Here is a 57,671-nt window from a genome sequence, read left to right on the forward strand (position 1 = left end):
ATAAATTCGTGAAGGGTTGGCCGTCCCGCTATAGCTGATGTCGCGAAATGTAATGTTCCGGATGCTTGTCCCCGGCTCTGGATTGTAATCCTTGTTATAGACCACCCGCACATCAATTAGCTGCCCCCGCTCAATACGCTCTACACGTATATTTTCATATAGAACATTACATACCCTATTTCGATCCCCGGCATTAATCGCCATTGCCCCCCAATAGTTCTCTTGCGGTTCGTGATGATTCAAGATATCAATATTTGCAAAAACAATAGACTCAATGGTGTCCCCGTTCCGTTCATGGTCCCCATGTGTACCAATCATTAATGGATGAGCGACATCCGCCCACAGAATGGAATCACGAACGCTAATATTACGGGTATCCCCATAAAAATCCCATCTCGAGCCGTAAATAGCAATACAATCATCCGAATTACGCATAAAAACATCCCGGATTCTAACCTCGGAACTAGACATAATATCAATGCCATCAGACCACCCCCGAGTGCTAAACGATTTGAAATTATCAATCACAATCTGCTCAGACTGCCCGATGAAAATGCTGTAATGTGGCGGATCAATCACGGTAATACCTTCCACATTTATGGATCGCGAAAAAATAATTCGTATCCCTCGAAAGGCCGAGAATCGATGAAAATCCGCAAGATAAATTATACCGCGACCACGAATGGATACATCATGAACTCCCTCGCATACCAAGGAACCTACAAGCACTGAACCTCCGGCAAGATACACCGTGGTTTCCGAAGGGACCGGCAATACTGTTTCTTCTATATAATGTGTGCCTGGAGCGAAATAAAGCACCTTCCTTTTTTCACGAGGATCAGCAGCGGCATTATCCAGCAGCCGTAAAAGATCAGGTTTCCGGTGTATACCCGGTTGGACTACTAGAACATTAGCATCCTCTGGTTGAGGGGCATCCTTCTCCTTAGGGTTAGCAAATAAATGCAGATTCCGAAAAATATCACCGTTGATCTCAATCGATAACTTTTGCGGACCTGTTAGCTTAAACAAAATGGTATTTCCATGATATTCGTAAGAGATCCCTCGCGAAGCCGGAGCAATGTTCACACAATCAATCTCCGTATAAAGACAGGTGACTTCAACTTCTACTGTCCCTTCCAGATCAAAATAAGCCATGGATGCAGGACGCACCTCATGCATATCTACCTTAACCTCGTAAATAAACAAGCTATGCCATTCTCCTTCAGGCTGCCGTACTCTAACCTTATAATCCTCACGTCCCGGGATATCTTTAGGTGCTTTATATACTTGTAAATCATCCACTTTACCATCCTCCTGTTCATTTCGATTGTATCGCTTCCAACACCGATAAAGTTTTAATGTGTTATGCAGAAATGTTTGTATTTTGTCAGTTTTAAATTATAAGCCAACTTCAACATGACAATAATCAAACATTTCCTTATATCAAAACACAACTTTCCTGAGCTTTAGAAAGCTATACTCATAACATCCTAATTACACTGGAGGCAATAATAATGACACACCCTTATTGGCAGGAAATCATGGGTAGACTTGATACAAAAGTGGAACGTATGGTAGAGCAGATCGGTGACAAGTGCCCGCATTTCGCCGGAAAAGATGGCAAATTTGATGATATCGGTTCAGACTGGTGGACCACTGGGTTCTGGCCTGGACTCCTGTGGATCATGCATGATATGACCGGAAAAGATCTTTACAAGGAGGCCGCTTGGCATTGGGACGGTACCTTGGAGGAATGGTTTATTAAACCAACGGTTGAGATGCATCACGATGTGGGTTTCCAATTCCTTCCGACCGCTGTAATCAAACATACAATTACAGGTGACGAAGATGCCCTGCGCAGAGGAATTGAAGCGGCGAACTTCCTCGCTGCCCGCTATAATCCTGTAGGCAAATTCATCCGCGCATGGAATGAAGATAAATACGGCTGGGTAATTATCGACTGTATGTTAAATATCTCCCTGCTGTTCTGGGCCAGCAAAGTGACAGGTGATCCCCGCTATAAGCATATTGCAATTAACCACGCCGAAACTACAATGGAATATGGCATACGTGAGGATGGATCCACCAAACATATTATTTCTTTTGATGCAGAGACAGGTGCTTATCTTGAGAATTTTGGCGGTCAAGGCTACTCGGCTGAATCCTCTTGGAGCCGAGGAACGGCTTGGGGACTGTATGGCTTCATCAATACTTATCGCTACACTGGAGATGAACGTTTCCTGAACACCGCTAAGCGGATCGCACATTATTTTATCTCTGCTTTGCCTGAGGATCAAGTCCCTTATTGGGATTTCCGCCTAGAGGATGATACCCGGATGTTCCGAGATAGCTCCGCAGCCTCTATAGCCGCTTCAGGATTATTAGAGCTTGCAGATATCGTACCCTTAGGCGAAAAAAGTCTATATGCAAATGCAGCGGAGCGAATTCTGCGCTCACTGACGGAAAATTACGCAACCTGGGAGCTGCCGGAGCATGAAGCGATTTTATTGCACGGAACTGGCAGTGGCAATTCCTTCATTGATGTATCCCTGATCTATGGAGACTACTATTATATTGAGGCTATCGCTAAATTAAATGGCTGGAAACATCGGATTTTCTAATTGCAGATAGTTAATTTAAACAACAAAAAGACACCTCTCTTGAGGTGTCTTTATATATTTCAGGCTATTCGTTCACCAGTGCCGCAGCACCCTCCAGAAGCATCAAGCCGCTGAGTTGAATACTCAGCTGAACCGGAAGCTCCGGTTTCACTTCCCAGGATGAACTGCATAGACCCAGTTGTTTATCCAGACCTTTTTCCCACAACTGCATTGCATTGGCCAATATAACCTCGCGAATACGGATATTTACAGGAGATATTTTACAGAGCTGAACCAAATAACGAATCAGAATGCCCTTGAACAATCCAGTATCATCAATGCCTTCATCAGGCAACATCAGATTAATTGGATCGCATAACCGATCAATACATGTATTAGCCGTTCGATTCGCATCTTCTAAGTAATGAACACCACCCGTATTCTTGTAAAGCTCTAGGCCAGCGCCTAGAAACACTCCCTGACAGTAAGTAAACTCCCAATCGTAATCGATCTGGCCATCCCCGAGTCTATTCATCCCATCCCACACAAAACCAGTCGTAGAATCCATCAAATATATCTTGTTCCATTCATAGATACGGAGCGCCCACTCCAGATCCTCTTGCTTATGAAAAAGTTCATATAACCGGGCTGCAAGAATGACGGCAGGTGCATTGGCAGGTGTGTTTTTATAATCTAGCTGATCCTTCTTCCACGCCAGACCTCCACCCAACTGTTCATTCCAAGCCGTCTTAATATCTTCCCATAGATTAAGCACAGCACTTAAATAGGACTCATGTCCTGTAACCCGATAAGCACGCAGCAACGCCAATGCTGTCCATTCCATATCATCATAGTAATTATGCCTGAAAGTCCCCCCGTTATAAGCTTGCAGACTCTGACTTAGCTCCATAATTTTCAAGGAATACACAGGATCTCCACTACGCTCATAACCATCTACTAAAATATCAATGACATGAGCCTGCCACCAATAATAAAAGTTTTCCCCCGCAACGTTGTACGCTCTGGGATACCATTGGTTCATGATCCCCGTCTCAGCATTATAATAATTACGTAGTAGACATTGTTGGAACCACTCGGACTTTTCCTGCCAACTGACTGCTTCTATGGCTTCCTTTGCTTGTGTCATTAAGAACTCACCTCAACCCTGTTCTTTAGTTAATTCAGCCATCTTCTCCAGCAGCTTGATCGCACTAAGCTGGGAGCTGAGCTGAATCACACCAGCGGAAGTCGAAGTCCAATCTGTGCCAAACAACACTTTATCCTCTGACTTTCCTTGTTCCCAGAGACATTCTGCATTCGCTCGCAGGAAATCTACAGCTTTAACTGCTGCGGAATCAGCTTTGACCCATTCAGCTGTATAGCGAATCAGGATTCCTTTAAACAGTCCCGCATCACCATTTCCTTCATCTGGCAGCACACCTCCCTCAGAGTCAGCAATTTCATGGGCTGCGGCGGCAAAGGTTAGACGAGCATCCTCTAAATATTCCTGCTCTTTAGTGATACGGTACAGTTCAACTGCTGCGCCAATGAAAACACCTTGGTTGTAGGAGTATTTCCAATCTTTATCGATCTTTCCATCGCCAGTGCGATTCATGCCATCCCATACAAAACCCGTTGCCGGATCTACTAGATGCTCTTTTTGCCATCTGTATATTTTTAACGCCCATTCAAGATTGCCAGCTTCACCAAAAGCTTGATACAAGCGTGCCGCAAGTATAGCTGCCGGTGCGTTGGCTGGTGTATTTTTATAATCCAACTGTGATTTCTGCCAAGCAATTCCACCGCCCATATGCTCGTTCCAACCTGTCTGAATGTCGTTCCATAAAAGAAGGGCTGTATCTTTATAACCTTCCACTCCTGTTGCTTGATAAGCACGAAGCCACGCGAGAGCCATCCATTCCATATCATCATACAACTCATTTGGCCACATACCACCATTTCGTTGTAGCAGACCTTCATGAAGTGCGGAAAGCCTTTTGGCATACCAGTTCTCTCCAGTCCGCTGTAGTCCATCTACCAATACATCCACAGCATGGGCCATCCACCAATAATGAAAAATAGTGTTGCATTCTCCATTTGGACAAGGTGTTTCTATATTGTACATTTTGATCGCTTCATTCCAGAAGAATGAATCCAATGCAGCTTGTGCTTGATTCGCCCGTTCCTCCCAAATCCCTATCTCCAATTGATTCATATAGACTCTCTCCCTGGCTCGATTTTTATTGCATTAACCCTTAATACCACTGAAGGCTATCCCCTGTACAAAATAACGCTGAAGCGCTAAAAACAACACCAATATCGGCAAGATTGCTACTAGCGCTCCAGCCATCATTGGACCGTAGTCTGTTTGAAAATTATAAGAAAAAGCTTGAAGTCCCATCTGAATCGTTGCTTTGTCGGGATCATTCAGCACAATCATTGGCCATAAGAAACTGTTCCAGCCCGCTTGGAAGGTAAAGATACTTAAAGTAGCCAGCGCTGGTTTAGTCAACGGCAAATATATCCGCCAAAATATTTTAAACTCTCCACAGCCTTCGATCCGGGCCATTTCCATCATGTCACTAGGTAAGGTGAGAAAGAATTGCCGCATAAAGAACACAGCAAAGGTTCCAGAAGCGCCCGGAAGAATAATCCCCCAGAATGAGTTCATCAGCCCGTTACCCCCGCTACCTAAAATATCATTTCCTCCAAAAAGAGGAATATGGCGCATGACATAAACCGTGGGGATCATCGTCACAATGCCTGGTATCATCATCGCCGCAAGCAGCACGCGGAATATCGGCTTATTGAGCTTAAAATTCAATTTTGCGAACGCATAACCACTGATAGAACCAAAGAACAGATTCGCCAATACACCCGCTACTGCAAGTACAAGCGAATTCCAGAAATAGAGCGCAAACGGAACCGTAGTAAATGCCTTACGATAGTGTTCTAAGGTCAAATGTGAAGGAAACCACCGGATGGGCATGGCGAAGATCTCTTCGTCAGGCTTCAAGGATGTAAGAACACTCCAATAAAAAGGTAGAAACATTACGATAGCAATAACTATGCACGCTATATAATAGATTGATTTGCTTAAGTTTCTTTTTAATAACGAACTTCCGCTAGTATCCATACCTCTATCCCCCTTCTGCATGGCAAGCCCGGCTTATACAATGGACTCCTCCGCCTTTGTGATCCGCATGTTTATTAGTGAGAAAATGAGAATCGCCACAGCAAGCACAAATGCTTGTGCAGACGCATACCCCATTTGCAATTGATTAAAGCCCTGCTGATAGATCAGATAAACTGGAGTCTTTGTCATATTCGCCGGACCACCCTGCGTCAGCACAAAAGCTTGGTCGAACAACTGCAACGCACCAATGATTGACATCGTACTGACAAGAAAGGTTGTTGGTCGCAGCTGCGGCCAAGTAATAAACCGGAAACAAGCCAGCTTATTAGCACCGTCCAGCCGTGCAGATTCATACAAATAGTCGGGCACGCCCTGCAGACCTGCCAAGTAGATAATCATATTAGAACCTACCGATTGCCAGAGGGTAAGCATAATAATGGATAACATCGCCGTTCGGGTCTCGGATAACCAAGCTGGACCCGTAATCCCAACATAAGACAACAATCCGTTAACCAAACCAAATTCAGGATGCAAAAGCCAGATCCAAACGGTAGCAGCAGCAACGGCGGATGTAAGGGTAGGCAGATAATTCAATGTGCGGAACAACTTTACCCCACGCCAGGATCGACTAAGCAGAATCCCGAGGAGAAGCGAAATCAGAATATTAAATGGAACGAAAATGATGGAATACAGAAATACATTTCGGAATGTTTTCCATAACAAACTGTCCTCTATCAAACGGCGATAGTTATCAAAACCGATCCAATCGTTTCTACTAAGTACATCGTAGTTGGTAAAGCTTAAATATAGCGCCATTACCACAGGGATGACTGTGAATACTGTAAACAGCAATACCGTGGGTGTAATAAACAGATAAGCCGTCCGCGCCTGATGTTTCTCTAGCTTTCTGATGGAAGCCATTTCAGCTACCCCCTCCTAAGCAAAAGGGAGGCGAAACCTCCCTTCACTTCAAATGTCTTACTTATTATTTACTTCATTATCCTTCAGCATTTTGTCGCCCTCTTCTTGCGATTTCTTCAAGGTCTCATCAATGCTCATCTTGTTTTGCTGATTAAGCTGCAAATTAGGGGCCAAAGCATCAGTCTCCATCACGGAATATCCAGGATGGTTCGGACGAACCTTGGCGAACTCCAACGTTTCCAGAAACGGCTGCCACTTTGGATCATCCTTGAAAAATGGATCTTCCATCGATGGCTTATAACCCGGCAGGTTTAGACTCTTCTTTGCCCAGAGCAACGCGTTATCCTTGTTCGCTGTCCACCATTTGATGAACTCCCATGCTTCTTCCTTATGTTTGGAGCCTTCTGGAATCACTAGCCCAAATCCACCCATGACACTACCTTTATCACCATTTGGTCCGGCTGGAGGAGGAACGATTCCATAATCCAGGTCTTTACCATATTTGTTATAGGTGCTGAGCATCCACGGACCGGAATACAGCATAGCCACTTTACCTGTGACAAAAGCATCTTGCCCTTCACCAAGTCCAAGTTCGAACCCTACTTTATACACTTTGTCCTTGTTCATTAGGCGATCCCAGAACTCAAGCACCTGCTTGCCCTGCTCATTATTAAAATTGGTCTTTCCATCCTCTGTAAGCATGGTGCCGCCAGCCTGTTGGAGATACATATTAAAAAGTCCCAAATCTCCCATAGAAAAACCTGCAGTCTCCAATTTATTGCCATTCCATTTCGTTAGCTTCGTAGCCGCTGCCTCTAGTTCATCCCAAGTTGTTGGAGGCTGAAGTCCTGCCTCTGCGAGCAGCTTCTTGTTATAGAAAAGAGCACGGGCATCTACTGTAAGCGGCAGCCCATATAATTTGTCATCGTATGAAAGCTCCCGTAGGGATTCACTGTAGAAATCATCTTCGGAAATACCGTCACGCGTTAAGTATTCATCCACCGGATGCAGTACATTTTTCGGGGCATACAGCGAAGTTCTCCAACGGTCCCAAAACAGTACATCAGGAGTGCCGCCATTGGTCGCAGAAGTTAGGAATTTCGTGATCATATCCTGTTGCAGCACATATTTTACGTGAATTTTATCCTGCGATTTATTAAAAGCATCCACCATGGTCTCGAATTGCTTCTGCCCCTCACCGCCCCAATCTCCCCAGAAGGTAAGCTCTGTCTTTTTCCCGGTACTGCTCCCAGCTTTGCTTGTGTTTCCGGTCTCTTTGTCCGCAGATCCGTTATTGCCACCGCAGCCCGCAGCAAGTGCAGTAGTCATTACCAAAACAATTGAGGTAACCAGCCATTTTTTCATGTTCTCTATCCCCTTTAGAGTCGATTATTCAAACCTTGTTGGTCTCAACCGCGCTTAATCTGCTTACCACAGCGCATGAGTACAAGCTCACAGAACATCATATTTGCCCAAGAGAACCATGGACGTGTAAATTCATCAGGATTATCCACATGAAACCCTTCATGCATAAATCCAGTTCCTGCATCCGTCTTCTCCAGCAGATGAAGTAAGGCTTCCTGTTCCTCAAAGCGGGTAGATGTCATTCCCTGCATCGCTAAAGCTATGGGCCAGATATACCGATTTGGCGTATGCGGACTTCCAATGCCAGCAGCCGCTTTTCCTGCGAAAAAATAAGGATTAGTGCTACTTAAAATAAGTTCACGGGTATTTTTATAAATAGGATCATCAGCAGTCACATAACCCAAATAAGGGATAGAGAGTAGACTAGGTACATTTGCATCATCCATAAAATTCACCTGTCCCAGACCATCTACTTCATAAGCATAGACCGCTCCAAACTCTGGATGTTCTACAATTCCATACTCACTTATTCCCTTATTAAGCTGGTCAGATAGTTTTCTAGCTTTCTTTTCCAGCTCCTGATCACCTAAAATCTCACGGGCAATTTCACACACATATCGTAAAACAACCACCGCGAACATATTGGCCGGAACCAAATACCCATATTCACAGGCATCGTCACTAGGACGAAATCCAGACCAAGTCATTCCGGTATAAGCCGTCAACGTCCCTTTGCCTTCTCGAGCTAACGTATCCGTGGGCGGACAGTTCATCCGTTGAAAAAGATATTTTGAATCGCGCTCATGGTTCTGTTCGGTAGTCCATAATGTTATGATTCTTTCTACGCCTGTTACAAACGACTCATTAAACTGACTAGTACGGCCCGAATTCTTCCAGAGCAGATAACTCAGTTGGATTGGATAACATAACGAATCAATTTCATATTTTCTTTCCCAGACTCCCGGGCTCATCTCCGTCAGATCCTCTTGGTGGCCATGCCCACTTTCTTCTTCATTGAATGCGTTAGCATACGGATCAAGCTGGATGTAAGTAAATTGTCTACGTACAAGTCCCTCAATCATGTCTGCAATTTCTTCATCTTCGGAGGCAAGGATTAGGAAAGGTCTGACCTGTGCGGCGGAATCCCGTAGCCACATCGCTGGAATATCTCCGGTAATAACAAAAGTGCTTCCGTTTGGCATTCGTTTTAAGGTTGTGTTCCAGGTGTTGGCCATACATTTCTCGAACATTTCGGCTAATTTCGGGCGATCACTCAGCTGTGCTTTTACGCTAGATGCCAGTTTATGCATTGACTCGGGTATTTCTCTAGTTGCTTTCAGTTATAATACCCCCTTTTTCTTTTTAAATTTGAAGCGCTTTCATTGATTAGTATATTGTCATGTGATTAGTATGTCAATATGTTTATTTTATTATAATGATATACCAATACATCTATAATGATAAATACATATCTAAAACAAATAAAAAAACCCATCCAAAAAGATAGGTTTTTATAACAACTAATATATGTTTAATTTGGAGAATAAGCCAAAATTCTATTTAGAGATAGATTGTTTAGCGGAGCTTGTAGATTCACCAGAAATCAACTGAGCTTCCAGCATTATCTTATTGGACACACTCTGCCCGTTCATAATTCGCAATACATTTTCTACTGCAAGCCGCCCCATCTCTTCTTCATTTTGCCGTAAATGGGTAAATGCATAACCCGAACCAAGTGGAGTTGGCGGACTATCAAAGCAAATGATCGAAATATCTTCTGGAATTCGTAGCCCAAGTCGTTGGACCGCAGTTCTAGCCAGCAGCGCAATATTATATTCCACAGCAAAAAGCGCCGTTATTGTTGGATTCTTTTGCATATGAGAAATTAGCCGCGAAATGTCATGTTCAATATTCTCATCGTTGAAGGAATCCGGTAGTGTTGAGGTCAAATCGCTGACCCACAATCCCTTGTCTACAGCTATTCCCCGTTCCGCATGCGCTTGAATAAATCCCTCTACCCGCTCTTCAAGAGCTGTGGTATCCGCTGGAGGTGGAGAGAGAAAGGAGATATGAGTATGCCCGAGATCAAATAAATACTCCGTACCTTTGAGTGCAGCCTGCATATTATCAGTACTGATCGATGCTGCTGCCACTCCTTTTAAATGGCGATCTACCAGAACTAGCGGGAACCGCCCTATCACCAATTTTAGAATCTCCGCATTAAAAAATTCGCCTTGAGCCGGAAAAATGATCAGACCATCTACACCTAAGCTGAGCAACTTCTGAATAGATTTCTCTTCGTTCTCCGGCACCCCAAACGTTCTTCTTAAAACCAGAAAACAATCATTATCACGTGAAGCCTGCTCCATGCCATAAATTAAGCCTGTGCCATAGCTGTTGCCAAAGTCGGTAATAACCAGACCGATCGTCTTTTCCTCATGGTTAAAGGAATTGAAAACAGTTCCGTCGGAGACCGTCCCCGGAGATATCGCTGATTCCATGTAATCGACTGCTGGATCTGCCACAAATGAACCTCTCCCCGGTTTTCTCACAATTAATTGTTCCGCGGCGAGCATTTCCAGAGCTTTTTTACTCGTAATCCGACTAACATTATAGGCTTCAGCCAGTTCTTTCTCAGAGGGAACCCGTTCCCCTTGTCCATAGGATTTATTAACGATAAGCTGCTTCACTTCATCAAATATTTTTTCATACATCGGTTTGGATGATGTTGTCTCACTCATGACTTTCGTTATCTCCTGACTCTAATTTTTTCATCTTATACATAATAATATATCATGATATATTAAGTTTGTCGACAGTTGTGCGGCTACAGCAAAAAAAGAGGGAGGAAGGATGTAAAGTGGAAAAATACAAAACTTCGTATATAAACAGAGATAACCCGTATTCAGTGAATGCTGGTTAAATAAAGGCTAAGTAATCGCTATAAATATCATTTCTACTATATTCTTAGATAATATCAAACCGTATTTCATCTAACAAGTTTTTACACTTTTGTCCATTTGTTCTTTTTTTATTCAAAAACAGCTAACACAGGTCTATCGTAAATTGCTGTTCAGAATATATAATAGAGACTATCTGGTATAGAAAGGAAGTTGAATAGTTAATGAAATTTAATGATTATCGCTATGAGCGCCCGGATGTAGAGAAGTTCAAACAGGATTTTAACAACCTGCTTAAAGATCTCAATGACACCGAGCCATTAGAAGTGCAAAAGGCTTCCGTTACCGCTATTAACAAGCTTCGCAATGAGTTTGACACCCTGCAGACATTGGTTAGCGTTCGCCATTCGATCAATACAACAGATGAATTCTACAAGGCTGAACAGGAATTCATGGACGAGATTGGCCCTATCGTTCAGGAATACATAACGGACTACTACAAAGCACTCGTCAATTCCAAATACAGAGCCGAATTCGAACAAGAATGGGGCACGCAGCTGCTTCAGCTTGCAGAAGTAGCTCTGCGTACTTTTAGTCCAGAAATCATCGAAGATTTACAATTGGAGAACAAACTCTCTACAGAATACGCTCAGCTTATCGCGTCCGCCAAGATTCCATTCGAAGGCGAAGAACGGACACTGACTCAGCTTACTCCTTTTGAATTGTCCACGGACCGCGATATGCGCAAACGTGCTTCACAAGCCAGATATGATTTTATGTCTGAACATGAGAGTGACTTTGATCGAATCTATGACGAGCTAGTTAAAGTCCGTGACCGCATTGCTAAAAAGCTTGGTTACAGCAACTTTGTTGAGCTAGGTTATGACCGGATGATGCGTACCGATTATAACGCCGACATGGTAGCCAACTTCCGGAAACAAGTTCTGGAGCATATCGTCCCCGTCTCCCAACAGCTTAAGAAACGGCAGACTGAACGCCTAGGTCTGGATGCCTTGAAGTTTTATGACGAGAACTTCAGCTTCAAGACTGGCAATGCCACTCCTAAAGGAGATCCTGACTGGATTGTAGCTAACGGATCCAAGATGTACAAAGAGCTCTCTCCGGAAACTGATGAATTTTTTACTTTTATGTTGGATAACAATCTAGTGGATTTAGTAAGTAAAAAAGGTAAGCAAGGCGGTGGCTATTGTACTTACTTCAGCCAATACCAAGCACCTTTTATCTTCTCAAATTTCAATGGAACCTCAGGGGATATTGATGTCTTGACCCATGAAGTGGGGCATGCCTTCCAGGTGTATGAAAGCCGAAATATTAATGTACCTGAATATGCTTTTCCTACTTATGAAGCCTGTGAGATCCATTCCATGAGCATGGAGTTTTTTGCTTGGCCATGGATGGAATTGTTCTTTGAAGAGGATGCAGACAAATACCGTTTCAATCATTTGGCAGATAGCCTTCAGTTTATTCCTTACGGAGTTACTGTAGATGAATTCCAGCATTTTGTTTACAGCAATCCTGAAGCAACCCCTGCTGAACGTAAGCAAGCATGGCGAGAAATCGAGAAAAAATATTTGCCGCACCGCAATTATGAAGGTAATGCTTATCTGGAACAAGGTGGATTTTGGCATAAGCAAGGCCATATCTTCGCCTCCCCGTTCTATTACATTGACTATACACTAGCACAGCTATGTGCCTTCCAGTTCTGGAAACGTTCAAATGAAGATTTTAAATCCGCTTGGAGTGATTATTTAGAGTTATGTCAAGCTGGAGGAAGCAAATCCTTTATCAAGCTGGTTGAACTTGCGGGCCTGACTTCACCTTTTGAAGATGGCTGCATTAGTTCGGTCATTGGAGAGATTGAAAGCTGGTTAAACAGCATTAATGATAAAGAACTTTAATAATACCTTGCAGTACCGATAAAAAAGCAATCCCTGCTTCTTAGCTGGGATTGCTTTATTTTCATATTAAGGTTATTTAGCGATAACGAATCAACAAGTCCAGTGGATAACGACCTGCATTACGGCCATACAAAGATAGCCCGCCGTCCTCTGCTTGCAGCTCCAAACGGAAAACACGATTGCGATCCAGCTTCGCTGCTAACTGCCCCGGTACACTTGCCTTGCATAGGTAGCCATAAGATCCAGCCTCATCCAGCTTATTCGCTATTGGCTGATAATGCCAAGACAAAATCCCTCTGCTATCAGCCGGATCATCCGGTAAATAGAAAGAACCAATCCGCTGCCCATCCACCAGAACGTTCACTCGGGAAGGATGACGCTCTTCATCCGTCATATAATACGTATTCGGATTATATTCCACCCTCGCATCTGCCCCATGCATAAGATCAAGGCCCATATCATTAAGCTTCGTACCTTCAACATGCCGCGCCAGCAATCGTTTAGCACTTGCTTCGAAGATGATTTCGATCTCACCAATCATTGATTTATCTGCTGCATCTGGCAGTGTAACCTCGTATACATACTGACCTTGCCCAGCACCATTGATCTTAGATCCTTGGATAGCATCCCATTGATGCTTAAAGTTATGATCGGTATAAGCTCCCACTGGAATTTGAATAAATTCTCCTTCACCTTTAAACAATACAGTGTTATTACCGCCTCTTACATCAAAAGTAATGAAATTCCGCGTGATCGCTTCACCCTTCTCATTAATCAGAGAAACAGCAAGTATTGCAGCCGCCTCCTGACCAGGCATTGTAATGTTCAAAGAAGGAAGTATAGTGTTTCCAAAGTTATCCCATTTCACAGACATATGTCCACTTTGCGCAGTGACCCGAGTCCCCAAATTGTCGTACCACAGTTCCCATTTCAGCTTCAAATTATGACCGTGATAGCTGTCCGCGAAGCTGGAACCTAGCAAAGGTACTTTAACACTCTGCCCTGCTTCTACTGTCTGGCATGGAGGAGCATCTATCACGATAAAATCTGGGGAATGCAGATCCGCAATCGTCATCCCGGGAACAAAATCCCCATATCCAAAATCCTTATCGCTCCCGTCTAGCCGGTAATAACCATTGAACTCATTCGTAACATCACGGAATTCAGTAAATACGAATCCACATAGCTTATCATGCCGCCGGAATTCATTCATCATATAGCGGTAATGCCATGCCAAATCACTGTCCCCTGCACCACCTTCTATCCCCCACACATTACCGCATTCGCTGTTCATTAGAGGGGCATCAGACTGTACGTTGCCGCCAATACAGTTAAACTCCGATCCCGGGAATGTTTTATCTACAACCTCATTTAAGTGGGCTTGCAGCTGCTCGTAACCATTAATGTAAAAGTGCCATGTATTAATATCCGATTCCACATGATCATAATTACACGGCGAGTTATCCTCAACAATTCTAGTCGGATCAAGCTGCTTCGCCCAGCGATATTTCTCCCGCACCCATTCCTGTGTCTCTTTAAGATAACTACTCTGCTGCTGTACATCACTTGTGAGGCTAGCCTCCTGAGCATCTGTCTTCAAACCCCAGGTCTCGTTGAACATAACCCACGAAAAAATAGATGGATGATTATAATCTCGTTCAATCACCTCAAGGGCTTCTCTCTCATAGGAGGCTCTGGCCTTGTCATCCGGATTACCCCAGAAACAAGGCATATCTTCCATAACAAGAATGCCAAGCTTATCCGCCCAATACAGCTTACGGGGTTCTTCGGGCTTAATATGAATTCGCACCATGTTTAGCCCTAAACGTTTCATTAGATAAATTTCATCCCGCATGTCTTCATCCGTTGGATAGGTGAAAAACCCTGTCTTGTGATAGGACTGATCAAGAGTACCGTTCAAATATATCGGCTTACCATTTAAGGTGATCCACCGATAATCACGATCTTCAAAGCGGGCAGTCTGAATTTCGCGAATTCCGAAATAAGTGCTGACTGTATCTGTACCAAACGATCCACTGAGCTGCAATTCACCTTCATATAAATAAGGATTTTCTGGACTCCACAAATGCGGATTGGGAACATCGATAGACAGCTTACATTCGTTGACCCCTGCTATAAGCTGCAGCTTCTCTGTATGAACAACAGAATGATCAGCGAATTGCAGCGTAAACTCTGCCGAACCCGTTTCATGCGCAATTATTCTTGTAGTTACCTTCACCTGTCCATCTATACGGGTCACAAACTTTGCATCTTTCATATAAGTTTCGGGACGTGCTTCAAGCCATACAGGCTGCCAAATTCCACGGATTTCTCCATATCCTTGTTTGCCCCGCGCTTGATAAGCATGATCGAAATCCTCAGCTCTTACGACAATATTATTCTCACAATTAGCTGCCCAGTAAGGTGTAATATCAAATTCAAATGAACCATATCCACCTTGATGTGAACCTACATGTTCTCCATTTATCCACACATCACATGAATAATCTACTGCCCCAAAACGTAAAAACAATCGTGTTTGTTGGTCAACAGCCTGCCCATTCACGGTGCGGCGATACCAGCCTATTCCTTGTTGATCGCAGCCAATTCCGGATAAGGGACTTACCCAAGAAAAAGGTACAGTGATCATTGAGTCGTAAGCGATTTCAGGATTGGAGTACCATAACGCCTTCATACCTTCATTGTTCGGATCAAACTTAAATGACCATTGCCCATTCAAATTCATCCATTCATGACGTTGCCAATGTGGATGAGGGTGTTCAGAACGAGGAATCGCAAGTGTCTCAGAAGCTAATATAGAAGTTGTCATATGGCGAGCACAGCCTTTCAAAATAAGAAGTTGAGCCCATTTTAGCACCAGTATATGTTTTTCGCAATGTTTATTATGATTTTACAATACTCGATCTTCATTGTACAATAACCTCAACCCATCCTATACGAAAAGGAACAAATATGATGAATGATATTTCACAAGAAACGATACGTTATCCCGCGTCACGCATTTTAGATGTAGCTAAAGCACTGTCTGGTGACGTCCGCGTCCGCATTCTTGAAGCCCTTGGAGAGAAGCCTATGAGTGTCAGTCAATTAGCTGAGACGTTAGGTGTAGCTCAGCCAACGATATCTATCAATGTGCAGACGTTAGAACAGGTTAATCTTATCTCATCTACACAAGGAGCAAATCGCGAAAAAATCTGTGCGGTCACCTGTCGCTCTATTCAACTCGATCTCCCTTCAAAGCTAGGGGATGGGCTGCATCAAACTGAGGAAATACATATGCCCATCGGAATGTTCTCCCACTGCTCCATACAACCGTCCTGCGGGATGGCTGGAAAAGATGGTGGTGTCATTGGCTCCCAGGATGATCCAAGAGCATTCTACATGCCTGAACGAGTCGATGCCTCTCTCTTATGGTTCGCAGAATCCGGTTATGTCGAATACTATTTTGCCAACCCCCTGCCTCCAGGCGTCGAGTTGGACGAAATCCGCATTTCGGCAGAAGTATGCTCAGAAGCCCCTTCATTTCGAGAGGATTGGGCCAGTGATATCAGCTTATCCATCAATGACCAGTTAGTCGGGACTTGGACCTGTCCCTCCGATTTCGGGAACCGCAAAGGGAAACTGACCCCTGAACGTTGGAGAAGTGGAACTGAATATGGAGCTCTTACTACATGGAGTGTCTCGGAATCGGGCAGCAGCTGTAATGGTTCTTTCTCATCTTCCACTACAATCAGCTCTTTAAAGCTGGCGTTTAATGAACCTATTCGTGTACGTTTTGAAATTCGGGAGGATGCACTCAATAAACGAGGACTAAATCTGTTCGGAAGTGGGTTCGGGGACTATGCCCAGGATATCATACTGGCGTTTGTACGACGTCCGAAATGAGGAAAAAGAGGCAGGAGTGCCTCGGAAGTGGATCCAATGTTCACCAGCATCAAGAAGAACATCAACAATGGATGCACACTTCCAGCCCTGACCAGATGGACCTCTCTATTTCATACCAGTAGAGACCTTATTTTGCTTCAACTTTTTTTAGATTCTCAGCGACTCTGAAGGTTACAATCTTGCTAATTAATTCATAAGGCATAGGCTTATCAATAGGGAATTGAACGGAACCTTTAGCACCTTTATAGCCTGATAATTCATCTTTAAAAGCATTAATTCCACTTGGAGTTGGATAGAATCCAATATGCTTGGGATAAGCAGCGAAATGCACCAAATTTCCGTGTAATGCAAAAGTAGGCATCTGATAGCTTATTTTTTCCTCTGCTTCCGGTGCCGCCTCTTTTATCACCTTTCTTAACGTATTAAGGATTTCCTGAACCTCAAGCGAAAACCCGGAAATATAGGCATCGATCGATTCATATGTGATTTTACTTTCATCCATGATATAACTCCTCTCTGGATCATCTCCACGATTTGCATAAATGTAGGGCCGCTAAAGCCTCAGCTTCAGTACTTTTGAACAACATTTTATCGCCTTGATTGCATTCGTAAATAAAATCATTCAGACTTTTGCTGTTATAGCTTGTAAATTCTCCTACGATAGCAACTCTCATCTGATAGTTTGTATATTTTTGTGCAATCTCACCAGCAACTCCAGACTTTAGCTCGAAAAAATCATCCGTAATCTGTTCCTTCCTCAGAAGCATTTTATCGCATCCTTGGTATTTTACATTCATCATTAAGTCTAAGGCATCCCTTACATTATTGATTATGATCTCCTCACCAGAGATTATAGCTACCGTTGAATCATTCTTATCATCCACTGTGATTTTCATTCAAGACTACTCCTTTTCCGCGAAGAATTTCTGCAACATTATGATTACTCTGCTTAATCGCAACCGACCATGCAGATTCACCACTTTTTATTTTAGCAGAAATGTCGGCACCATGTTCGATTTACAACTCTATTAGTTCTACATTATCCGTATGAAAAGCAGCAGAATGTAAGGAAGTATAACCATCACTATCGAATATATTATTCTCCATATTCGCAAGGTGCGGATGAGCTTTCAGGATTTCTTTCAGCCGTTCTGCATGGCCTGATTGTGCTGTCTGAAATACATCATTAATGATTAATTATCGTATAAACGAGCTAAGCCATAAAAAGAAAAGAGGACTCGTTCAATGTTCTTTGAACGAATCCTCTAATGATCACAATTCTGGAGCTCAGTAGATTAGATTAAATCCGACTTTTCAAGTAGCCGCTTCACGATCTCTGCAACCTCAGCTCTGGTCATATCATCTTTCGGAGCAAGCCCTTTACTGCTTCTTCCCATGATAATGCCTGCCTGCAAAGTGTCAGTAACTCCACTGATTGCCCAGTTAGAAACCTCACTACTATCTGTAAATGGAGCTAACAAAACGTCAGCCGATTGAACAGAAAGCTTAGTCTGTAGCGCTGTAATTTTCATCGCTTTAGCAATAATTAACATCGCTTGTTCACGGGTAATATGTTCATCAGGGCGGAACATGCCATCTTCAAAACCATTGATTAATTGATAAGTAAATGCCGTGTTGATCGCACTGTTATACCAATCCGTGGTCTTTACATCTGAGAATGGTGTTGCAGCTTGTTCCATCTCAAGTCCCAGACCGCGCACAACAATCGCCGCAAACTCAGCACGGGTAATGGCTTGATCCGGAGTAAATTGACCACTACCTGTTCCCTCAATGACTAATCGGGAGCCCATATCGTTCACTGCCTCTTTTGCCCAGTGATTAGCTACATCACTAAATTCAAGCGGATGCCAGATTACGGAGTAAGTACCTCCGCTTAAGCTGTTGATAGTAGCAAAATATTTGCCATCAATTACAACCACTTTAGTAGGAACATGGTGTACCGAACCTTCGGAATCAACGTACACTCCAGTTGTAATCTTGTTCGGGTCCATCCCTTCAGGAATGGCTATGGTACGTTTAACATACGTATTGAATTGGGAAAGTTCAATACTCTTATCTCCGTAGATACCTCTAGCCGTAAAATTAACTGGTGCGGAAACTAATGAGAAGGATCCTTTTTGCGCAGCTGCTTCTAAAGCTTTAACTTTATCGGCTGTAGGAGCACTAATTTCAATCTGTATCTTAATATCTTGCAAAGCTACCGACTTGCCGATTTGCTCGTTCAAAGCGTCAATATTAATTTGTTGAGCAGGCAGTGTAAATGTCGCATTTCCCGCTTTAATCTCAAGAATCGCTTGATTACCCTGCATATTTTTAACCATTTGTCCATTTAATTCGCCAACTATAACATCAGATTTACTATTTGCACCGATAGAAACTACTGTACCTTTACCTTCAGTGGCGAGCTTGTCCTCTAGCTTCTTCTGATCTAACACAATAGTGGTTAACGTTTGCTCATTCCGTTTACCATTCGTTGCGGTTCCCACTGTTTCAGCTTTACCATTGATTAGAATGGAAGCAGCATTTACCACAGGTGCCGGAGTTGGTGATGGGGTTGGTTGCGACGGAACAACAACATCACCACCAGATGGAGTGCTAGGAACAACTGCATTGGACTCAGCAGAGAATTCGCTGATGCCAGCTTTATTGATTGCCTGTACCGTGAAGGTATAGCTTGTTCCATTCGTCAAACCACTGATTGTCAGAGGACTTCCAGTTCCTGTAACCGTCAAACCTCCCGGATTAGCAGTTACAATATATCCTGTGATTTCGCTGCCTCCATCGTTCACCGGCGGGATAAAGGTGATGATTGCTTGACCATTCTCTGCAGTTGCTGTTACGGATGTTGGAATTCCAGGTGCTGTAACTGGTTTAACAGGTGCCTTCACAGTAACGGTTGTAGAAGCCGTATAACTACCATCTTTCGTCGTTACCGTTATGATGGCTGTTCCTTCACCAATCGGTGTTACTACTCCATAAACAACCTTAGCTACTGTCTCATCGCTCGAGCTCCAGATCATACCTTTATTTGTTGCATTAGCAGGTGTTACTGTCGCTTGTAGAGTTCCCTCGCCTTCACCCACCGTTAAGTTAAGTTCTGTCTGGTCTAAAGTCACCCCAGTTACGATAACGTCAGGTGGCTTAGGAGCGGCTACATTAACTGTGGTTGTAGCTGTAAAACTTCCATCTTTCGTCGTTACCGTAATAACTGCTGTCCCCTCACCAACCGGAGTTACTACTCCGTTCACAACGGTCGCAACTGTCTCATCGCTCGAGCTCCAGATCACGTCTTTATCCGTTGCATTGGCAGGCTCTATTGTTGCTTTTAGGAGTCCATCAGCTTCACCAGCTGTTAAATTCAGTGTCTCCTGATCTAGCTTCACTCCAGTTACGTCCACAACGGGCGGGATTGGGGCACTCACACTAACTGTGGTTGTAGCTGTAAAACTTCCATCTTTAGTCGTTACCGTAATAACTGCTGTCCCCTCACCAACCGGAGTTACTACTCCGTTCACAACGGTCGCGACTGTCTCATCACTAGAGCTCCAGATCACGTCTTTATCCGTTGCATTGGCAGGCTCTATTGTTGCTTTTAGGAGTCCATCAGCTTCACCAGCTGTTAAATTCAGTGTCTCCTGATCTAGCTTCACTCCAGTTACATCCACAACCGGCGGGATTAGAGCACTCACACTAACTGTGGTTGTAGCTGTAAAACTTCCATCTTTAGTCGTTACCGTAATAACTGCTGTCCCCTCACCAACCGGAGTTACTACTCCGTTCACAACGGTCGCGACTGTTTCATCACTAGAGCTCCAGATCACGTCTTTATCCGTTGCATTGGCAGGCTCTATTGTTGCTTTGAGGAGTCCATCAGCTTCACCAGCTGTTAAATTCAGTGTCTCCTGATCTAGCTTCACTCCAGTTACGTCCACAACGGGCGGGATTGGGGCACTCACATTTACTACAGACGAAGCTGTAAAACTTCCATCAGTAGTCGTTACCGTGATGATCGCTGTTCCAACGCCAACTGGAGTTACCACCCCGTTTACAACGGTTGCAACAGTCTCATCACTAGAGCTCCAATTTACTGTTTTGTTCGTGGCATTAGCAGGTGCTATTACGGCACTAAGCGTGTCTCCTGCTTCTCCTTCCGTTAAACTGAGTGTTGGTTTATCCAGGGTCACTCCGGTTACGATTACATCCCCCGTATTGTTTACCGTCACATTAAAAGTGTAGGTGTTGCTTAATGCTCCATCACTTACCTTAACAGAAATCACACTGGTGCCAAAAGCATTCGCTGCGGGTGTTATTTCTAAAGTTCGTAACTCACCACTTCCACTTATTTCCAGTCCATTATTCGGAATTAAGAGCGTATTCGAGGAAGTAGCTGATACTTGTAGGTCATCTCCATCCACATCGAGAACCTTAAAGGATCGTGAGACCGACTTGTTTTTATCGGTTGTAGTATTCCCCATAAAACCTGTGTCCTGCTTCCAGGTTGCCCCAGTAATTGTGCCGTTCTTAAGGGGAAGACCAGAGGTATTAATAGCGACATTCCCATCATTGCTATTCGCTAATTTATAGTTTAAAGCCAGATTAGGCTCCGAGCCTGTCAAGTCGACATTCATTTCTCGAACAATATCACTTTGGGTCTTGGCTTTACTCCAGAACCTCACGTCTCTCATTCCACCGTTATAATCTCCGTCCTGTCTCCACGTGCTTTTTCCAAGCCAGTTATTCGGACGTGCAACGTTTCCTACTGTACTTAAATCCATGGCCCCTTCTGCCTTAAGTACACCATCCCAATAAATCCGTCCCTTTTTCTGACTGTGATCATAAACAATCGCGACATGAACCCATTTAGAAATCGGGAAATCCTCAGTGACATTAATATCTCCCTTATTAGTGTAGGCAGTGAAATTCATCCGTTTGCCGTTAAAACCTACAAAAATATTGTGGTTCTGCTCTGCGATCGATGATTCAAAAAATCTCATCCATGTCTGAAAAGCATCTACCTTCAAAAATCCTTCAACTGTAAAAGAATTCCCATAAATCCGTTGATCCGGGAACGTCACATAATCCCCGTTACCGTCAAAACTAAGATAGTCCCCACCATTTAGTTCTGTCAGATAAGGTGCATCATTCACTGGATTTACAGTAATTACGGCTATACCCGGATCTGAGCTGAACGCGGCAGATACTGTGGTATTCGCATTTTTTTGATAATTTTGATAACCGGATGCTGTTGTATCCCATAGCTTAAAGCTAATGGATGCCGTTCCGTTCCAGTCTTTCGCCGGGACAAAACGGATTTTCTCCGATTTCAGCAGCAGAAAAGCATTACTGTTTGACACCGGCTCGATATTATACCAAATTCGTCCCACCGTGTTGTAATACTGCCAGGCCCCTTTGGTATTATCTAAAGCTACTACAGCAATCCCTGTTGACGCTGGATCCGATACTTTTCCTGTCAAAAAGCTGGCTACCTCAACTCCTGCGTTGGAATAGTCATCTTCATTAATCGACGTTATTATAGCTGGGCTATTCTCGAGCCAACCGAAACTAGCTTTTGCACTTATGATTGGAGTTTGCATAGGACCCACCCCCTGCACCACAAGTCCAGTACATAACGAAATACTAATGCCTATTTTCATAAATGATGGCTTCAAACTCTATTTCCCCCTCTAGCATAAATCATGTCCTTAATTCGACAATAATCGAGAGTATTATACAAAATTAAGATAAACAAAAAATAAACAAAAAAAGAACCCTCGATAGCCATCCTTTCGAAGGTTCCTTCCATTACAATAACTTCTGTTTCATTAACGCTTTAAGTTTAGGATCGGGTGTTGTTCCGAGCTCTTGCTGCAGCATCTCTTCCAATTGACCAAATTTCCGCTGTGCTTCATTCATTCGCCCTAATTCAATTAGTAAGTTGATGATTTCATGATAGATGTCCTCTCGCAAGGAATCTAATTTTAATATTTCTCCAAAATAATGCAGTGCTTGCTGCTGCTGATTCTGCTCTAAATGAAATCTTGCAGCCAGCTCCAGCAATCCTATATATTCATGCTCGAGTCTGCGCGTCCTGCCACTGGCCCATTCATAGGCTTTTCCTTTGAGTAATGCTCCTGTGTATAAAACTTCTGCTTGAATCATCCATTCAACATGTCTTTCAGAGGTTTGCCTGATTTGCTTTAACAATCGCTCAAATTCATACAGATCACAATAAATGCTGCTTTCTACTACATGAATTTCATTCCTGCTAGCTTTTATATAATTGGCGCCGATTGCTTTTCGAATATAATACAGCGTCGAGTTGAGATTCTTCCATGCTTTTTCAGGCTCCAATCCGCTCCACAACGTGTCGATAATTTCCTCCCGGCTAACCGTCCCTTTACTAACCAGAAAAGCAAATAATTCTTCTGTTTTTGGACTTCTCAGCTTGATTAGCTCTCTGTTCTGCGTTCTGCGGTACACTTTTAAACCATTAAATAAAAAAACTTCTAACGTAGGCTCAGCCGTTGTATTTCGATTTATTTTTTTGAGTTTCTCTAACGTCTTAGACAACCGCTCCGCAGTTACAGGCTTCAAAAGATAATCCACTGCACTTAGGTCAAAAGCCTGCAGCGCATACTCATCAAATCCGGTTACAAAAACCACATCTATCGATTCATCCAATTCATGCAAAAGGCTAGAAAGCTTCATCCCATTCGTCTCAGGCATAGAAATATCCAAAAAAGCTACATCTATCGGATTGGCCTTCGCAAAAGCATAGGCTTCCGCAGGATTCAAAAACGTCTCATAGACATCAATCTCTCCGCTCTGCGATAAGATCCGCTTCAGGCGTTTTACCGATAACTCCTCATCATCTACAATAATCGCTCGCAGCATGCCTCAACCTCCCATCCGCTTAAGCTGCTGTATTGGAATTTCAAAAGATACCGTTGTGCCTAATCCTTCAGCACTTTGAATATGAATATTTTTTCCATATAATAGCTTGATGCGCTGACTGATATTCCACAGCCCCACCCCTCTTTTATCTACATCTGACTGCATTACTTCTTTCAATTTATGCTCACTCATTCCAGATCCATTATCCTCCACAATAAAGCTAATCACAGAATTCTCTAATTCTTTTACAGATATAATTACCGTGCCACCCCGCAAATTGGACATTAGGCCATGCCTTATTGCATTTTCGACCAAAGGCTGTAGAATCAGCGGAGGAATCCGGTAATCCGTATTCACTCTCACATCATATTCCACATTTAATCTGGCACCGAAGCGTGCTTTTTCAATATTGATATAAGCCTCTACCAGCTCAAGCTCATTCTCCAGACTCGTTAGTGAATCCAGTTGTTTGAAATCAAAGCTGCTTCGCAAATACTGGGACAGCTGCAGTGTCAACTCTTCGGCCTTCTCAGGTTCCTCCACACATAGTTCAGCAATTGAATTCAGAGCATTGTATAAGAAATGAGGTTTGATCTGGGATCGTAAAAAAGCAATTTCGGCGTCTTTGGCAGTCTTCACGGAAGCTCTCAATCGGGTCAGACTTTTAACACGTGCCATTAGCTCTTCAGCTTCAAAAGGTTTTCCCACATAGTCATTTGCACCGTTATCCATGGACATCTTCATATCGCTCACCCTGTTCTTGGCCGTCAACATTAACACAGGCAGTTCAAAAGGAGTAAATCTCTCTCTAATCTTTTGCAGAACCTCGTAACCCGAAATGTCCGGCATGGTAATATCCAGTACCACCAGAAAAAAGTCTGTGTTTTTCGCTAGCTCCTCAAGTGCCATCTGCCCGCGATTGACAACCACAATAGAATATTTCTCTAGCTTAAACAGATTGATCATAGATTGCAGATTGGCAAAATCATCGTCCACTACTAAAATGGGCTCATCGATCTCGCCTTTGATATAAAGGGGATAACTACCATGGGAGAAACTTAATTCTTTATAAGAATGTGCCGCCTTAAGGGTTGGCCTCGAGATTGGCTTAACCGCTTTATCCCACCGTGGAAGTGTAAAAATAAACACCGAACCTTTTTCCACTGTAGATTCCACAGCTATGTTCCCACCATGCAGTTCTACTAGCTTCTTAGTAATACTTAATCCGAGCCCTGTTCCACCATGACTATGAATCTCCGCCTCATCCACCTGCTCAAAAGCTTTGAAAATACGCTCCTGCATATCCGGTGAGATACCCAAACCTGTGTCTGCCACACGTACTTCCACCCACTCCTGAATAACTCTGGCACTAATCTCTATTTCACCCTGTTCCGTAAATTTAATCGCATTATCAACCAAGTTGTGGAAAATTTGAATCAGACGATTGCCATCTGCATTCACCATAGGGAAATTCGAAGCGACTCTGTTAACGAGCAGGATCGACTTTTCTCCGAGCAAAAAAGAATGAATACCCATGACGGAATCAACAACGGCTTTCAAATCCAGGTTGCTTTTGTATAATGTGATGTCTCCATACTTCATTTTGGAATAATCAAGTAGTTCATTTACCATATGTGTTAATCTTCTGCCGCTCCCTATTACGATCGCTAGATTCTGCGCTTGTTTTTCATTAACTGGACCCTCAACCCCATCCAGCAGCGTAGCTGTAATGTTCACTATGGCATTTAGAGGTGTTTTTAGTTCATGTGAGGTGTTGGAAAGGAATTCATCTTTAATTTTATCCAGCCCGATCAGCTGGTTTTTCATCTCGTCTATGGTATGGTAGGCTTCAAAAAAACGTAGAACAATCAGCACGATCATGATGATATTAAAAGCCACAATGTAAAACTGCCCGAGCCAAAGGTTCTCTTTTATAGAAAGAGCAAACAAAATAATGTCTATGGAATATAAATTAATAGCTAGAATCGCCATAAACATCAGCAGCAATTTGATTCTATTTACTTCTGCGCTTCTGATATATAGGGTAGCCACTCTGCATAACATCCAAATTAACATCAGCTCATATAAAATAATCACATACGGATAAATGACCGTGTAAGAACGAATCGGCAGGATGGCGACCAGAATTATAAAGCTGCCTAAAACAATCGTTATGGCTTGAGTAAATTTTAAAGATATTATGCTTTTGTGCATTTGGTAAAAAAATATTGCGAGCACAATAAAGCAGGAGATGGAGCTTATATCCTTTACTTTGTAGAGCACTATGAACGAAAGTTTAGGGAAAAAGAGTAAGAGTGAACGCTCGCCGATCAACCCATGATATATCGCAAACAGCAAACAAATAGTAGCAAATACAAGTAAAGAGTAATCCTGCTTACGGTATAAGGACGCTGCCCCAAAGCAGATAAAAAAGATAAGGGCAAGTGTGCCTAAAATAGCAACGGTGCTAAATTCACGGGCCGTACTCTTCTGCTGAACCTCCATCATTGCTGCTTCCTCACCAAAGGATAAAGAAACCGGAATGCCCCCATTTACATAATCGAAGTTAGAGACTTGAATTATGATTTCTACATCTCCCTTATCAGACGAAAAAAGCCCAATCAGCGGGATATTCCCTGACCGATAATCAGCTTCATTAGCAGCAGGATTACCATCCTCAATAACTGACTGTCCATTAACAAAAATCCTGCTTGAAAAGCGGATATTAGTTTTTTTCAAGGCGAATACCCCGCTTACAGGCAGGTTTTTTAGAACCATCCGATAGGTGGCGGAACCGAAGGCGGGTAAAGGGCTTCCATTAACGATGTTGCCGTTCCACCGGGAGGGCACCTCCATCCAAGCTGTAGAATCAGGTATATCTGCGCTACCCGCCCTAAAATGCTCAGAAGTTAATAGCTGGTTCCAATAAAACTCCCATTCACCGTCTAACTTGATAATCTTATCCTGTTCATAATCCCAAGCCGCGAGATCCATGACTCCATGCTGCACTTGCAAGTGACTTCCTTGTTTATCGTGACCCATAAGAATGGATAGAGGAATCGCAGATAATAAAATTAAACCAATCAGATAGATAAGTAATGTCCTTTTGAGCATCGTATCGGCCCCTTTTATGGAAGAGTAAAGCTGCAGCAATCACCAGGGCCATCCTGCAACACGTGATGTAGAGTAAAAAGTTTAGATGAACATAGATAATTCTATAAAATTTTCTAATTTCCTTCACAATTCGACAAAGTAATAGGCCTTTATTAGGATTTTTTTCGGAAAAAGCGGGACTTGTATGAAAAGAGGGTCTGATATGACCATGATGAGTAGGATGACGGTATGAGCACGATGAGTAGGACGACGAAATGAGCATGATGAGTTTAATGATGAAATGAATGGACCAGTTGGGCGACTTGTGCTACTTTGGCGACTCGAACGCATCTGCCCGGCACTTGCGGACTCAGGAGACCTTATTTGCTGAAAAACGAGGGTTTTGACACGCTATCGGACTCAGTTGCAACTATTCGCTCATAACTACCCCATTTTGAGTCGATTTGCAGCTAATAAGAGCTATGCAGTCCGTAACTTTTGGAATACGAGCGAAAATGTACGAATAGCTGCAATACGGTCCGTTCATCCCGGAGTTACATGACTTTGGTGACATGGACAACATGTATAATCTGACGACTTGGACTAGATAGACAATTCTGACGTCATTGGGAACTCTGAATACTTACACTGCGCGTTTGCGGGCTCAAAAGACCTTATTTGTTGAAAACCGAGGTTTTTGCCACGCTATCGGACTCAGTTGCAACTATATGCTCATAACCACCCTTTTTTGAGTCGATTTGCAGCTAATAAGAGCTATGCAGTCCGTAACTTTTGGAATACGAGCGAAAATGTACGAATAGCTGCAATACGGTCCGCAACGTTCGAAAATGAATAATGATATTGCGCAGAGCACGTAATCCATTTTTGCGGATCAGTAAGCACATGATGATCGTCCTAGAAAAGCCATGCGGCCGCGCGGGGGGGAAGAATCCGCTTTTAGAGTAACTATTAACTTCAGCAAATTCAGCTCGTTCACCATGCTAGCTTCCTTCCTTTAAAACCTACTAGAATTCGTCATCTTTATACACAGTAACTCATTGAAGAAATCCCCAGCACTCGTTATAATAGCAACTATAGGTCGTGAAGAACACGCCGCTTTTATACAATCTCTATCCTGGGCTAAGCTCAGGAGGAATTGTATGGGAGCGGCTTTTTCTTTTTTCAAAAAATTACTTAAGGAGGATATACAAAATGTCCAGATTCGAACAGCAACTAGAGGAATGGTTACAGATCAACTTGGATAAGGAGAACAATCCCCGCAGACAGGAGCTTCTTGCAAAAGGGTTGGGCTATGGAACAGTCGAATTTCTGCGTGCGGTATGGTTTCCTGCTGTAGGAAACTTCAACTACTTGTTCCCCGAATGGGAAGTGCGCGATTTCAACAATGGTTATCGTTATCTTGATCTGGCCTATATGCCAGGTGGAGCAAAGGGTGGAATTGAGATTCAAGGCTACGGTCCACATGCTAGAGATCTTGATGTACGACGATTCAAAGATTTATGTAGACGCCATTCCTTATTATCGCTAGACGGTTGGACCTTCCTATCCATCGCCTATCCCTCAATCACGGACGAGCCTCAGCTATGTCAACAACTAGTACTCGCATTCATCGGCAAATTCATGGCTTCAGACGCGCCCTCTTCATTAACTTGGTTAGAAGCTGAAACACTTCGTTTCGCAAGACGTCTTCTGCGTCCGTTCACACCTGTAGAGCTCACCCACCATCTTAGAGTCACTAATCACCATGCCCGACGTGTTTTACATGAGTTAGTTGAACAGCAGCTACTAGAGATCGTCGGTGGAAAAGAACGCAATCGAACCTATCAGCTTAGAATGTGATGACTTGACTAGTTTGGTTTGATTAGTTTGGTTTGATTATCAAAGTTACGTTCGGACCGTATAGCTCTTATTTCCCAATTCCCCTCGTTTTCGCCACACTAACGGACTCAGTTGCAGCTATTTACTCAAAAACACTGCTTTGACCCAATTTTTTAGCTCATTAAGAGCTATGCAGTCCGAAACTCAGGGAAGATGAGCGAATTAGCTGAAATAGCTGCATTATGGTCCGTAATGGCATCTCTAGGGTCATACCAGCAAGGCTCATACAAAAAATGATCCTGAATCTAATCCGTTGCACCCCCGCATTGTCCTTCCAAAATCTAAGTCTTTTTCATTACCATCCATTACTATTACTAATCATTATTTAGAAAAAAAGTGCTCTGCTTAGTCCGTATTTTAATCAACGCTTGACCTTAGGTCTGACCTAAGGTTTATAGTTATTTTATCAAATAACTTACAGTTAGGAGCACCGCCCTTGAATCCGTACCTTACAATTGGCGAACTATCAAAACTTATGAATGTATCTATCCACCAGATTCGATATTTTGAAGAAAAAGAAATCCTGTTTCCATCCTATATAGACAATAATCAGTACCGGATGTACGGCATCGATGAAATCTATCAATTGGCACATATCCTGTTACTCCGCAAATTAAACATCCCTGTCAGCACCATTAACCAAAGTATGAATAAATCCGCAACGAATGACTACCGACTGCTGTTAGCGAAATCGTTAAACAAAATCAACACAGAAATAAACCAATTAATAATGCTGCAACAATTTATACAAAAGGTACTAAAAGAGCATGCAGATTATGGCAACATGGAGGGGGAGTATCAAATTAAACATGTGGATAATCGTTATCTGAAAAAGTGGTTGGTGCTAGAGGATAACGAAACACTAACTGCACGAAGTTTATATGAAAAAAGACCGCAGTACCATCATTTATTTGAAACAGATTTGCATTATGTATACGATTCTGAACAAGTAACCTTATGCTTTGAAACCATTGAAACCACTCCCGCCCCTGACATTGTTTTAGAAAAAGGGTGTTATCTCTATAAAGCATTTTTTGTAACAGACGATCAGGATGTAGATCATGAGATTGCCAAGCTGGAACACTTTTTAAATGGGCATCACTACATGGTATTGGGACCAATCATCATTTTGGAGAAATCATACCTATCCATGTTTAACAACGACAAGCTTCATTATGAGCTTCAAATTCAAATCGAGCATGCCTTAGATGATACCACTAAATGAGTACAAACGAGGTTATCATCGCCCATTACCAGGAACAAGATCGTGAGGCTGTAAGCAGGCTTTTGGTAGATGCATTTCACGGGAAATTTCACTCTCTCCTCTCTCTCGAGGACAATGAAATTGCTGATCTACTTATAAGACTTTGGGAACAAGATTCTACTTCTTTATCATCCAAACAAATAATCGCTTATGAAAACGGAGAAGTGGTTGGCACTATCTACTTAAAATGGCAGGATACGCTCTCCCTTAAAAAAGGATCAATTAAACCACTGAATCGGGCTCCCTTTTTGCAGCTATTCAAGAAATTTGGATGCTTAAATGTCTGTAAGTTAATCCTTGGGTTATATTTTTTGGATTATCAACCTAGAGCAAAAGAGTGTTATGTGGCTCATTTGGCTGTTCGGTCCAGTCACCGCAATAAGGGAATTGGCAAAGAGTTGCTGGGTTGGGCGGCGGATTTTGTAAACAGTCATTCTGAGGTTGAAAAGCTAACGCTACATGTTGCTAACAAGAATAAACGAGCCATTAATGTGTACCAGCAGTTGAACTTTGAGATCCATAAATCTGACTATAGCGCGGTAAGACATTTACTTTTTAAAGAGCCTATTTGGCATTACATGATAAGAAAAACATCGCTACAATCTGGGGGATCAATGAATGAAAAAGAAAATTAAGCTAACTGTCTGGATGATTACCATTTCGTTGTTGATTGCAGCGGTCCTGTTCGTACTACAGCAACATTCTTTTTCAATGACTGAGCAAAAAATTGAAATAGATACGCCTCAAGGTCAACTAACAGGAACCTTAGTTCTGCCTGAAAGTTACTCTGGAACCGTCGGACTGGTAGTTTTTGTTCATGGGGATGGCCCAGTTAATGATACTTACGATGATGGATATAAACCTTTGTGGGAAAAGCTCGCCTCTGCCGGATATGCTTCCTTATCTCTTAACAAACCGGGTATTGGGGGTTCCTCAGGGAACTGGCTAGAACAAAGCATGGAGGATAGAGCGCAAGAAACTATATATGCGATTAACTGGGCTAAAGCCTTACCTATGATTGATGCTCAAGCTATTGGTTTGTGGGGAGCAAGTCAGGCGGGCTGGGTGATTCCTAAGATTGTTAAAAAAGTGCCTGATCTCGCCTTCAGTATTCTTGTATCCCCCGCCATTCAATGGATTTCTCAAGGACAATACAATACCAGACAAGAGATGATTTTAGAAGGTTTTTCAGAACAGGAGATAAAAAAGAGAGAAGATTATAACGCGCAAATCCTACTGCTACTTAAAGAACAGGCGTCGTATGAAAGTTACTTGCGAATTGCACAATCGGACGATTTAATTCCCAAAGAAAAATGGGGTTTTTTCGCTAAAAATTATCAGTCAGATGCGAGCGAGGATTTAAAAAACTTCACTACACCTGTCCACTTAGTTCTTGGCGGGCAAGATATAAATGTAGATGTTGAGGAAACCGAACGTGTTTACCGTGAAAAAATTCCTGAAAACCTACTCTCCGTCTTCTATATTCCTGATGCTGATCACTCTATGCTCTCAAAAAAGAATGCCTCATCACCATTAAGAACATATTTGACCGCTGTCTTTTTTCCACGACATATTGTTGTTGAGCCATATTTAGATGATTTGGTTCACTTTGTAAGCCAGTTTTAATCTGTTTGCCATCCATTATGCACTCTCGCCAGCTGAACTCCCTACTTTCGGACCGTATAGCTCTTATTTGCCAATTATCTTCGTTTTCGCCACGTTATCGGACTCAGTTGCAGTTATTTACTCAAAAACACTCCTCAGATCCACTTTTTCGGCTCATTAAGAGCTATGCAGTCCGAAACTCAGGGAAAATGAGCGAATTAGCTGAAATAGCTGCGTTACGGTCCGTAATCACCACGCGGAAGTACTTAACAACAGCACAAGCCCGCGTATTGGCTATGATTTCCCCAGAAACTACGCATTTTATAGAATACCTACGACTATCACCAATGCACTCCATACGTTCGGACCGTACAGCCCTTATTTGCTGAATTTCCTCGTTTTCGCCACGTTATCGGACTCAGTTGCAGCTATTTACTCAAAAACAATGCTCTGATCCACTTTTTCTGCTCATTAAGAGCTATGCAGTCCGAAACTCAGGGAAAATGAGCGAATTAGCTGAAATAGCTGCGTTACGGTCCGTAACCACCACGCGGAAAGTACTTAACAACAGCACAAGCCCGCGTATTGGCTATGATTTCCCCAGAATCTACGTATCTTATAGAATACCTACGACTATCACCAATGCACTCCCTACGTTCGGACCGTATAGCCCTTATTTCCTGAATTTCCTCGTTTTCGCCACGCTATCGGACTCAGACGCAGCTATTTACTCAAAAACACTGCTCTGATCCACTTTTTCTGCTCATTAAGAGCTATGCAGTCCGAAACTCAGGGAAAATGAGCGAATTAGCTGAAATAGCTGCACTACGGTCCGTAACTCCAATCGCGGGCGTAATTTTGGCTCAAACGGTCGCGGACTTCCACTGCGAGCATACTTATCGGCAGCTTCGGCACCCGTAACCACCACGCAGCGTACTAACCACCAGCAACAGACTCCGAAAACTCCACGTAAATAGCAGAAGCAAAGGCATAAACCGGGTGTCATTAACTCAGATTCTCCCTCTCCTGCTGCATAAACAGCGTTATATGGCGTATTGATTATAGCTGTACGCTTTAGTGATAACGTATAATTTCGGATGATCAAGCTTAGCTTTGGTCAAAATCGATCATATAAGGAGAGGTTTTAATCATTGAGAAAACAACAACGTTTGTTAGCCATGCTCGTAACCTTCCTGCTTTTGTGTTCCTCTTTTCCGTTATCGATGTTTGCAGAGGAAGCACCTGATCCTTATGAAGGAATGATTAACATTCAAAGTGAATGGCAAGGCAGCGTATTTGGTGATGTTGGGGGGCAAGACAAGATTACTGCGGCCAACTTTGGCATTACGGAGAACACGGATGGATCAGCAACACTGCGAAGCTCGAACGATAGAGGTAAAGTATCGGGCAGCACGGAAGGTATCGCTTATTACTTTAAAGAAGTTGATCCAAGTGTTAATTTTGAGTTAAAGGCAACGGCTCACGTGGATGCTTGGACAGCCAATAACCAAGTTTCCTTCGGAATAATGCTGCGCGGCAATGTGTGGGATAACCAATTCGGAGCCTACTCTGGAGATTATGTCGCCTTGGGTGCTTTGGATCAAGAAATGAAAGCGTTTCACAAATTGCAAAATACAAACCTACAGAAACTTGGGTACGTGTTTGATAACGCTAATCGCCCTGCCCAAGGAGAGAATTACGAATTAAGCATCAAAAAGACCGGAAATCTGTATATTGTCCGCATCGGCAATGAAACCAAAACGATCGAAAGCTTTGACGGCTCCATTCAATATGCGGGCCTTTATACTGCTAGAAATACTACGGTTACGTTCCGAAACATTCAATTCAGTCAAGAAGGCCAAATCGAGCTAGGACCTTGGGGCTTCAGCGCCTTCGGAGGCAATACTAGTCCAGCTAAGAACCCCGAACCTATAATTGAAAGTCCAACCTCTGTAACGATAACGACTTACGGCGGCAAAATCTCCAGCAGCGATGAGGGATTATCTTTTTATTCGAAAGAGATTCCTGTGGATGCGAACTTTGAACTGAAAGCGACCGCTTCAGTGATTGCTTTTAATAACAATAGTACTGTCAGCACACCTAACCAGAAATCCTTCGGTCTTATGCTCCGCGACAGTGTTGGAACAAACGGAGATGCAAGCACAAGCACTTCTAACTACGCGGCGGTCGGTGCTTTGGATCAAGTAATGAAAGGTTTTTATAAAAAAGATACCCAAGTGAAGTTAAATCCTTTTAGCGATATCCAGGCCCCGTCCGCAGGAGCTGTATATTCGCTAAGTATTAAAAAATCAGGAGCTACTTATCGATTAAGTGTGGGTGATCAGACCGAAATCATAACACTGGACGATACGTTCACAGATACTCTTTTTGCCGGAATTTATGTAGCTAGAGATGCAACTGTTACTTTCAGTGACATAGACATCCAGCTTGAATCCAAAATCGTAACCAGCTTAACCGCTGATACGAGCGCAATGATGAAAACCACTTATCTGGTTGGTGAGCCCCTTGATTTGACTGGATTAGTCGTTAAGGCTATTTTTTCTGACGAGAGCGAGGCAGTTTTATCTTCTACGGATTATATTGTTACAGGCTTTGATAGCAGCAAGGTTGGAGAAAATATCATAACCATTAACTACAACGGTGCTTTCGTGAGCATTCCTTTGCAAATCGTTCCATTATCTATGACCTCATTATCAGTGAAGTATTATCCAGCTAAAACCGTATATTACCCAGGGGATACCTTCGATCCAGAAGGTCTTGTTCTTGTTGCCAATTATAACGACGGCTTCCTGACCAAAGAGCTGACCAGTGATCTTTATTCCCTCTCCATTAACGGACAACCGGTCAGCGATTTGTTACCGTATCTATTTACGCAATCAGGCTCCACAGCGGTATCCGTTACTACAACAGAGGCGCCGGCAATCACAACGACCTTTAATGTGGAAGTAAAAGCAGCGACGTTATCCGCTTTAGAAATTCGAAATGAACCTAAACAAACACTCTACTATATCGGTGACTCCCTCAAACTAGAAGGACTTGTGGTTTATGCTCATTACAGTGATGGTACACAGATTCGGCTGTTGAACAATGAATACAAGGTCTCTCCTCTCGACACCACGACACCTGGGGATAAAAAAATCACAATTACGCATAAAGGCTTAACAACCTCTTTTCAAGTTAAGGTCAACGTTAAAAAACTAGTAGGCATCGAAGTCACCAGCTATCCTAAAACTACCTTTTTTATTAACGAAAACTTTGACAGCAAAGATCTCTTCGTATCCAAAGTGTATGATAATTCAGATAGAGAGAAGCTAAACAGCTATACGCTCGACACTTCCAAGTTCGACAATCAGGCAGCTGGAGTGTATGAAATTGGCATACTCCCTACCGATTCTTCTATTATGCCCATTACGTATTCCGTTACAGTAAAAGAAAGGATCGATCCCGTTTGGAAAAGCATTCAATTCGGTCAGTCCACTTCAGCTGCTAACAATCAGACGATTGTCAACGAGGATGGATCCGCCCAACTGATCGCTTTGGAAGGCGGCGGTAAAGTCACCGAAGATCATGACGGCATTACCTTCTATTACACCGAGCTAGATGCTGCGGAAGATAATTTCGTGCTGTCTGCGGATATCCAAGTGTTGGCTTTTGCAAAAAATCCATATGACGGGCAAGAATCTTTTGGCATTATGGCACGTGACGTCATCGGCACACAAGGAAATTCTAGCGTCTTTGCATCCAATATAGCTGCCATCGGTGGTTATAGTGGCGGGACGAAAAGCGATCTGGGCACACAGCTTTTTGTCCGTACGGGAGTTGAAAAAACGGATGGGACTGGCAGTAAAGGGATTCAAACCATCATGCTTCAAAAAGATCGTCCTGCACCTGCCAATACTGTTCCAGCAGCACCTTACCATTTAACCTTAGCAAAGACGAATAGTGGTTTTACAGGACAGCTAAATAATGGCCAGCAAGCTATTCATTTCACACCAGACATTCTAAGCGTACAGGATTCAAAAATGTATGTCGGATTCTATGCTGCTCGTTTAGCCACAATTAATGTAAGCAATATTCAATTAACAGTCACTTCAGCAGCTACAGATTCTCCTAAAATAGAACCACCTGCGACTCCCGTCACACCTAGCTTAAATATACTTTCACTAAGTAAAACCTCAGATCCAGCTTACCAAATGATTGTGCGCTCTAATGTCAACGGAACGGTGACGTTGAAGCAAGGTTCTACGATCATCGCTCAGGATATCGAGGCAATATCTGGTAAACGTCTTTCTATTCCCACGAGACTTCTTGATCAAGGAGATACGAACTTCAGCATTACTTTTTTACCAGATGATACTCAGTATTTGACCTCTTATGAGAAGATCATCAGCAACTTTACCGTCACCCTAAAAAGTTATAACGAAGATGATGATATCTACGTATCCCCCACCGGATCAAGCTCCGGAGATGGAACAATCAATCTCCCACTTGATATCGATACTGCGATTGATTTCGTTAAACCAGGTCAGCATATTATTGTGCTTGAGGGTCGTTATGTGCGGAAATCACCACTTGAGATTAAAAAGTACAATGATGGCAAAGCCTCCGCCAAAAAGTATATAGAAGCAGCACCAGGAGCAAGACCTATCTTTGATTTTGACAAAAAAACAGAAGGCGTTCTCTTGAGCGGAAACTATTGGCATGTGAAGGGACTTGATTTCACTCGCTCAGCTGGGAATACCAAGGGCTTTACAGTGGGAGGCAATTATAACATCGTTGAAAATAGCCGTTTCTATGCGAATGGTGACACTGGTCTACAAATCAGCCGAACAGATGGTACCGCGATAGAACTCAGTGAATGGCCTTCCTACAACTTAATTCTCAACAGTACCTCCTTCGACAACCGTGATCCATCTGACAATAATGCCGATGGCTTTGCGGCAAAATTGACTGCGGGTGTTGGTAATATTTTTAGAGGTTGTCTGGCGCATAACAATATCGACGATGGCTGGGACTTATATACGAAAGCAGGCTCAGGTGCAATAGGTTCAGTGCTGATTGAGCACAGCGCCGCCTTCAACAATGGGTTCTTAACAGACGGAACCGTAGGTGCCGGTGATAAAAATGGCTTCAAGCTTGGTGGCGAAGGCATTCATGTCACACATACCATCCGCGATTCCATCGCCTTTGGTAATGGCGCTTATGGTTTTACAAGCAATAGTAATCCAGGTGTGATCGCCATCAACAACATCGGATTTAACAATACGCGTGGTAATATAAGCTTCACCACTTATGATCACATTACTGCAGACTTTACGATTGACGGTTTCTTATCTTACCGAACTGCCAACATTGCAAAAGACCAATATCCAGCTTCTTTAGCTGCGGACAATAATTTCATGTTTGACGGTACGCGATCGGCGAATAAATCAGGTTTAGAACTGAGTGATTCTAACTTTGTCAGCTTAAATCCTGTAGTCAATTACTCTCGGGATACTGACGGGAATATAATCTGGGGCGATTTCTTGAAGTTCATTCCTTTGGATGGGCCGGAACCAAGTCCGACGGCTTCTCCGAGTCCAACGGCTTCTCCAAGTCCGACGGCTTCTCCAAGTCCGACGGCTTCTCCGAGTCCGACTGTTTCTCCGAGCCCAACGGCTTCTCCAAGTCCGACGGCCTCACCGAGTCCGACTGTTTCTCCGAGTCCGACCGCTTCTCCAAGTCCGACCGCTTCTCCAAGTCCGACGGCTGCCGCGAGCTCAGGCAGTTCCGGATCATCGGTTGGAGATTCGGCCCCTACTATACTCCATTTGGACGGTAGCGTAAGTATTGAGATACCTACTACTATGAATGGAGAAAAAGCTAGCGCAATATTGACTGAATCTTCCTTACAAAAGATTATGGCTTTAGCCAAACCTAATTCCGCAGGCCACAAAATCCTAAGAATTCAGCTCGCAGAGGAACAATCGTCAAATGTTGGCTCATTTGAAGTCACTCTCCCTGCCGCAGCATTTCTTGTTGGAGCATCCACATTGCAGCTGGAGATCAATACATCACTAGCTACCTTTGTACTTCCGGATAATCTATTCCCGGCGAAGACACTGGACAATGTGAAGACGGTTACCTTGCTCCTCAAGCCTGTCGATACAACAGGAAGTTTAAAGAAGCAATTGGGTGAAAGTTTGCTTATTGATTACGAGTTACTTTTGGATGGTACAACAGTTCAATTAGAGAGTTTAAATTCGGCCATACAAATTGGGCTTCCTTATCCAGCAGCTGTACCTCCATTGAACAACGCCTTTATTGTAGTTTGGAACGTCAATGAGCACGGAGTCATCCAACCGGTAGTAGGCGGGAATTATGATTCAGATAAGAAGCAAGCTATTTTCTCAACAACAAATTCATCTGGACAATACGCCGCCGTTTACAATCACAAAACGTTCAGGGACATAACTGATTCTCATTGGGCGAAGTTTATTGTAGAAGTACTAACATCAAAAGGTGTCATTAATGGTGTAACAGAAACAGAGTTTAGGCCCGACCAGACTGTTACACGTGCAGATTTCACACTTTTATTGGTTAGAGCTTTAGGTCTATCCGCAGCAGAAGGAAATAGCTTTGCTGATGTGTCACCTAACGATTATTTTTATGAGGGACTTATGACAGCTCAGAAATTAGGGGTCGTTACGGGCCAACCCGACGGCCTTTACCACCCTCATGACTCCATCTCCAGACAAGAAATGTTTGTTATGGCAGCTAGGGCATTGAAGGCTGCTGAGGTATGGGAATCGAATACGACCTCTTCCTCCCCCTCTGCATTAGACAGCTACACCGACCATAATCAAATTTCTAATTATGCGGCAAATGATATTGCAAAGCTGGTATCAGCAGGTCTTATTAAAGGAGACTCTCAGCAGCAGCTTACACCAACTGCCCATTCCACACGTGCCGAAGCCGCCATGCTGATTTACAGAATTATGATGCAAAAATAAAAAAAGAACTCCAAGACCACTATACTCGTGGTTTTGGAGTTCTTTTTATCCTCTTCCCTCCCCCCTTAAGTCTTCTAGTTCATTTCCTTATCAGGCGGATTGGAAACCCGATACCCTTTCGGTGATTGATGGGTGATTTTCTGGAAATTCCGATGAAATGACCGTAAGTTACTATAGCCGCAAAGGTTGGCAACTTCACCAATAGTCAGATTCGAGTTTTTTAATATATAACATGCTTGTGAGATCCGATAGTGATTCAAGTAATCTGTGAAGGGCATTTTCATCAGCTGGACAAATAGCTTTGATAAATACGGGTAATCATATTGCAGATGTTTTGCTACAGCTTTTAATGTGCAATCGGCAGAATAATTTTGTTCTACAAAAAGCAGGATTTTATAGAGCACCTTTGTTTGCGGGGACTGTTTGACCGGAGCAAATGATGTCTGACAGATCAACTGCGCACATACACCATACAGGAAACTTTTCTGGCTATAAATCGAATCCAGCTTTGTACAATCAGGTTCATTCACAGCATGGAGAACATTGTCAGTTGGAATAAAGCTCTTATAATTCATGTGAAAATCACCTATCAATTCTGTGGAGAAGAGGATTACCATAATCTCCGAAAAATCAATCGTCTCAAATTCATGCATCTGATTAGGAAAAATAAAAACCAGATCATTTTTCTGTACCTGATAGCTTTTCCCATCAATGGTGATAGATAACTGCCCTTCTTTGACATAAATAATCTCAAATGCCCGATGAAAATGAAGTGGAAAATGATAGTTTTTCAATGGAATGAGTTTAAAGTAATCTTTTTCGCTGACACCATGTTTTTCAAAAAAGGGCCACAAGTAGATTCTCCTTCACGAAAACACTAATTTTGTCTTAAAGTGTACTATATAAAGTATAGAACTAACAACGTTATTTCCTATAATATTGGATAAAGTCAACCAAGCGGAGGTTATAGGACAATGGAATATCACATATCAAAAACCGGTTCAGATCAAGGTCAAGGCACTCAGGTGGATCCCTTTTTAACCATCAATAAAGCGGCTTCAGTAGCTGTGGCTGGGGATAAGGTTATCGTTCATGAAGGGATATATCGCGAGTGGGTAAAACCGAGATACAAAGGATTAAGCGAACAAAGAAGAATTATTTATCAAGCCGCTGAAGACGAGCAGGTTGTCATAAAAGGCTCTGAGCATATACAAGATTGGCAGCAGGTTGAGAACCAAATATGGAAAGTGATCTTGCCGAACACGTTTTTTGGCAGCTTTAATCCGTATGTTGAGGAAGTGTCTGGCGATTGGCTCGTCACTATAGAGGAGACAAGACACTTAGGGGATGTATATCTAAATGGCATGTCTTTTTATGAGGTCAGTCAGTATGATCAACTGGCAGCTCCTGTCGAAAAGCTGGAGTTCAAGGATCTCTGGACACAAGAGATGGTTCCGGTCCAAAATCCAAAACAGACGACCTACGTTTGGTTTGCCGAAGTAAGCCCTGACCACACCACGATTTACGCTAATTTCCAAGGTGCCAACCCGAACAAAGAACTGGTAGAAATCAATGTACGCAGATCTTGTTTCTACCCTGAAGAAACCGGAATTGATTATATTACTGTAAAAGGTTTTGAAATGGCGCATGCGGCAACACCTTGGGCACCTCCAACGGCAGACCAGCCCGGACTGCTAGGCACTAACTGGAGCAAAGGCTGGATTATTGAAAATAATATCATTCACGATGCCAAATGCAGCGCTATCAGTATCGGCAAAGAAGCTTCCACAGGCCATAATTACCGCACCCTTCGAAAAGACAAACCCGGATATCAATATCAGCTTGAATCCGTCTTTACTGCTGAGCGTCAGGGCTGGAGCAAAGAATCGATCGGTTCACATCTTATCCGCCATAATACCATTTATGATTGCGGCCAAAATGCCATCGTCGGCCACTTAGGTTGTATTTTCAGCGAAATTCATCATAACCATATATACAACATTGCGACAAAACGGGAATTCTGGGGCCACGAAATTGCCGGGATCAAGCTTCACGCACCGATCGATACTCACATCCACCATAACCGGATTCACGATTGTACTTTAGGTTTATGGCTGGATTGGCAGACCCAAGGGACAAGAATCAGCAAAAATCTGTTCTATCAAAATCATCGGGATTTGTTTATAGAAGTAAGCCATGGCCCTTACATTGTTGACCATAATATCTTGACAGCTAAACATGCTTTAGAGAATGTAGCCCAAGGTGGAGCCTATATCAACAATCTAATCGGCGGCAGGATGGTTCATCGAAAGGTACTAAACCGGTCCACGCAATATCATCTTCCGCATAGTACAAAAATTGCCGGTTTCTCACTTATTTATGGTGGGGACGATCGGTTCTATAACAATATCATTGTTGGAAAAGACGGATGGACAGGCGTGGGCACATCACATTTCAATCACTACACCACCTCTTTGGCGGAGTATATCGAGAATGTCCATAAGTTACACGGTGATCTTGAGGAGTTTGAACTCGTTGAACAGCCTATGTTCATTAATAACAACGCTTACTTAAACAGTGCAGAGCCTTTCGAAAAAGAGAATGTAAAGCTGGTTGAAGAAAGCTTTGATCCAGAATTCTTTATTGTAGATCAAGGAGATGAGGGATTCCTTTCCATTGACCTGCCTGATAGCTTCGTTAACTTCTTAGGTGAAGTACATTCAACTGAAACTTTGCCGCGGGTTCGCATCGTGGATGCCGAGTTTGAGAATCCGGATGGCAGCAATATAATCCTGGATACAGATTTTCTGGATAACAAGAAAGAGAATAAAAGCACTTTAGGACCTCTTACACTTTTGAATAAGGGCAAAAATTATATTAAAGTGTGGTGATCGGTAAAGCAGGTGGCTAGTCCACCTGCTTTTTTCATTGCAATCATTGAGTCTGCTACTTATTGGCCTTAATCTTTTGAATAGATACTTCGTTTTGTTCTATTATGATTTGATATTCAACAATCTCTCCTGCTTTAAATTCTTCGTTAAATTCTTTACTGACCGATCAAAGAATTGATCTGAAGGTCATGGACGATAAATAAAACGAATATAGATAAGTCTTGTGAAAAGTTATCTGAATGATACTCTAATTCAAAATAATAATCCTGCCCGTGATTACACCCTTTTCATCTCTGGAAAATTGAAGTGCCCTAGTTTCTTTATCGTCCGCACTGAAACTTACGGAATCCGAGTAACCGATTTGCCCTTCCTCAAACATATTTTGGACAAAAAGCTTAACACTCCAGTTATCGTATTCATAATTGAAAGCCCCTTGTTCATCAACACGCACTTCCTTTACAGATTCAGGGATAATCGTGCCGGTGGAGATTTTTTTCTTCATATCCTCTATTTTTTTAATTAGTTCCTTCTCATCATCATCAATAGAGGCAGCTGCATCTGTTGAAACCGCTGAATCAACTTTGCTGTCGGCAGAGGGTTCTTTCAACAGCTCCTGTAAATAGCTCTCAGCTTTGACAGGGTCAGCTTTGGTTGGATCCAGCGGAAGTTCAAATAGAATAGCGGTCCCCTTGTAATCGTTATTAGCGCTAATTTCCCCTGTACTTTCATTATAAGCAAACGCATCTTTGCTGAAAAAAGAACTACCATTACTGACAGCTAGATATACCCCTCGGTCAGCGAACATCTCCACTCCATCACATTCAATCAGCCGGTACATAATTCCATCTATAACAGCCTCGCTATAGCCACCATTCATTGTTGTGATATTAACCTGCCATGGTTTTAGTCCCTTTATAAGCGGTGACACAAAGAATGGATCCTGGCCATACTCCGGTTCACTTGTAGCAGGCATGGGGCCACCGTCTATTCTGGCGATGGATACAACGGCATAGGATCTGTTTGGGTTAATATTCTGATCAGACTTACTCAGTTCTGAAAGACCTTCCCCCGAGACTATTCCATTCAACGTCACGTTATAATCACCAGATATAACCGATTGGTTGATTTCAACAGCATCCCTGCTTTCGAATGCTTTTGCCAGCAGTTGCTGGCCCAGATGCTCAGCAACCTGCTTGGGGCTAAATAGCTGTGTAGCTGCATAAGCCGTTAAAGACATTACAAGCGTGAATATAGCAACCATTAGACCAATCGAAACTCTTTTTTTATAGGCTGGTTTCATTGGTTTAGTCTCCTTAAACTGTTGGATGATTCTTTCGTTTAATTCCTCTGTCGGCTCTGCTGTAGAAGCTAGCGCTTGCTTTAGCAGTTGATCCAACTTTTCGGAGTCATTCATTGGGATTCAACCTCCAAAATCTTTTTCATCGCCTTGCGGGCTTGGAAAAGTCTGCTTTTAACTGTGCCCGGTGGAATCCTTAGCGCTGAAGCAATCTCATCAACGGTCATTTCTGCGGTATAGTACAGATAGAGCGTTATTTTCAGTTTCTCATTCAGCCGGTCTGCGGCAGCATGAATCATGTGCCGAAGCTCCTGGGACAGCAATGCATCCTCTGGCATAACCTCTCCATCGGAAGTACACGCCAGATCGACCGCTTCATTATAATCTGCTGTAGGTGCAATTCTTTGCCGCCATGCCCATTTTCTGCGTTTGTTTTTGCGTAATGAGATAGCAATCGAGATAAGGAACGCTTTCGGATTTTGGTTCAGGTCCATTTTATGCCGCATTTCCATAGCTTTTAAAAAAGTCTCCTGATAGAGATCGTCCGTATCCACCCTATTCCCCGCAAGCGTAAAACAAAATGCGTAAATTGCTTTGCCATGTAATTTTATTAGGTCACTCAACTCTTCAATTTCCAAGTAGGCTACTCCTTTCTGAATGGCCATTCACCTATATATTGTCGTAACCTTAGAATCGGTTCACTATTTTGCTGTTGACTTTGACCTTAGGGTAAGGTGTTAAGTAGAGCTAGAACCAAACATCGATGTTTTGGCTTGGAAGCTTAATTAAAACGAAAAAAGGAGATGACTTTTTGCTGTCAATTGGAGAATTCTCGAAGATATGCGAAGTTTCTACGAAGACGCTTCGATATTATGATGAGATCGGATTAATTCATCCCGATGAGATTAACCCTGAGAACGGTTATAGGTATTACTCCATTAAACAACTTAAAAAAATGCTTTTTATCAATCGTCTGAAAGGTTATTGTTTCTCGCTGGAAGAAATCAAAGACATTTTACAAGGGGAACAGAATCATTCAGAAGAGAAGCTCTACTCAGCCCTTAATCTCAAGAAAAAAGAAATACAGGAGAAAATAAGCGCTTATGAATACACCTTACAACAAATCAATAGTGATGTTTTAAATTTGGAGAAAGGTATTCCCATGATGTCCTACCTGAATGAGATAAAAGTAGAGCTTGTTGAAACTCAGCCTATGAATATTCTTTTTACGCGTCAGATGTTGAGCAGTGATGACTATGCGTTAGGTTATGGACATTATTTTAGCAGGCTATATGAAAAAATCGCCACGGAAAAACTCACTTTGCTCGGTACGCCAATAACGATATATCACAGCCATGAATATAATCCAGCCGGAAATGATACAGAGTTTGCCCTCCCTATAAAAGAGAGTGTAAAAGGTACAAGAGATTTGCCTGATGCTCTTTGTGCGAGATCTGTTCTTAAAGGCGCCTATTCAGAATTGACCTCGGTCTATGCTCAGCTGAGAGAATGGATAGAAAATGAAGGTTATGAATGGGTGAAATCACCTTATGAAATCTACTTAACGGACCCGACACAGGTTGCTGTGCCTGAGGATCTGGTTACCGAGGTCTATTTTCCAGTAAAGAAAAAAAATTCATAAAGGAGTAACTTTCATGCTCAAAAACAATTATCCAACTTCAGATTGGCAAATCTCAGCCCCCGCAAACTTAGGAATGGATGCTAATATGCTTTCAGAGCTAGAATCAAGGATCAAATCCGAGTATAGCAATATCAACGGGATTGTTGTGGTAAGAAATGGAACTATTGCTTATGAAAAATATTATAATGGCGCTAGCCCGAATGACACACATCATGTGGCCTCTGTAACAAAAAGTATCATATCCGCGCTCATAGGCATTGCCATAGAGGCTGGCTGTATTAACAATGCAGATCAAAAGGTACTGGAGTTTTTCCCGGACTATGTTCCAAACGCTGCTCAAGATCCGCAAAAACAAGAAATCACCTTACGCCATCTCCTGACGATGACCGCACCTTATGCTTTTGCAGATTGGCACGAACCGCTGGAGCAAATGTGTATGCAGCCTGACTGGGTAAAATATACGCTGGATATGCTAGGCCAACAAGGAACAATTGGGGATTACAAATATTCTACCGCTGGAGCACATCTGCTTTCTGCCATCATCACGCGCAGCACTGGACAAAGTGCCCGTGAGTTTGCCAACGAACGTTTATTTAAACCTATCGGAATGAATGAAATCCCGGATTATGAGATGAGCTCATTTGGGTTCGATGATTTGTTTGGGGTTAAGGTGAAGGGGTGGGTGGAAGACCCCAATCGTATCACCACAGGAGGTTGGGGACTTACGTTGTCTCCACGCGATATGGCGCGTTTTGGTTTATTATATTTGAACCATGGACAATGGGAGAATAATCAGATCATTTCGGAGACATGGATTGAGAAATCAACAGCGATGAACCCTAATCATTACGGTTACTTGTGGTGGCTACGCGAAGAAGACGGGGTTTACACCTACTCAGCGTTAGGTGATGGTGGTAATGTCATTTGCTGCATTCCAGAAAAAAAACTTGTCGTAGCCATCGCCTCAGAATTCACACTTCAGCCTCGTGACCGGTGGCCTCTGATTAAGGATTGTATTATTCCGTCTGTTGTAGAGTAAAGAAGATAGAAAACATGCTGGTTGCCACTACTTTATTAACAACTAGGAGAGCAACCAGCTGTCTACACTCTAAATCATTTTGCTTCAAGGAAAAATAATATCGCCTTCGTTGCTGCTTACATCAAAAAATCCTACTTTGTATTTTATAGCCAACTCCCGCATCGCCATATAAGCTTCCTCAGCTACAGAATAAGCGAAAGCTGCATAGATGACGGATGAGCCAAGTGAGTAGTCAGTCAACCGGTTATCCGTTCCGGCTTCCTCCATCGCCTCAAAAATCTCGTCCTCTACATTCATATTAGGAAATTGCTCAGACAACTCACTATAAAAGCGTTGCAACGCCTCCGATAAAACTGATGGATCATTATAGGCATGGTCTTCCGACCACTGCACTTGCTGCTCATACCACTCCATAAACGCTGCTCTCTCTTGCGGTGCTTTAGACGTCTCGAATGCCATCAAATCATAGCTCATTTAAAATCCTCCTCTAACCCACCCTAATCGTGCATTTTCAGTTCCTATAAATTGTTGGGCTGTTTTGATTATATATTAAAAATCATCAGACCCATACTATAGAATCATGATACTTCCTCACCCGTTAAATATCATGTGAGCTCCGGTGTATCCACAAAAGTAACCACTGGCTCCATTACGCCATGTAGTTCGAATAAGATTAGCTCGTTATCACCTTGACGCAGAAGCGGCGCTGGTAAGTACAGTGTTTTAGTGGGACCTTGCTCCCAGTAGCGCCCTAAATTAAAGCCGTTTATAAAAACCTGACCTTTACTCCATCCATCCAGCTGCAAAAAAGTATCCTCAGGCTTACTGACTTGAAAGCTCCCCCGGTAAAAAGTGGGCTGCTGACGTTGCTCGCAATCTATCGGTGTGAATGATAATCCCTTAAGATGGGTTAAAGGCAAAGAACGAATCGTCCAATCATGCAGGAATTGATAGCCGAGTCTAACGCCACAGGTTATGCCTTTTGGATCACGAAGCAGCGGGCCATAATTTACACGCCCCATATTCTCCACAAGGATGTCGATCTGCAGTCCCTCCGTTGGAACCTCTAATGGAATTCCTCGCGGATCCCAGCGTTCAACTGTACCGACAAAGGCCCCATTCGCGAATACAAGCGCACGATCACGTACTTCTTGAAGGAAGAGCTCCGTACTGCTGCGGGGTCCACTGATCTTCGTCGAATACAAAATGAACCCATAATTCTGATTCAGTTTCTCCATTGGCTCGGGACATGCTCTATGTACTGGGTGAGACAAAACGTCTAACTGAGTGAACAGTGGTGCTGCTTCTGTCATCAACACTTTACCATAAGCTTGTGACTTTATTAACGGCGGTAATTCCAGGGGCGGCAACGTTACGTATTTCTCAATTATTGTTCGAGCTGCATAGAATTTTGCAGTTGGCTTGCCGGATTCGTCCAGCAGCGTATCATAATCGTAGCTGGTTACGATGGGCTCATATTTGTCAAAAAGATTTGCCCCATTCATAAATCCAAAATTCGTCCCCCCATGGAACATATAGAAGTTAACAGAGGCTCCTAAAGCCAGCATTTCATCCAAAGTCTCCGCTACTTCAGATTCGGGGCGTGTATTATGCGGTTTCATCCAGTGGTCAAACCATCCATTCCAGAATTCCATACACATCAACGGTCCCGTAGGCTGATATTCACGTAGTTTAGCAAAGGCTTCCTTTGCCCGTGAACCGAAATTCACGGTGGCGAACACTCCGTCAATCATACCCCCTTGGAGCATATGATCTTCAGCTCCATCTGAAGTAAACAGCAGAACGTCCATGCCGCGGGCGATCATTCCTGCTTTTAGATCATTCAGGTAAGTCTTATCACTACCAAAGCTTCCATATTCGTTCTCTACCTGAAGAGCAAGCACAGGCCCACCGTTAGTGCTTAACAAAGGCCGCAGACGTGGAAGCAACTCATCGAAATAGGCATCCAACTTAGATAAATAGACGTTATCATTACAACGCAGCTGTATGTTATTGTCCGCAAGTAACCAAGCTGGCAATCCACCGAATTCCCATTCCGCACAAATATAAGGACTTGGCCGCAAAATCACGTGCAAACCAAGCTCTCCAGCAAGTCTAACGAAAGCCTCGATGTCAGCAAATCCAGCAAAATTGAAGCTCCCCTCTTCTGGTTCGTGTAAATTCCAAGGAATATAGGTTTCAACAGTATTCAATCCACAAGCCTTCAGCTTCAGCAAACGATCCTGCCAATATTCCGGAACGATCCGGAAATAATGAAGCGCACCAGAAAGCAACCGGATGGGTTGTTCGTCTAATGTAAAATGATCCCCTGATATGGATAACTTCCGCATATAATTTCTCCTCCAACATTGAGATAGACTATTTAATTATAGGTAATAAAAATATCAACCCATATGGACGATTCTAATGAAATATATGGAGAATTCATTGGTTGTTAGAGGCTTTTGTGATGCTATACACTATATTCATAGGGGGTTGTTACGGATGTCAAAAAGAACTCATATTTGGTTAATTACCACAGATCAAATGCGTGCGGACGCACTAGGTATCGAAAACGCTTCCGTACTGACACCTGAGCTTGACAAGCTTGCTTCGGAAGGCACACTCTTCACTGGTGCTTACTGCGCTAGTCCTGTTTGCACGCCTTCACGTTCTTCCATTTTTACAGGCAGGTATCCGCATGTTCACGGTGCCTGGAACATCGGTACCACACTCAGAGAAGACGAACTTACCTTATGCGATCATTTAAAGAAAGCGGATTATAAAACCATCGGTATAGGAAAGATGCATTTCCGCCCTCAGATGAAGGGGGACTTTTCACAAGAATATGAAGAGCCTGCTTATCGTGACCGCGGAAGAGCTTCCGATGGAACGTACTACGGATTTGATGAACATCATATTACGGAAGATAATTGTATCGGGGAATATATGGAGTGGCTTAGAGAGCGCAACCCTGAAGCGGCAGAACGTTTCAGCAAGGACCGTTACAGAGCTTCTAATGCTCAAAACGATGTGTGGGAGAGCGAAATCCCTCCAGAGCTACACCAGTCATACTGGATTGCTGAACGGAGTATCGATGTGATCCTCGCCCACAAAACCGAACAACCGCTATTTTTATGGACCAGTTTCGTCGATCCACATCACCCTTTTGACCCTCCAAAAGCTTACGCGGATATGTACGCTGACACTGACATTCCATCCCCAGCCAGCGAAGCAGACGACGTGCATCTTCGTCCTCCACATCTGCTGCGTCAGAGTCAGGGAGGATATTGGCCTGGTGGCGGTGAGGAGCATTCTCTTAATGAAGCGCATATGAAACGGCTCACCCGAAATTATTATGCGATGATTACCTTCATTGACGAGCAGATCGGACGTATTATAAAAGCTTGGCGTCAAAAAGATATGTACGATGATGTAGTCATCCTCTTCACCAGCGACCACGGAGAACTGCTCGGTGACCATGGGCTGATTTACAAAGGGCCGTGGTTTTATGAAGGGTTAACACGAATCCCGATGATCGTACGCGGTCCTGGGATTGCTTCCGGGCAACGGGTCCCTGCTTTGATGGAACATGTTGATATTGTCCCCACACTGCTTGCAGCCGCAGGTCTCAAAACTTCCTACGGAATTCAAGGTGTGTCACAGATGGAGGTGCTGGCTGGAAGAGAGTCCCATGTGCGTAATTCTGCCCTAACTGCTTATATTGCTCATGATCGCGGCATTAACGCTAAGTGTTTGCGTACAACACGCTATAAGCTGGTAATCTTCGCAGGTGAGACCTACGGTGAATTGTATGATTTGAAAGAGGATCCTCATGAGAACTCCAATCGTTTTGAAGATCCCGATTATAGTGATATTCGCCATTCGATGGTTGAATTGCTCGTCCATCGAATGATTCAAGATCAGGACCCTTTGCCTGAACGCCGGAGTAGCTGGTAAATTCACTAACCTTTCTTTCTATCCTTAACAGACTTAGGGCAACCTGAAAGTTCAGGTTGCCCTAAGTTATGATTATTCCCCCAATTGGGATGCCTTTAGAATATGAGAAATTGGGCGTCCGGCAATCCATTCGCCGTTGTTTACAAACCCTTCCTCTCGTCCCTCCAGCTCGTGAATAAGACGCTCTCTCCATTCTTTTATGCGCTCGAATTTATCAATACAGCCTATCGCATTAATCTTCTCTGAGGGGTCTGCCGCTAAATCAAAATACTGCTCTTCCCCTGTCTGAGAATACCAAATAAATTTCTCTCTTCCATCCGTTAAGAAGTGGTGGGACTTTTCTCCATAGGCTTGTTCCCCATGAATATAAGATCGCCACAATGTCTGATCTCCCCTGCACAGCGGCAACACACTTTGCCCTTCTACTGTAAATGGTATTTGGACGCCAGCAGCTTCAAGAAATGTGGGCATAATATCGCGAAGCTCTACAATGGAATCAAGCCGGGAGCCGGCAAGAAGTGCAAGCGTTTCTCCCGGATCAAACACTATGAAAGGAATCTTAGCACTTCCTTCATAAGGAAGAGATTTCCGGAAGTAATGGTGATCCCCCATCATTTCACCATGATCAGAAGTAAATAGAATCAAAGTTTCATTTAAAACACCATACTCCTGCAGCCCATTGATCAACCTCCCAATTTGGTCGTCAAGATGCGTAATTAGCGCGTAATACGCGGCACGGGCACGATCCAATCTGCGCTTTGGCAAATTAGTGAACGAAGAAGTTGGATCCTTAGCTGCGTTTAAGGCAGCACTCTCGTCCACCCAATCTCCGATTGGAGGATCAGGAAATTCCAAGTCCTTGTACATATCTAGATAACATTGTGGCGGATCCAAGGGGGAATGGGGGCGAACGAAGGAAGACCATAGGAAAAATGGTTTCCCAGGATCTCTTCTTCGCAAAAAGTCTAGCGACTCGGTTACGCACCAATTCGTTGGATGCATCGCTTCCGGCAAGTGCCAGGGGCGGGCAACCGTTGAGGCGTTGCAATCGAGGCCTAAGTCAGTGATATCCGAATTGGTATCAGTTTGTCTTCGCAGCCACTGCAAATAATCGTCCACTTGATCATAGTGTTCATCATGGAACGTTTGGTTCTTATCCCGATTGTAGTGAAGATATCCATCATGAAGCACCACATTATGGAATCCACATAGATTACGTGCAGGATACACATGCATCTTACCAACACACTGCGTATGATAACCAGCTTGAGCAAGCTCTCCGGCAATCGTATGGGCGTAATTCCATTCAACCTTATCCTGATAACCAACCCGGCCATGTGATCTTTGCCCCATTCCTGTCATGATAGCAGCCCTGGCGGGAATACAACTGGGGGTAGCCGAATACGCGTGCTCAAATAAGATCCCCCTTGATGCCAGAGCGTCCAGGTTGGGTGTCTCAACGACAGGATGTCCCATAATGCTCAGACAATCAAAACGCATCTGATCTACGGTGATAAGCAGAAGGTTAGGCTGCTTTGTGCCCTTTTGATTGTCCAGATTAGTATCAATCATAACCTCACCCCCTTCTTAAATCCCAGCGATCACGGACGGTGTTGCAATCGTGTGCCATAAATTCGCACTTATCGCCCTGGGGTCGCCCTCGTCAACAAGGCCGTCGAATGTCAGAAGCTCCTCTTCTAATTCAGCAATCTGTTCCACGTTCCCTTCGACATAACGATTGATTCGATGAATCGCCGTTCTGATTCTCTGAAGCAATCCTCCCATACGAAGATCAAAGACATCAAGACCAAACACCTTATTTTCCTGCTCCCATTGCACTCGATAATCGTCCATGAATTGTCTGGCCAAATCAGATAATTGTGGCAAAGTCACCTTGGCAAAGTGAGCCAATTCCTCTAAATCTCCACGATGATAAGCTTCGCGTATAGAAATCCCGATTTCGCTCTTTATTTCGAGCAAGCGACACAAGCTGGCTTGTACAGAGAATAAGGATTGCCAAGGCGAATTGCGAGTGATCGCCTGTTCGAGCTTTTCTGCACTTTGCTGATAATGCTTCGAATACGCACTAGGAATAACATGTCGATCGAACAAACCACATAAAATATCTTGATAAAGCAAGTATTTAGCCGGATTGATAGAACATCCCCCCGGTGCCGAATTACCCGGAACCAAGTTGGCCGCATCGAGTGCCATAAAGTCATCATAATTGCCTTGCACGCAGCTACTGAATCTTTCTTTGACATGGTTCTCCACGAAACATCTCGTGTAGCAGAGCTCCGCCCAAAGTTGAAGGGTAGGAAGAACCGAGAAAACGGAAGCTTCAGCGCCATTATCTCCCCATGCGGTAATCAACACTTCTTGAATTCCATACTTAACACAGCTATCATGAGCCAGCAGACTGACATGGCGACTGAATTCATTGTTTGGAGCGAAGCCCATCCATTTCCAAGCACCACCTGCAAATCCAATATGATCATTCAACTGCTTATGTTTGCTTAACATCCCGTCATATTTCTCCTGCGTTTCCGAATAATAATCCCAGTAGATCAAGGTAACATCTTCAGGAATCAGCTTTACAATATCAGGGCTAATTGGACTTTCAGCATCGTAATATTCTCCGGAACTGGCCAGACGGAAAAACATGTCGCTCCACATCATAGTCTGGAAACCATATTTTCTGGCGATCTCTATAACAGTGCTAAAGTGTTTTAACATTAATGAGGTTCGATCCTGATACCCATGCTTATCCAGGTATTTACCAAGTCCCATCATATGAGCTTCGTCCATCCCGATATTTATGCGGCGACTGCTTACATGAGCCGACATAAAAGCAAACATTCGATCAATTAACTCATAAGTTCTGGGATCATCAATAAGGAGAATATCCTGGAAATCCACAAGCGGTGCATGTGCCTGCCATTTCAACGCTTGGCCGAGATGGGCCAGGGTCTGAATACAAGGAACCAGTTCTATGCCAAATAACGCGGCATACTGATCCAGCTCCCGAATTTGATCTCCTGTATATCGGCCTCGCAAATAGCCGAAATAAGGGTATCCCTCCAGTTCGTAGGTGTCTTCTGTATACAACTGAACCGTTGAATATCCCATAAGCGCTAAACGCCGGATCAATTCCTTATATCCTTCATAGTTAAGAACCGCATTTCGCGAACAGTCTACCATGAAGCCTAACTGTTCATAAACCGGCCGTTCATTAATTTCAACTCGTTCTCCACGGCGTACGTTCTCAAGAAATCGGCTGAGTGCCCGGAACAATTGATGTTCCTGTTCATACGCAATGGTGACCTGAGCCTCATCGTAAGATATTTGAATGCCCTTCCCTTGCTTCTTACAAATCACTGGTATCCCTGAGCGTTCCATTCGAATACTCAATATTCCCGCTACTTCTGAAACAGCTGCTAACTGTTTCTCGGTTAACCCTGTCAAGTGAATGCTAAGGTTCATAGACTTTACCCTCCCAATCTTATAAGTATGCGGTCTGTAGCGCCGCATAGTCTAAGCCATACTTCAAATAATTAAACGGAAGATCCGGGCTACTAGCGCCCGGATCTTCTCTATTCATCCATTATTCAATACCTTGTTCCTTGGCCTTCTCATTTACTTCCTCTATCATTTTATCAAGACCTTTAGCCTTATAATCGTTCACAATGCTATTCCAGTAACTCTCAACGGGTTCTTTGGAAAGCATGATCTTAAGCAAATCATCATGGTCAAGCACAGTAAATTTATCCTTTGTTGGGGTGGACATATAAGTTAACCGAATGTCGTATTCTGGCACCTTTGTATTGTTCTGAATCCAGTCGATGTAATCGACAGCTTCTTTGCGGATTCCTTCGTTAGCAATCGTCGGGTTATCCATGTTATAGCTATCTGAAGTTTCATAAGCCACCAAATTCTTCAGAAATCTGCTAGCTGGATACTTCTCATTTAATGAACCCTTTTCAATGACAACCTTCTGCCCATTTTCGAGCTTATAATCTACACCTTCGATGCCATAAGTCAACAGATCCTTGCCTTCAGGAGACAACACATAATCATAGAGTGCCATGATGCGATCCATCTTTTTATCGTCAATCTTATTGCTGAAATAGCTTTCTGACCAGTATGTTTTAAAGATGGCATGTGAACGTTCACCATCAGGACCGATAAGCGGCTTGAGCGCCTTCACGCTCTCCGTCATATCCTTATCCGGATAAGCTGTTTTCCAGCGTTTTTCATACATATCGCTATTTAAATTTATGAAACCTCCACCGCTTAGAAGAGCAGCTGCTTTGCCTGCTACGAAATTGTCATAGGACTCTGCTGGTTTGACGAGCGCGATGTCTGGATCGATCAATCCTTTTTCGTACATATTCTTCATGTTTTGCAGCGCTGGCAGCGCATTTTTAGAGAATACAGCAGGGATAAACTTTCCATCCTCTTTGATCCATTTAAAATCACTGCCGCTTCCATCACTAGTAGCAACCGGGTTGCCATACAACCAGAAGAATCCGCCCAGCATCTTGGTAGTTGTCGTCGTAAGACCAGTAACATGCTTGCCTTCCGGATCCGACTTTACGATTGCATCAAGCATGGCTTCAAACTCTTCCCATGTCTCTGGCTCTTTGGTGATCCCTGCCTTTTGAGCAAGATCCCAACGATAGAAGACCATACGATCCAGTGCGCTCCAATCAACACTCGGGAACATCCGGCGAGGCACAGTATAATACTTTCCATCTACTCCTAATCCTTTAATATCTGGCGATTCGAAGTATTTTGCAAGGTTTGGATACTTTGAAAGATCCGGGAGCGCTTTGACAACGCCTTGATTTACCCATTTGCGCTGATATTGCGTGCCGACGGCGTCGATCGCGAAAATGTCTGGCAATTGGCCGGAAGCGGCCCACATTTGAATCTTCTGGGTATAGTCATCCCAAGACAAATTGACAGGTTTTAGTGTGATGTTGAATTTCTCCAATACTTGTTTAGCGATCGGGTCCTTTTCGATGTTAGCAATCTCGGCATCCGCATCCCAAAACCCAAGAGAAATGGTCATTGGATCCTTGTAAGGATTATCCGTGGAGTTAGAAGAATTCGGAGATGTTTCACCGTTTGAACCAGCCTGCCCTTTGCCGTTATTGCCTCCACCGCAAGCCGTGAGTACTGAAGCCAACAAAGTTATACATAATGCCAATGTCATTATTTTCTTTCTATGCATGCTTGAAACCTCCCTTTATACTATTTTAGGATAGAATCAATCTATTTAAAATCTTTCTTATCCTTTTATTGAACCCACCATAATCCCTTTATTAAAATGCTTCTGCAGGAACGGATAAACAACAATAATCGGAATACTCGAAACTACAATCGCTGCCATTTGAAGTGCAGGTGTGTAGACCTTCCCCGTCTGCTCCTGCTCGGCCATCGTTTGTGCCATTTGGCTTAGCAAGGAATTCGAAGTAATGAGTGTCTCCCGCAGATAAATCTGAAGTGGTGCTTTAGCAGCGTCACTGATAAAAATCAGCGCATACCACCATTCATTCCATCTTTCCACAGCATAGAACAAAGCAAAAGTCGCCATGAATGGAGCAGAGATCGGAATAATGATTTTGAAAAGAATGTACAGATCATTCGCCCCGTCCAGCTTAGCCGATTCTTCCAAGCTTTCTGGAATGGTATTGAAATAGTTTTTCATAATGATTAGATAAAACGTATTGAGACCCGCGGGGATGATCATGACGAGTATATTGTTTACGAATCCTAGATCCTTGACGACTAAGTAAAAAGGAATTAAACCGCCATTGAAAAACATAGTGAACAAGATCAAGCTGAGCATTATGTTTCTGCCGGGCATACCCCGCTTGGATAATGCGTAAGCTCCCGCCACAGAGATTGTCATACTGAACAACACGCCAACCACAGTTACGATGACAGAATTAAAGATGGAAGTCCAAAACTTCATATCCTGAAGCAAAAGCTTGTAAGCGGACAGGTCAAACGAAAGCGGAAAAATATAAAAGTCACTTTTACTAATCGCTTCGAACTTTGCCACAGAGATAATAAGAACATTATAGAAAGGAAAAAATGTTACTATTGCTAGGAGCCCCAGAACCACGAATGCGACGATATCGAAGACACTCCACTTCTTTCTCTTTTTAACCGTTGTGTCGGTCACTTGCTTCTCCCCTTTTCCTGCAGATTAATACAGCCCTTCCTCGCCCATCTTCTTAGCGAACGTATTGGCCGCCCATAAAAGGATTAGGCTGATAATGGACTTGACGACACCCACAGCGGTCATATATCCAAAGTCTCCTCCAATCGTGAAGGAAGTCCGATAAATGTAAGTATCGATCGTGTCGGCAACCGAATATACCGGCGAACTATACAGGTTGAAAATTTGCTCGAAGCTCGAACCTTGGGTTAGTAGTTGTCCAACTTGAAGGATTAACAGAACTGCGACTGTACTCTTCAAACCCGGCCATGCGATGTTTAGCAAACGGCGAAACCGGTTCGCTCCGTCCACTTCAGCCGCTTCAAACAGCTCAGGATTGATCCCTGCCAGAGCCGCCAGGTAAATGATTGAATCCCAACCGATCTCTCGCCACACATGCGTGATATACAGAACGGGTCTGAATGCACTTTCATCGACAAGAGGAGAATTCGGATCTCCACCAAACAGCATGATGATCTGGTTATAAATCCCGTCCTTGCTTAAAATATTGATAATAATCCCCGACAGTACAACCCACGATATAAAATGCGGGAACGTCAGGATCGTCTGAAAAAACCGCTTCATTTTTGTCCTGGAAAACTCATATAAAACTATCGCCAGGATAATGGGCATCGGGAAATGAGTGACCAGCTTCATCAAGCTGATAATGACCGTATTCCAAAACGCCTTGCGAAAATCGGGGTCGGTCAGCAGCGTTTGAAAATTCTCCAACCCAACCCAAGGACTTCCCAGAATCCCCTCACTGTAATTAAATGTTTTGAACGCTAGCGTTACACCGTACATGGGAGCATAGCTGAAGAGGGCATACCAGATTAACACCGGTAGAACCATGAGGTAAAAATACTTGTACTGTAAAATCGTTTTTCCTAAACTTTGCTTTGGAGCACGAGTTTTTAAGTTTCGTTTAGGCGTACGAGCGGTTACAGAATCAGCCAATCTTCTCCCCACCTTTCTGTATGAGTTTGTTATGCTTGTAAGCGATTTATATGGTAAATTATATCGGGAGTGTAAATTCTCTTGTATAGAGAATACAACTCCGATCATGTGGATTTTTCACACCTTTGCGGGAGACCTTCCTGTGGCACGTAATATCGGACATAGTGAGCGTAAGATCGTCCATACCCCCCTTGGTCCACAATCGCTAGGATAAATCTAAGAGCTCTATAAAGAGAGGGGGATTCACTTATGCGTTCAGTAATTATTGCAGATGATGAGAAGTGGATTGTAGAAGGAATTAAAGCTGGAGTGAATTGGAAGAAATACGGCTTTGAAGTGATCGACGATGCCGAAAACGGGCAAGAAGCCCTTCAATTAATTCAATCGCTTCGCCCCACCCTTGTTCTAACAGATATCAAGATGCCTGTTATGAATGGACTAGAGCTCATTCAACGTGGCAAGGCCATCGCGCCGGATACGATCTTTATCGTACTCAGCGGACATGCCGAGTTCGCTTATGCACAAAAAGCAATGAATTATGGTACTTTCGGATATTGTCTCAAACCCTTTGAAATCGAAGAAATTGAAGGAATGCTCAACCGAATAGCCCAGCAACACGATTCCAAGACAGTTAAAGAACAACCTATCCACGACTTCGAACTTTATGAAGCGGTTTGTTCCGGAGATCTTGAACGAATTAACTTATGGTTGGATGAGAAGAAAATACCCTTGTCGAAAGATACCCCTCATATCCCCATTGTTATCCAAGGGTTAAGTTCACCTGTAGATGTCAGGCAGTTCTCTTCCCTGGTCTTCCCAATGAGCCGCCGTCGGTATGGTTACTTATTGGAAGAGTGCCAATACGAAGTCTTCCTCCAGGGTCTTGAACAAACAGAAGTTGTACAAGAGTGCGGAGTCGGGATCGGTCCTCCTATTTCGGATATACACCAATTGGATGCGTCTTTAGAGTCCGCCTCTCATGCTGCTTTCAGTATGTTCACAACGGGGATGCCCGGATGTTACCGGGTGAATCCACAACAGGAAATACCGATCGACGAGAAGCTCAAAGAGATTTCCCGGATTCTTCATAATAAAGACCGGCTCGGTTTCATAGCAGCCA

Annotated in this window: 37 protein-coding genes (2 of these 37 only partly in view); 13 read left to right on the top strand and 24 right to left on the bottom strand. The window is 43.3% G+C overall.

Annotated features, from left to right (window positions below; all coding sequences use genetic code 11):
- Nucleotides 1-1,302, bottom strand: the 5' portion of a protein-coding gene (locus tag MHH50_RS17630) for a glycosyl hydrolase family 28 protein (protein ID WP_340033195.1). The gene continues 153 nt to the left of window position 1, outside the view; the window shows 1,302 of its 1,455 coding nt (coding positions 1-1,302); the start codon lies at nucleotides 1,300-1,302; its stop codon lies beyond the left edge, outside the window.
- A 212-nt stretch (nucleotides 1,303-1,514) separates the two neighbouring features.
- Here MHH50_RS17630 and MHH50_RS17635 point away from each other — a divergent pair, with 212 nt between their 5' ends.
- The gene (locus MHH50_RS17635) at nucleotides 1,515-2,621 is read left to right on the top strand and encodes a glycoside hydrolase family 88 protein (RefSeq protein ID WP_340033196.1); all 1,107 of its coding nucleotides are present in this window, start codon (nucleotides 1,515-1,517) and stop codon (nucleotides 2,619-2,621) included.
- A 64-nt stretch (nucleotides 2,622-2,685) separates the two neighbouring features.
- Here MHH50_RS17635 and MHH50_RS17640 read toward each other — a convergent pair whose 3' ends face one another.
- From MHH50_RS17640 to MHH50_RS17670, 7 genes are all read right to left on the bottom strand, one after another.
- The gene (locus MHH50_RS17640) at nucleotides 2,686-3,747 is read right to left on the bottom strand and encodes a glycoside hydrolase family 76 protein (RefSeq protein WP_340033197.1); all 1,062 of its coding nucleotides are present in this window, start codon (nucleotides 3,745-3,747) and stop codon (nucleotides 2,686-2,688) included.
- 12 nt (nucleotides 3,748-3,759) lie between these two features.
- Complete coding sequence (locus MHH50_RS17645) at nucleotides 3,760-4,815, bottom strand: glycoside hydrolase family 76 protein (protein ID WP_076309254.1); 1,056 nt, start codon at nucleotides 4,813-4,815, stop codon at nucleotides 3,760-3,762.
- Between the two features lie 33 nt (nucleotides 4,816-4,848).
- Nucleotides 4,849-5,736, bottom strand: coding sequence for a carbohydrate ABC transporter permease (locus MHH50_RS17650; protein WP_076128254.1), 888 nt, complete (start codon nucleotides 5,734-5,736; stop codon nucleotides 4,849-4,851).
- A gap of 33 nt (nucleotides 5,737-5,769) precedes the next feature.
- The gene (locus MHH50_RS17655; RefSeq protein WP_036688088.1) at nucleotides 5,770-6,657 is read right to left on the bottom strand and encodes a sugar ABC transporter permease; all 888 of its coding nucleotides are present in this window, start codon (nucleotides 6,655-6,657) and stop codon (nucleotides 5,770-5,772) included.
- Nucleotides 6,658-6,714: 57 nt separating this feature from the next.
- Entirely contained in the window at nucleotides 6,715-8,022 is a 1,308-nt protein-coding gene (locus MHH50_RS17660) for an ABC transporter substrate-binding protein (RefSeq protein WP_340033198.1), read from the bottom strand.
- 44 nt (nucleotides 8,023-8,066) lie between these two features.
- Complete coding sequence (locus MHH50_RS17665; protein WP_076128250.1) at nucleotides 8,067-9,332, bottom strand: glycoside hydrolase family 125 protein; 1,266 nt, start codon at nucleotides 9,330-9,332, stop codon at nucleotides 8,067-8,069.
- A gap of 246 nt (nucleotides 9,333-9,578) precedes the next feature.
- A complete protein-coding gene (locus tag MHH50_RS17670) occupies nucleotides 9,579-10,763 on the bottom strand; it encodes a GntR family transcriptional regulator (RefSeq protein ID WP_076280056.1) in 1,185 nt (394 codons plus the stop codon).
- Nucleotides 10,764-11,146: 383 nt separating this feature from the next.
- On the opposite strand from MHH50_RS17670, the gene MHH50_RS17675 reads away from it, so the two are divergent.
- On the top strand, nucleotides 11,147-12,841 hold the full coding sequence (locus tag MHH50_RS17675; RefSeq protein ID WP_076184489.1) for a M3 family oligoendopeptidase: 1,695 nt from the start codon (nucleotides 11,147-11,149) through the stop codon (nucleotides 12,839-12,841).
- Nucleotides 12,842-12,917: 76 nt separating this feature from the next.
- Here the strand turns inward: MHH50_RS17675 and MHH50_RS17680 are convergent, their stop codons facing one another.
- Nucleotides 12,918-15,671, bottom strand: a complete 2,754-nt coding sequence (locus tag MHH50_RS17680) for a sugar-binding domain-containing protein (protein WP_340033199.1) — start codon at nucleotides 15,669-15,671, stop codon at nucleotides 12,918-12,920.
- A gap of 143 nt (nucleotides 15,672-15,814) precedes the next feature.
- On the opposite strand from MHH50_RS17680, the gene MHH50_RS17685 reads away from it, so the two are divergent.
- Nucleotides 15,815-16,747: a helix-turn-helix domain-containing protein gene (locus MHH50_RS17685; RefSeq protein WP_340033200.1), complete on the top strand. Its 933-nt coding sequence runs from the start codon at nucleotides 15,815-15,817 to the stop codon at nucleotides 16,745-16,747.
- A 127-nt stretch (nucleotides 16,748-16,874) separates the two neighbouring features.
- Here MHH50_RS17685 and MHH50_RS17690 read toward each other — a convergent pair whose 3' ends face one another.
- The 5 genes from MHH50_RS17690 to MHH50_RS17710 form a co-directional block, all read right to left on the bottom strand.
- Nucleotides 16,875-17,249, bottom strand: coding sequence for a DUF1801 domain-containing protein (locus MHH50_RS17690; RefSeq protein ID WP_076304056.1), 375 nt, complete (start codon nucleotides 17,247-17,249; stop codon nucleotides 16,875-16,877).
- A 19-nt stretch (nucleotides 17,250-17,268) separates the two neighbouring features.
- Nucleotides 17,269-17,643, bottom strand: a complete 375-nt coding sequence (locus tag MHH50_RS17695; RefSeq protein ID WP_076128242.1) for a DUF4180 domain-containing protein — start codon at nucleotides 17,641-17,643, stop codon at nucleotides 17,269-17,271.
- A gap of 399 nt (nucleotides 17,644-18,042) precedes the next feature.
- Nucleotides 18,043-22,437, bottom strand: a complete 4,395-nt coding sequence (locus tag MHH50_RS17700) for an Ig-like domain-containing protein (protein ID WP_340033201.1) — start codon at nucleotides 22,435-22,437, stop codon at nucleotides 18,043-18,045.
- A 133-nt stretch (nucleotides 22,438-22,570) separates the two neighbouring features.
- Entirely contained in the window at nucleotides 22,571-23,662 is a 1,092-nt protein-coding gene (locus tag MHH50_RS17705; protein ID WP_076129707.1) for a response regulator, read from the bottom strand.
- A gap of 3 nt (nucleotides 23,663-23,665) precedes the next feature.
- Complete coding sequence (locus MHH50_RS17710; protein ID WP_139330226.1) at nucleotides 23,666-26,776, bottom strand: ATP-binding protein; 3,111 nt, start codon at nucleotides 26,774-26,776, stop codon at nucleotides 23,666-23,668.
- A gap of 1,191 nt (nucleotides 26,777-27,967) precedes the next feature.
- Between MHH50_RS17710 and MHH50_RS17715 the strand changes: the two genes are divergently transcribed.
- The 5 genes from MHH50_RS17715 to MHH50_RS17735 all read left to right on the top strand — a co-directional run bounded on the left by MHH50_RS17715 (nucleotide 27,968) and on the right by MHH50_RS17735 (nucleotide 38,536).
- Complete coding sequence (locus tag MHH50_RS17715; RefSeq protein ID WP_340033202.1) at nucleotides 27,968-28,615, top strand: transcriptional regulator; 648 nt, start codon at nucleotides 27,968-27,970, stop codon at nucleotides 28,613-28,615.
- A 475-nt stretch (nucleotides 28,616-29,090) separates the two neighbouring features.
- Complete coding sequence (locus MHH50_RS17720) at nucleotides 29,091-29,879, top strand: MerR family transcriptional regulator (protein ID WP_340033203.1); 789 nt, start codon at nucleotides 29,091-29,093, stop codon at nucleotides 29,877-29,879.
- On the top strand, nucleotides 29,876-30,553 hold the full coding sequence (locus MHH50_RS17725) for a GNAT family N-acetyltransferase (RefSeq protein ID WP_340033204.1): 678 nt from the start codon (nucleotides 29,876-29,878) through the stop codon (nucleotides 30,551-30,553). Before MHH50_RS17720 ends, MHH50_RS17725 begins: the two co-directional genes overlap by 4 nt.
- Entirely contained in the window at nucleotides 30,537-31,544 is a 1,008-nt protein-coding gene (locus tag MHH50_RS17730) for an alpha/beta hydrolase (protein ID WP_076309319.1), read from the top strand. The genes MHH50_RS17725 and MHH50_RS17730 overlap by 17 nt, the downstream gene beginning before the upstream one ends.
- 1,130 nt (nucleotides 31,545-32,674) lie before the next feature.
- Nucleotides 32,675-38,536 (top strand): bacterial Ig-like domain-containing protein, encoded by a 5,862-nt coding sequence (locus MHH50_RS17735; protein ID WP_340033205.1) that lies wholly within the window; start codon nucleotides 32,675-32,677, stop codon nucleotides 38,534-38,536.
- Nucleotides 38,537-38,610: 74 nt separating this feature from the next.
- Here MHH50_RS17735 and MHH50_RS17740 read toward each other — a convergent pair whose 3' ends face one another.
- On the bottom strand, nucleotides 38,611-39,390 hold the full coding sequence (locus MHH50_RS17740) for a helix-turn-helix domain-containing protein (protein WP_076129714.1): 780 nt from the start codon (nucleotides 39,388-39,390) through the stop codon (nucleotides 38,611-38,613).
- A 120-nt stretch (nucleotides 39,391-39,510) separates the two neighbouring features.
- Between MHH50_RS17740 and MHH50_RS17745 the strand changes: the two genes are divergently transcribed.
- Nucleotides 39,511-41,427, top strand: coding sequence for a right-handed parallel beta-helix repeat-containing protein (locus MHH50_RS17745; RefSeq protein ID WP_340033206.1), 1,917 nt, complete (start codon nucleotides 39,511-39,513; stop codon nucleotides 41,425-41,427).
- 247 nt (nucleotides 41,428-41,674) lie between these two features.
- Here MHH50_RS17745 and MHH50_RS17750 read toward each other — a convergent pair whose 3' ends face one another.
- Together MHH50_RS17750 and MHH50_RS17755 are read right to left on the bottom strand one after the other, a co-directional pair.
- Nucleotides 41,675-42,841 carry a hypothetical protein gene (locus MHH50_RS17750; RefSeq protein ID WP_076129716.1) on the bottom strand — a complete coding sequence of 389 codons (1,167 nt, stop codon included), beginning with the start codon at nucleotides 42,839-42,841 and terminating at the stop codon, nucleotides 41,675-41,677.
- Nucleotides 42,838-43,389 carry a sigma-70 family RNA polymerase sigma factor gene (locus tag MHH50_RS17755; RefSeq protein WP_076129717.1) on the bottom strand — a complete coding sequence of 184 codons (552 nt, stop codon included), beginning with the start codon at nucleotides 43,387-43,389 and terminating at the stop codon, nucleotides 42,838-42,840. Before MHH50_RS17755 ends, MHH50_RS17750 begins: the two co-directional genes overlap by 4 nt.
- Before the next feature lie 146 nt (nucleotides 43,390-43,535).
- Here MHH50_RS17755 and MHH50_RS17760 point away from each other — a divergent pair, with 146 nt between their 5' ends.
- Together MHH50_RS17760 and MHH50_RS17765 are read left to right on the top strand one after the other, a co-directional pair.
- Entirely contained in the window at nucleotides 43,536-44,366 is an 831-nt protein-coding gene (locus tag MHH50_RS17760) for a MerR family transcriptional regulator (RefSeq protein ID WP_340033207.1), read from the top strand.
- Between the two features lie 13 nt (nucleotides 44,367-44,379).
- Nucleotides 44,380-45,405, top strand: coding sequence for a serine hydrolase (locus tag MHH50_RS17765; protein WP_340033208.1), 1,026 nt, complete (start codon nucleotides 44,380-44,382; stop codon nucleotides 45,403-45,405).
- Nucleotides 45,406-45,489: 84 nt separating this feature from the next.
- Here the strand turns inward: MHH50_RS17765 and MHH50_RS17770 are convergent, their stop codons facing one another.
- Together MHH50_RS17770 and MHH50_RS17775 are read right to left on the bottom strand one after the other, a co-directional pair.
- Nucleotides 45,490-45,879 (bottom strand): hypothetical protein, encoded by a 390-nt coding sequence (locus tag MHH50_RS17770; RefSeq protein WP_076141900.1) that lies wholly within the window; start codon nucleotides 45,877-45,879, stop codon nucleotides 45,490-45,492.
- A gap of 131 nt (nucleotides 45,880-46,010) precedes the next feature.
- Nucleotides 46,011-47,756: a beta-galactosidase family protein gene (locus tag MHH50_RS17775; RefSeq protein WP_339243814.1), complete on the bottom strand. Its 1,746-nt coding sequence runs from the start codon at nucleotides 47,754-47,756 to the stop codon at nucleotides 46,011-46,013.
- Between the two features lie 154 nt (nucleotides 47,757-47,910).
- On the opposite strand from MHH50_RS17775, the gene MHH50_RS17780 reads away from it, so the two are divergent.
- On the top strand, nucleotides 47,911-49,365 hold the full coding sequence (locus MHH50_RS17780) for a sulfatase-like hydrolase/transferase (protein ID WP_340033209.1): 1,455 nt from the start codon (nucleotides 47,911-47,913) through the stop codon (nucleotides 49,363-49,365).
- A gap of 72 nt (nucleotides 49,366-49,437) precedes the next feature.
- On the opposite strand, the gene MHH50_RS17785 is transcribed toward MHH50_RS17780, so the two are convergent.
- From MHH50_RS17785 to MHH50_RS17805, 5 genes are all read right to left on the bottom strand, one after another.
- A complete protein-coding gene (locus MHH50_RS17785; protein ID WP_076280215.1) occupies nucleotides 49,438-50,937 on the bottom strand; it encodes an arylsulfatase in 1,500 nt (499 codons plus the stop codon).
- A 15-nt stretch (nucleotides 50,938-50,952) separates the two neighbouring features.
- A complete protein-coding gene (locus tag MHH50_RS17790; protein ID WP_340033210.1) occupies nucleotides 50,953-52,848 on the bottom strand; it encodes a family 20 glycosylhydrolase in 1,896 nt (631 codons plus the stop codon).
- A 121-nt stretch (nucleotides 52,849-52,969) separates the two neighbouring features.
- Nucleotides 52,970-54,601, bottom strand: coding sequence for an extracellular solute-binding protein (locus tag MHH50_RS17795; RefSeq protein ID WP_076129725.1), 1,632 nt, complete (start codon nucleotides 54,599-54,601; stop codon nucleotides 52,970-52,972).
- A 57-nt stretch (nucleotides 54,602-54,658) separates the two neighbouring features.
- The gene (locus MHH50_RS17800) at nucleotides 54,659-55,558 is read right to left on the bottom strand and encodes a carbohydrate ABC transporter permease (protein ID WP_076129726.1); all 900 of its coding nucleotides are present in this window, start codon (nucleotides 55,556-55,558) and stop codon (nucleotides 54,659-54,661) included.
- A 24-nt stretch (nucleotides 55,559-55,582) separates the two neighbouring features.
- On the bottom strand, nucleotides 55,583-56,551 hold the full coding sequence (locus tag MHH50_RS17805; protein WP_076194905.1) for an ABC transporter permease subunit: 969 nt from the start codon (nucleotides 56,549-56,551) through the stop codon (nucleotides 55,583-55,585).
- 249 nt (nucleotides 56,552-56,800) lie between these two features.
- On the opposite strand from MHH50_RS17805, the gene MHH50_RS17810 reads away from it, so the two are divergent.
- A protein-coding gene (locus MHH50_RS17810) for a response regulator (RefSeq protein WP_340033211.1) crosses the window boundary here: on the top strand, nucleotides 56,801-57,671 show its 5' portion. It continues 569 nt past the right edge of the window; 871 of the gene's 1,440 nt are visible here — the first part of the coding sequence; it begins with the start codon at nucleotides 56,801-56,803; the stop codon falls past the right edge of the window.

This window comes from Paenibacillus sp. FSL H3-0302 (assembly GCF_037982245.1).
GTDB lineage: Bacteria > Bacillota > Bacilli > Paenibacillales > Paenibacillaceae > Paenibacillus_AQ > Paenibacillus_AQ odorifer.

Bases quoted from the DNA above. Each gene is read 5' to 3' on its own strand.
- MHH50_RS17745 (WP_340033206.1), top strand. From the start codon at position 39,511: ATGGAATATCACATATCAAAAACCGGTTCAGATCAAGGTCAAGGCACT.
- MHH50_RS17680 (WP_340033199.1), bottom strand. From the start codon at position 15,671: ATGACAACTTCTATATTAGCTTCTGAGACACTTGCGATTCCTCGTTCT.
- MHH50_RS17695 (WP_076128242.1), bottom strand. From the start codon at position 17,643: ATGAAAATCACAGTGGATGATAAGAATGATTCAACGGTAGCTATAATC.
- MHH50_RS17675 (WP_076184489.1), top strand. From the start codon at position 11,147: ATGAAATTTAATGATTATCGCTATGAGCGCCCGGATGTAGAGAAGTTC.
- MHH50_RS17790 (WP_340033210.1), bottom strand. From the start codon at position 52,848: ATGAACCTTAGCATTCACTTGACAGGGTTAACCGAGAAACAGTTAGCA.
- MHH50_RS17730 (WP_076309319.1), top strand. From the start codon at position 30,537: ATGAAAAAGAAAATTAAGCTAACTGTCTGGATGATTACCATTTCGTTG.
- MHH50_RS17655 (WP_036688088.1), bottom strand. From the start codon at position 6,657: ATGGCTTCCATCAGAAAGCTAGAGAAACATCAGGCGCGGACGGCTTAT.
- MHH50_RS17650 (WP_076128254.1), bottom strand. From the start codon at position 5,736: ATGGATACTAGCGGAAGTTCGTTATTAAAAAGAAACTTAAGCAAATCA.
- MHH50_RS17765 (WP_340033208.1), top strand. From the start codon at position 44,380: ATGCTCAAAAACAATTATCCAACTTCAGATTGGCAAATCTCAGCCCCC.
- MHH50_RS17710 (WP_139330226.1), bottom strand. From the start codon at position 26,776: ATGCTCAAAAGGACATTACTTATCTATCTGATTGGTTTAATTTTATTA.
- MHH50_RS17665 (WP_076128250.1), bottom strand. From the start codon at position 9,332: ATGCATAAACTGGCATCTAGCGTAAAAGCACAGCTGAGTGATCGCCCG.
- MHH50_RS17685 (WP_340033200.1), top strand. From the start codon at position 15,815: ATGATGAATGATATTTCACAAGAAACGATACGTTATCCCGCGTCACGC.
- MHH50_RS17660 (WP_340033198.1), bottom strand. From the start codon at position 8,022: ATGAAAAAATGGCTGGTTACCTCAATTGTTTTGGTAATGACTACTGCA.
- MHH50_RS17725 (WP_340033204.1), top strand. From the start codon at position 29,876: ATGAGTACAAACGAGGTTATCATCGCCCATTACCAGGAACAAGATCGT.
- MHH50_RS17715 (WP_340033202.1), top strand. From the start codon at position 27,968: ATGTCCAGATTCGAACAGCAACTAGAGGAATGGTTACAGATCAACTTG.
- MHH50_RS17690 (WP_076304056.1), bottom strand. From the start codon at position 17,249: ATGGATGAAAGTAAAATCACATATGAATCGATCGATGCCTATATTTCC.
- MHH50_RS17795 (WP_076129725.1), bottom strand. From the start codon at position 54,601: ATGCATAGAAAGAAAATAATGACATTGGCATTATGTATAACTTTGTTG.
- MHH50_RS17775 (WP_339243814.1), bottom strand. From the start codon at position 47,756: ATGCGGAAGTTATCCATATCAGGGGATCATTTTACATTAGACGAACAA.
- MHH50_RS17770 (WP_076141900.1), bottom strand. From the start codon at position 45,879: ATGAGCTATGATTTGATGGCATTCGAGACGTCTAAAGCACCGCAAGAG.
- MHH50_RS17635 (WP_340033196.1), top strand. From the start codon at position 1,515: ATGACACACCCTTATTGGCAGGAAATCATGGGTAGACTTGATACAAAA.
- MHH50_RS17645 (WP_076309254.1), bottom strand. From the start codon at position 4,815: ATGAATCAATTGGAGATAGGGATTTGGGAGGAACGGGCGAATCAAGCA.
- MHH50_RS17755 (WP_076129717.1), bottom strand. From the start codon at position 43,389: ATGGCCATTCAGAAAGGAGTAGCCTACTTGGAAATTGAAGAGTTGAGT.
- MHH50_RS17640 (WP_340033197.1), bottom strand. From the start codon at position 3,747: ATGACACAAGCAAAGGAAGCCATAGAAGCAGTCAGTTGGCAGGAAAAG.
- MHH50_RS17750 (WP_076129716.1), bottom strand. From the start codon at position 42,841: ATGAATGACTCCGAAAAGTTGGATCAACTGCTAAAGCAAGCGCTAGCT.
- MHH50_RS17670 (WP_076280056.1), bottom strand. From the start codon at position 10,763: ATGAGTGAGACAACATCATCCAAACCGATGTATGAAAAAATATTTGAT.
- MHH50_RS17780 (WP_340033209.1), top strand. From the start codon at position 47,911: ATGTCAAAAAGAACTCATATTTGGTTAATTACCACAGATCAAATGCGT.
- MHH50_RS17705 (WP_076129707.1), bottom strand. From the start codon at position 23,662: ATGCTGCGAGCGATTATTGTAGATGATGAGGAGTTATCGGTAAAACGC.
- MHH50_RS17785 (WP_076280215.1), bottom strand. From the start codon at position 50,937: ATGATTGATACTAATCTGGACAATCAAAAGGGCACAAAGCAGCCTAAC.